Below are 56,560 nucleotides of genomic sequence, written 5' to 3'. Positions count from 1 at the left end.
GTCGATCGGCGTGCTCGGGCTGAACCTGCTGTCTGGCGTGGCCGGGCAGATCTCGCTGGGCCATGCCGGCTTCCTGCTGATCGGAGCCTATGCGCAGGCGATCCTCGGCACGGACTATGGCGTGCCCTCGCTGCTGGCGATTCCGCTGGCCGGGCTGGTCGCCGCGCTCGCGAGCCTCATCGTCGGCGTCCCGTCGCTGCGACTCAAGGGCTTGTACCTTGCGATCACCACGCTGGCCTTCACCTTCATCGTGCGGCATGTGGTGCTGTTCGCCGAAGGGCTGACGCGCGGCTCGGCGGGGATGCCGGTCGAGCCGCTGTCCATCGCCGGCTTCTCGTTCAAGGGCGACGAACGCTTCTACTATGCCGCGCTGGCGATGCTGGTGCTGTTCGTGCTCATCACGCTCAACATCATGCGCACGCGTATCGGCCGCGCCTGGCTGGCGCTGCGCGACCATGACATCGCGGCCCGCGCCATGGGCATCGACCTGATGCGCTACAAGCTGCTGGCCTTCATGGTGAGCGCCTTCTACACCGGCGTGGCCGGCTCGCTGGTGGCCTTGCAGACGCGCTTCGTCAACGTCGACACCTTCACGGTGCTGATCAGCATCGAGGCGCTGGCGATGGTCATCGTGGGCGGCATGGGGCGCACCCACGGCGCGGTCCTCGGCGCGGCATTGATCCTGTTCCTGCCCGAACTGCTGAACTACGGCTTCGCGGCCGCCGGCGACGGCGTGCGCACGTTGATGGCCGACCGCATCTACGAGGTCAAGGGCCTGATGTACGGCGTGGTGATCCTGCTGTTCCTGCGGCTCGAACCCGAAGGCCTGGCCGGCATCTGGCGCAAGTCCAAGCGCTTCTGGGTGCAGTGGCCCCTGTCGCAATGATCGGCAAGACACATGAATACGAAGACAGCGCACGGTCCGGAATCGTCCAGCGCCGGCGCCCACAGAAGGAGACCTCAGTGAACCAGCTTGCAACGAGACGCGCGCTTCGCCTTGCCGTCACCGCAACCCTCGGCCTCGTCGGCCTTGCTGCGGCGCTCGGCGCGCAGGCGCAGGACGTGGGCGTGACGGCCACGGAGATCCTGATCGGCGAGGTGCAGCCGATGTCGGGCCCGGCCTCGCTGATCGGCAAGGCGGGCGCCGCCGGTTCGAAGCTCGCGATCGCCGAGATCAATGCGGCCGGCGGCATCAACGGCCGCAAGCTGCGCGCGATCTACGAGGACGACGGCTACGTGCCCTCGCGCTCGGTGTCGGCGGTGAAGAAGCTGATCGATACCGACAAGGTCTTCGGCATCACCGGCACCAGCGGCAGCTCGCACATGGTGGCGATGCTGCCGGCCATCGAGGAAGCCAAGGTGCCGACGGTGGTGCACATGGCGCCGAATCCCGCGGTGGTGTCGCCCCGCCGGCCGACCGTGTTCATGATCGGCCCCGACTACGACTATGCAAGCTACGCGCCGATGCGCTACATGGTCGAGAAGATGAACAAGAAGGGCGCCAAGTTCGGCATCCTTTACCAGGACGACGACTTCGGCAAGGCGCTGCTGTCCGGCTACCAGAAGGCGGTGAAGCAGTACGGCCTGAACAGCGTCGCGGAGATCTCCTTCAAGCGCGGCGCCAAGGACTTCTCGGCCGAGGTGCTCACGCTCAAGGACAAGGGCGTGAACGCGATCTACCTCGGCACGTTGACGACGGAGTCGGCCTCGATCATGTCGGAGCTGCGCCGGCTCGACATGGACGTGACGCTGGCGACGCTGTGGGCCGGCCAGTTGCCCGCCGCGGTCAAGCTGGCCGCGCCGTCCGGCTACCAGTACCTGATCCCCGACTACTACGCGTCGAACTACGACCCGGCCGGCGTGGCGCTGATGGCATCCGCCAGGAAGTACCTGAGCCCTGACGACTACAACAACTTCAACCGCTACACCGTGAGCGGCTACGTCGGCACGATGGTGTTCGCCGAGGGGGTGCGCCGTTGCGGCGCCACCTTGACGCGCGCGTGCGTCGTGGCGCAGCTCGACAAGCTGCATGACTTCAAGGTCGGCGGACTGAGCGGGCCGGTCTCCTTCGACAACCCGAAGGCCCAGGCGGTGCTGCCGATCAAGCTGTTCCAGACCGATCCGCAGGCTGGCACGGTGAAGGCGTTGACCGACTTCGACGCGTACTGAGCGTCCCGACGATGACCATTCCTGCCTCGCCATCTCCCAATCTGGAGCGCTACCGATCGGCCTTCCGGCCCGGCCTGTTCGATGGCCGTACCGTCGTCGTCACGGGTGGCGGCAGCGGACTCGGCCGCTGCACCGCGCATGAACTGGCGAGCCTGGGCGCGCACGTCGCGCTGGTCGGCCGGCAGACGGCCAAGCTGCAGGCGGTCGCGGCGGAGATCACCGCGATCTACCCGGAGCGCGCCGCGGACGTCACATGCCATGCCTGCGACATCCGCGACGAGGCGTCGGTCCAAGCCACGGTCGCGGCCATCGTGCAGTCCCATGGCCGGCTCGACGGGCTCTTCAACTGCGCCGGCGGCCAGTACCCGGCGAAGCTGGAGAGCATCTCCTTCAAGGGCTGGGATGCGGTGGTGCGCAACAACCTGCACGGCACGTTCCTCTTCTCGCGCGAGTGCTACGTGCAATGGATGCAGGCGCATGGCGGAAGCATCGTCAACATGCTGGCCGACATCTGGGGCGGGCTGCCCGGCATGGGGCACTCGGGGGCAGCGCGCGGCGGCGTGCTGACGCTCACCGAGACGGCGGCCTGCGAATGGGGGCATTCAGGCGTGCGGGTCAACGGGGTCGCGCCGGGCTGGATCGCCTCCGCCGGCATCGACACCTACGACGAGGACTACCGCAACGTACTTCGCGGCCTGCGCGGCAAGGTGCCGCTGCAGCGCTTCGGCACCGAGGCGGAGTTGTCGTCGGCCGTGGTGTACCTGCTGTCCGAGGCGGCCGGCTTCATCAACGGCACGGTGATCCGTGTCGACGGTGGCGTCCCCACGGCGCGCCACACGTGGACGCTGGCCGCGGCCGAGCGCAGCTTCCCCTTCGATGGCTTTCCGCAGTACCAGCCGCCGGTGACCTTCGCCGATGGCGGCGCACCGGAAGGGGAGGCGGGCCAATGACTGCTTCGCAGGTCCGGGTCGAGCGCGACGGCGCCGCCTGCCGCATCACGATCGATCGGGCCGATGCACACAACACGATGACCGATGCCGTGATGGCCGCTCTGGTGGAAGCCTTGCAGCGAGCCGAGGCGATGCAGGGCGTGCGCGCCATCGTCCTGACCGGCGCGGGCGACAAGACCTTCTGTGCTGGCGGCCACCTCAAGCCGACGGCGGATGGCTCGCCGTTCGCGCTGGAGCCGGGCCGCTTCGACAACCCGGTCGCGGAACTGTTCCGTGCGCTGGAGCGCTGCAACCTGCCGATCATCGCGCGCGTCAACGGCAGCGCCTTCGGCGGCGGCCTCGGCCTGGTCTGCGCCTGCGACTTCGCCGTTGCCACCGAGGGCGCCATGTTTGGCACCACCGAGGCCCGGGTCGGCGTCTTTCCGATGATGATCCTGCCGCTGCTGATGCGCGTGATTCCGCGGCGCCGCCTGCAGGAGATGTGCTTCTTCGCGCAGCGCTTCACGGCCGCCGAGGCGCAGCGTTTCGACATCGTGAATGCCGTGGTGCCGGCCGGTGAACTGGACGGCGCGGTCGATGCCATGCTGGCCAGGCTGGCCGCCAACTCGCCCGTGGCGTTGCGCATCGGGCGGCGCGCCATTTCTGCGATCCATGATCTTTCCTTTGGCGATGCGCTGAACCTGGCGCAGGCCATCCTGCCGGTGCTGTCGCAGAGCGAGGACACGCGCGAAGGCATGAAGGCCTTCGCAGAGCGCCGCGCGCCGGTATGGCCCGGACGTTGAGAGTTGTGGAATGAGCCGTTCGACCGTACGCACTCGCCCCTTGCGCATCGGCTGCGCGAGCGGCTTCTGGGGCGACTCGGAAGAGGGCGCCGCGCAGCTAGTTCGGCGCGGCGACATCGATTACCTGGTGTTCGACTTCCTGGCCGAGATCACGATGTCGCTGCTCGCACGGGCACGCGCCAGGTCGCCCGAGGCCGGCTATGCGCCGGACTTCGTGCGCGTGGTCACGGCGCTTGCTGGAGAGATCCAGTCGCAGGGCATCCGCGTGGTGTCCAACGCGGGCGGCGTCAATCCGGCCGCTTGCGCGCGCGCCCTGGCCGGAGAACTCCGGGCGCTCGGTGTGCCGCTGCGCATCGCGGTGGTGGAGGGCGACGACTTGTCGAGCCGTGCCGATGCGTTGCGCGCGGCCGGCACGCGCGAGATGTTCAGTGGTGCGCCGATGCCTGCGCAACTGCTGAGCCTCAATGCGTACCTCGGCGCGCAACCCATCGTCGCCGCACTGGACGCAGGGGCCGACATCGTGATCACCGGCCGCGTGGTCGACAGCGCGGTTACGTTGGCGCCGCTGGTGCATGAATTCGGCTGGGGCTGGCAGGACTGGGACCGGCTCGCCACCGGGAGCCTGGCCGGCCACCTGATCGAATGCGGCGCGCAGGCGACGGGCGGCCTCTTCACCGACTGGGAGCGCGTGCCCGGCTGGGAGGAGATGGGTTTTCCGATCGTCGAATGCGATGCGGATGGCCAAGGCTTCACGCTCACCAAGCCCGCCGGCACGGGCGGACTGGTCGAGCCAGCGACCGTGGCGGAACAACTCGTCTACGAGATCGGCGATCCGCGTGCCTACCTGCTGCCGGATGTCTGCTGCGACTTCTCCGGGGTGACGATGTTGCAAGCGGGCCCCGACAGCGTGCGGGTGACCGGCGCGCGTGGCCGACCCGCGCCGGCCACGCTCAAGGCCAGCGCCACCCATGCCGACGGCTGGCGGCTGCTGGGCACGCTGATGATCGGCGGCCCGGCCGCGGCGCGAAAGGCGCAGCGCGTGGGCGACGCGATCCTCGCGCGCTGCCGGCGACTGATCCTCGCGCGCGGCATGGCGGACTTCGACGAGACGAGCATCGAGGTGCTGGGCGCAGAGAGCACGTATGGCCCGCATGCGCGGACTGCGGACAGCCGCGAGGTAATCCTCAAACTGGCGGCGCGCCATGCGCAGCGGGCGGCGCTCGACCTACTGGCCCGCGAGATCGCCCCTTCGGCAACTTCGATGGCGCAGGGCATCACGGGCTTCGCGGCGGGCCGGCCTTCGCCGTCGCCGGTGGTGCGCCTGTTCTCGCTGCGTGTCGATCCGTCGCAGGTCGACGTGCAGGTCAGCTTGGACGGCGAACCGCTGGCATTCGAGGCGGAGCCGGTCACGCACCTTTCCAGCGATGACGGAGCCCCCGACCTTGCACAGCGCATCGATCAAAACAGCCCCACCACGCCCACTGAAACCGTGCCACTCATCCGCATCGCCCACGCCCGCAGCGGCGACAAGGGCGACATGGCCAACATCGGCGTGATCGCGCGCTCGCCGGCCGCGTACGAGGTGCTGGGCCGGGTGCTCGATGCCAGCACCGTCGCCGCCTACTTCGCCCATGTGTGCCGCGGCAAGGTGACACGCTATGCATTGCCCGGCTGCCACGCCTTCAACTTCACGCTGGAGAACGCCCTCGGCGGAGGTGGCGTCGCCTCGCTGCGCTACGACCCGCAGGGCAAGGCCTTCGCCCAGATGCTGCTGGACCTGCCGGTGGAAGTGCCACGCAGCCTGCTACAGGAATTGCCATGAAACCAGAGGCCAAGCCATCCACTTCCACCGCCAAGGTGACGCCCATCGCCGCCGGCAAGCAGACGCCTCGCCGCCTGCGACGCGCGGCCGAGATCCTCGCCGCCGCGCGCGCGGTGTTCCTGGAGAAGGGCTTCGAGCGCGCTTCGGTCGGGGAGATTGCCGCGCGTGTCGGCGTGGTCGAGGGACTGGTCTACACCTATTTCCCGACCAAGCGCGACCTGCTCAACGAAGTGCTGCGCGGCATGTACGAGCCGCTGATCGAGGACATCGCCACCAGCTTCGCGCGCATCCATGGCCTGCGCAGCCGGCTGCGCTTCCTGGTCTGGCGGCACCTGCGCGTGTACGTGGAGGAGCCGAGCCTTTCGCGCATCGTGCTGCACGAGGTGCGCACCAGCCCCGAATACTTCAAGTCCGTGCTGCACGACCTGCACGTGCGCTACACCGCCTTCCTGCTGCGCACGGTGCACGAGGCGGTGGACAGCGGCGAGTTGCCTGCGGGCACCGATGGCGAACTGGTTCGCAGCATGGTCTATGGCGGCATCGAGCATCGCATGTGGGCGCAGTTGTTCGGCCGCGGCGGTGCTGTCGACGTGGAGGCGATGGCCGACCAGTTCACCGCCTTGCTGCTGAGCGGCCTGCTGCCGTCAACGGAGGATGGCGCCGCAGCGCAGCCGGCCGCGGGCTCGCCGGCCGACATCGAGCGCCGGCTGGCACGGCTCGAGCGCATCGTCGCCAGCGCCCCGGCCGACGTGCGCACCGTGCCCACCGCCGTCACGCCGCCGACCACCGTCGCAGCGAAACAGCCTGTTGCGACCAAACGCCGCAAGGCACGTTCATGACAGCCATCCGCAAGCTCTTCATCGCCAACCGCGCCGAGATCGCGCTGCGCATCGTGCGCACCGCGCGGCGCTTGGGCATCGACACCGTCGTGCCCTGGCACCAGCAGGACCGCGCCGGCCCCGCGCTCGCAGCAGCCACCGACACCGTGGAAGTGTTCGGCCAGCCGCCGGTCGCAGCCTGGCTCGACGCACAGGCAATGATCCGCGCCGCGCGCGACAGCGGCTGCGACGCGATCCACCCTGGCTATGGCTTCCTCTCCGAAAACGCCGCCTTCGCGCAGGCCGTGGTGGACGCGGGCCTGGTGTTCGTCGGCCCGCCCGCCAAGGTGATCGAGTTGATGGGCGACAAGATCAGCGCACGCAAGTTCGCGGTGGCGCATGGCGTGCCGGTCACCCCTTCGGCCGACGAGGCGGACGATCCGTCGACCTTCGCCGCGCGTGCACGCGCCGTCGGCTTTCCGCTGCTGATCAAGGGCGCGGCCGGCGGGGGCGGCAAGGGCATGCAGATCGTCCGGGGCGAAGACGGTTTGGCGGACGCCATCACGATCGCGCGCGGCGAGAGCCAGCGCTACTTCGGCGATGGCCGGCTCTTTGCCGAGCGCTTCGTCGAGCGGCCGCGGCACATCGAGGTACAGGTCTTCGGCGATGCGCACGGCCACGTGATCCACCTTGGCGAGCGCGAGTGCTCGATCCAGCGGCGCTTCCAGAAGCTGATCGAGGAATCGCCCGCGCCCGGCCTTGCACCGGCCTTGCGCGAACGCATCTGTGCCGCCGCCGTGCGGCTGGCGGGCGCGGCCGGCTACGTCAATGCCGGCACGGTCGAATGCATCGTCTCGCCTGAGGGCGAGTTCTTCTTCCTCGAGATGAACACCCGGCTGCAGGTCGAGCATCCGGTGACGGAGATGGTCACCGGCCTCGACCTGGTCGAACTCCAGTTGCGCGTGGCGCAGGGCGAGCCGCTGGGCATCGCACAGGAAGACGTTCGCCACGCCGGTCACGCGATCGAATGCCGCATCCTGGCCGAGGACGCCGACGCCGGCTTCGTGCCCGACACCGGCCATGTGCTGCTGCTGCGCACGCCGCAGGGCCCGGGCGTGCGCTTCGACGGCGGCGTTACCGAGGGCGCCGCGGTGTCGGCGGATTTCGATTCGATGCTGGCCAAGCTGGTGGTGCATGGCGCGGACCGCGGGCTGGCGATCTCGCGCATGCGCAATGCGCTGGCCGAGACCGCGATGCTTGGCGTCACGATCAACAGCGACTACCTGGGCCGCGTGCTGCGCCACCCGGCCTTCGGTCGCGGGGAGACCGATACAGGCTTCCTCGAACGCCATCGCGCCGACCTGATGCCCGACCCGCTGAGCGATGCGCAGCGCCGCGCCGTGCTCGCGGTGGCCGCCAGCGCTGCGCCCGAGCGCAGCGCCCGACCGATTCCCGAGCCCTACGCCTCGATGGGCGCATGGCGCAACTGAAGAACCTGTGAACAAACCAGCCATGCACGCTCAGCCCGCCCAAACACGCCCACTCGTCGTTGCAAATGCTCGCCGTAGCGCGAGCTACGGCTGCGCTTTGCGCCTAGATTGGGCGCGTTTGGACGAACTGCTCGTACACGTCCGATTTATTCACAGGTTCTGAGTGGACCCCTTCAAGCCATGACCCTGCTTTCCCTCAGCGACGAGCCGTCCACGCGGCATCAGGTGCACCTGCGCCACGACGGCGTCGCCGTGGATGACGCTCGCCTGGCCGTGCGCCACACCGGCAACGGCGAGTTCAGCACCCTGGTCGATGGCCGCAGCGAGAAGCTGCTGGCCGTGGCCAACGGCGATGCCGTCTACGTGCAATTGCAGGGCCGTGCCTGGCGCGTGGAGCGCATCGATCCGACGCGCGCCAGGTCCGCGGGCGGCGCTTCCGCCGACGGCAGTTCGCAGGCGCCGATGCCCGGCGTCGTGGTGTCGCTGCACGCCGCGCCGGGCCAATTGGTGCGCCAGGGCGATGCGCTGCTCGTCATCGAGAGCATGAAGCTCCAGATGACCATCGGCGCCGCATGCGATGGCGTGGTCGCCGAGCTGCCGTTCGCCGTCGGCCAGACCTTCCAGCGCGGGGCGGTGCTGGTGCGCGTGGCCGCAGAGGAAGGGAGCGGCGCATGAGTCGTATCCAGAGCCATGTCGACACCGGCAGCGCCAGCTACCGGCAGAACCATGCCGCCATGACCGAGCGCGTCGAGGCGCTGCGCCAGCGTATCCATACGGCCCGCCACGAGCGGCCGGAGCGCGACATCGAGCGCCTGCATCGCCAGAAGAAGCTCACCGTGCGCGAACGGCTCGACCTGCTGCTCGACCCCGGCACGCCCTTCCTGGAGATCGGCACGCTGGCCGCCAACCGCGCCTATGGCGGCGAGGTGCATGGGGCGGGGCAGGTGTCGGGCATCGGCATCATCCAGGGCCGCGAGGTCATCATCCATGCCGACGATCCGAGCATCAAGGGCGGCGCCTGGTATCCGCTGTCGGTGAAGAAGATCGTGCGCACGCTCGACATCGCCATTGAGAACCGGCTGCCGGTGCTGCACCTGTGCGACAGCGCGGGCGGCTTCCTGCCCTTGCAGTCGGACCTGTTCCCGGACCGGCATGCGGCCGGCCGCATCTTCCGCAACCAGTGCACGCTGTCGAAGATGGGCGTGCCGCAGATCGCCGTCGTGCTGGGACATTGCACGGCGGGTGGCGCCTACATCCCGGCGCTGTGCGACTACAGCGTGATCGTGCGCGGCAACGGCGGCGTGTTCCTCGGCGGCCCGCCGCTGGTGAAGGCGGCCACCGGCGAGGTGGTCACGGCCGAGGCGCTCGGCGGCGCCGAGATGCACACGACCGTCTCCGGCACCTGCGACTACGCCGCCGACGACGAGCCGCATGCCTTTGCCATCGCGCGCGACATCCTGGCCCAGACCACGCCCATCCGGAAGCAGGCCATCGACCGCGTCGAGGCAGAGCCCCCGCACTACGACCCGCAGGAGCTGTACGGCATCATCCCGACCGACTGGAAGACCGGCTTCGACATGCGCGAGGTGATCGCGCGCATCGTTGACGGCAGCAACTTCCACGAATACCAGCCGGGCTACGGCACCACGATGGTCTGCGGCTATGCGCGCATCTGGGGCTGCAAGGTCGGCATCCTCGCCAACAACGGCGTGCTCTTCAACGACAGCTCGCTCAAGGCCGCGCACTTCATGCGGCTGTGCGACCGTGACCGCACGCCGCTGGTCTTCCTGCAGAACATCACCGGCTATATGGTCGGGCGCGAGTACGAGGAGCGCGGCATCACCAAGGACGGCGCGAAGATGATCATGACGCAGGTCGGCTGCACCGTGCCGAAGTTCACAGTGATCGTCGGCGGCTCCTTCGGCGCCGGCAACTACGGCATGTGCGGACGCGCCTTCGACGGCCGCTTCCTCTGGATGTGGCCGCAGTCGCAGATCGCGGTCATGGGCGCGGAGCAGGCCGCCAACACGCTGGCCGAGGTCAAGGTGCGGCAGCTGGAGCGCAAGGGCCACACGCTTTCGGCCGAAGAGGTGGCTGCGATCCGCGACCCGGTGCTCAAGAGCTTCGAGGAGGAGAGCGATGCCTACCACTCGACCTCGGAACTGTGGGACGACGGCATCCTCGATCCGGTCGACACGCGCAACGCGCTCGGCATGGCCATCGTCGCCTCGCTCAATGCGCCCTTCGACGACGACATCGGCTACGGCGTGTTGCGGCTCTGAGGGCCACGCGATCCACCATGCCATTGCCCACGCTGTTCCAGAACGCCCTGTCGGTCCCGGTCATCGGCGCGCCGATGTTCCTGGTGTCCTTTCCGCCGCTGGTGACGGCCTTGTGCAAGGCCGGCGTGGTCGGCACCTTTCCGCACGTCAATGCGCGACCGACGGCGCAGCTCGATGACTGGCTCAGCGAGATCGAGCGCGAGCTGGCATCGTCCCGCGCGGCCGACCCGCAAGCCGTCATCGCGCCGTTCGGCATCAACCTCGTGGTGCACCACACCAATCCGCGCTTCGAGCCGGACCTCGAAGTGGTGGTGGCGCACAAGGTGCGTTTCGTCATCACCTGCCTCGGCAATCCGGCGCCGGTCGTGCAGGCGGTGCATGCCTATGGCGGCACGGTCTTCTGTGACGTCACGAGCGCCGGGCATGCACGCAAGTCGGCGCGGGCCGGCGTCGATGGCCTGATCTGCGTCGGCGCCGGCGCAGGTGGCCACGCGTCGAGCCAGGGCGCGTTCTCGCTGGTGCGCGAGATCCGCGAGTTCTGGCACGGCAGCCTGGTGCTGGGCGGCGCCATCAACGACGGCTGGCAGGTGCGCGCAGCCGAGATGCTCGGCGCCGACCTGGCCTACATGGGCACGCGCTTCCTGGCCACGCGCGAGTCGCAGGCGCAGCAGTCCTACAAGCAGATGGTGGTCGATGCCGGCGTGGCCGACCTGATCTACACCGACCGCTTCTCCGGCGTGCCGGCCAATTTCCTGCGCGCGTCGATCGATCGCTTCGGCATCGACGTCGCCACCCTGCCGCCGAAGAAGCCCGACATGGCGTCGCTGACCGACACCGAGGCCCGCGTCTGGAAAGACCTGTGGAGCGCAGGGCAGGGCGTGGCCACGATCCACGACATCCCGACCGTCGCCGAACTCGTCAGGCGCATAGCCGACGAATACCGGGCTGCCTGCCGCATTCCGCCGAGCCCCGCGCTGCGGACGGCCTGATGACCATGCAAGCACCCGCGCCGATCGATTTCTGGTTCGACTTCGCGTCGCCCTATGGCTACTTCATGGGCGAAAAGATCGACGCGCTGGCTGCGCGCCATGGTCGCAGCGTGCGCTGGCGCCCGATCCTGTTGTTTGCCGTGCTGCGCGCGCTGGCGTTGCCCGCGCCGCTGGAGAACCCCGTCAAGCGCGACTACATGGCGCATGACTTCGAACGCTCGGCGCGGCACCTGGGCGTGGACTTCCAGTTGCCCGCGGGCTTTCCGGCGATCACCCAGCATGCGGCGCGCGGCTTCTACCTGCTGGAGGCCATCGATGCGCAGGCCGCGGTGCGTTTCGCCCGCGGCGTGATGCGCGCGTACTTCGTCGACGCGGCGCCGATCGGCGACCCGGCGGTCGTGGCGCGATGGCTGGCCGCGCAGGCGCCCGTCCTCGGCGATGCGGATGCCTGCCTGCAACTGTTGCAAGGCGCGCAGGCGAAGTCCCTGCTGGCGGCAGCAGTCGATGAAGCCGTGCGCCAGCGCGTCTTCGGCTCGCCCTTCGTGATGGTGGACGGCGAGCCATTCTTCGGCGTCGATCGATTGCCGCAGATCGACGCCGTGCTCGCCGGCGCCCTGGCTTCGCGGCCCTTCACTGCACTCGCCCCGCCCTGACCATGCAAGACCCACCCATCGAGCTCTTCAACGAAGGCGCCGTCGGCGTCATGCGCTTCAACAGTCCGCGCACGCTCAATGCGCTGGACGTGCCGATGCTGCTCGCGATGGAACAGGCGCTCGACCGTCTCGCGCAGGACCCGTCGGTGCGCGCCATCGTCATCACCGGCGTGGGTGATCGCGCCTTCGTGGCGGGTGGCGATATCCGGGACCTGAACACGCGGCGCGGCCTCGCGCACCATGGCGAGTTCGGCGAGGTAGTGAGCCGCGTTTTCCGGCGCCTGGAGAGCTGCAGCAAGCCGACGCTGGCCGCCGTCAACGGCTGGGCGCTGGGCGGCGGCATGGAACTGCTGCTGTGCACCGACATCCGCCTGATCGCCGACGGCGCGCAGATCGGGCTGCCCGAGATCAAGCTGGGCCTGTTCCCCGGCGGCGGCGGCTCGCAGCGCCTGATGCGCCAACTGCCCCTGTGCCAGGCCAAGCTGCTGATGTTCACAGGCGATTCGATCAGCGCCGCGGAAGCGCTCTCGCTAGGGCTGGTCAATCGCGTGGTGCCGGCCGTGCAATTGATGGCCGAGACGATGGCGCTGGCGCAGCGCATCGCGGCGCAATCCCCGGTCGCCCTCCGGATGTTGAAGCGCGCGATGCTGCATGGATCGGAGATGCCGCTCGATGCCGCGCTCGAATACGAACAGGCCATGATCAGCCTCGTGTTCGACAGCGACGACGCGCACGAGGGCTGCAGCGCCTTCATCGAGAAGCGCCCGCCGCACTTCACCGGGCACTGAACAACAACGACAGGAGACAACATGGAACAAGACCAGCGCATCGACCGCAACCTGATCCAGCGCGTCAACGTCGGCGACCTGCTGACGCGCAGCGCCGCACGCGGGCCGGCGAAGGACTGCGTGATCGATGGCGAACGGCGATTCAGCTATGGCGAATTCGAGGCGCTCGCCAACCGGGTCGCGCATGGCCTGCTGTCGCTGGGCTACGGCCCCGGCGATGCACTCGCGCTGATGTCCGCCAACAGCGCCGAGTTCCTTGCCACCTACTTCGCCTGCGCCAAGGTCGGCGTGGTCTGCGTGCCGATCAACCTGTTCTGGCGCAACCGCGAACTGGCCTATGTGCTGGGCCACGCGAAAGTGCGCGGCGCGGTGGTGACCACCGACCTGTTCGAGCAGTTCAGCACCGGCCTGGAGCCCGGCCTGGCCTTGCGCGAGGTCATCGTCATCGGGGACATCGACAAGGTGCGCGGGCAGCTGGCGAACACCTATGCGCTGCACGCCTACGACGCGCTTCAGCGAGCGCAGCCGGCGCACGTGCCGCCGGTCTTCGTCGAGGACCGGGCGCCGCTGTCCTACCTCTACACCAGCGGCACCACCTCCGCGCCGAAGGGCGTGGTCGGCAGCCAGCTCGCCATCTACCTCGAGTCGCTCGGCACCGCCATCGACACGCGCATGAGCGCCGACGAGCGTGCGGTGGCGCTGATGCCGATGTTCCATACCGCGCAGATCAACGCGATCTGCACGCCGGTGATCGCCGTCGGTGGCGCCATCTGCGTCATGCAGGGCTTCGATGCGCAACGGCTGCTCGACCTGGTCGAGAAGGAGAAGCTCACGCTGCTGTTCGGCCTGCCGATGATGTACCGCGCACTGCTCGAGGCGCAGCGCGAGCGCCCACGCGACGTGCGCAGCCTGCGCCTGGCCGTGTATGCGATGGCGCCGATGCCCGACCACGAACTGCGCGCGGCCATCGAGACCTTTGGCTGCGGCTTCTCGCTGATGTTCGGCCAGACCGAGATGAGCCCGGTCGCGACCTTCTTCCGGCCGGAGCACCAGCTCAGCCATCCCGGCGCGGCCGGCACGCCGGGGATCAACGTGCAGGTGGCCATCGTTGGTCCGGACGGCGCCGGGTTGCCGCAAGGCGAGGCCGGTGAGATCGTCTATCGCAGCCCGCAGGCGTTGTCAGGCTACCTGCATGACGAGGCGGCCACGCAGCAGGCGTTCAAGCACGGCTGGTTCCATTCGGGCGACGTCGGCTATTTCGACGCCGACGGCCTGTTGTGGTTCAAGGATCGCTTCAAGGACGTGATCAAGAGCGGCGGCGAGAACATTGCCTCGATCGAGGTCGAGAAGGCCCTCTATGAAGCGGAGCCTGCGATCGCGGAAGTGGTGGTGATCGGCCTGCCGCACGCGCACTGGAGCGAGGCCGTGACCGCGGTGTTGGTGACGCGGCCGGGCGCATTGCTGGACCAGGACGCGCTCGACCGCCGCCTTCGCGAAAAGTTGAGCCCGTACAAGTGCCCGAAGGCGTACATCGTCGTCGATGCGTTGCCCAAGACCGCCACCGGCAAGATCCAGAAGTCCGTGCTGCGGGAGCGCCATGCCGGGTATTTCAGGGAAGCGGAGGGCAGGTGATCTGCGCCTCGGTGAGACGCTGAGCATCTGGCATGTGGTGGCCTGGTCGTCGTCCAGGCCCCTGGCCGCGCCTCACCGGCTTTCAAGGGAAGGCAACTGCCAATCCACCGAAGCCGCATCCGCGGGCAGGGTGGCAGTCAATACGGCGGCGGCTGCGAGGGAAACCAGCGAGGCAAGGATGAATTGGGTCATGCAGCAAGTTTCCGCGGGCGCCGTCATGGGCGCCTGTCGGAACGTGCCTCGTCGCGCTGCGCGCCGACGCCATGTCTTCAGGCTCAGGCCAGCCACGCGACCGCCACCGAAAAGCTGACGAAGGACAGCATTGTGGTGATGAGCACGATGCGTGCGATGCGGCCGGTGTCGGCACTGAATCGCTCGGCCAGCATGGGGATGCTGCTGGCGCTGGGCAGCGCGGCGATGAGCACCAGCACGACGAGCGCGAAATCGTCGAGCGGCACGCCGATGGCCTGTGCCAGCTTGCCGACGCCCAGCACCAGCGCCGGATGCACGAAGAGCTTGCAGAGCACGATCAGCGGGACGTCGCCGACGCCCCTGGAGGCCGTCTCCTTCTGCGGCCGCGCCAGCACCGCGCCGATGGTGAACAGCGCCACCGGCGACGCCCCGTCGGCCAGCATGCCGACCGAATTGCGGGCCGGCTCCCACAGCCGGAAGCCGGTGGCGGCGGTCAGGCACCCGAGCCCGATGGCCCAGGGCAGGGGGTTTTTCAGCATGCCTTTCAACGCATTGCCGATGGCGCGCGAGACGCCGTGCTCGTTGGCGCTGTCCAGGCGCGACAGGGCAATGCACAGCGACGAAGTCACGACCATGTCGATGGCCAGCGCCACGATGGCCGGGCCGGCCGCGCGCTGGCCGAGCAGGGCCACGAGCAACGGCACGCCCATGAAGCCCGAGTTCGGGAATGCCGCGACCAGGGCGCCGAAGGACGCGTCGTTCCAGCCGATGTTCCCGCGCCGGGTGGCCAGGATCGCGAGCGCCACGATCAACAGTGCGCACAGCAGGTAGACCGACGAGACCGTGGGATCGAGCAGGCGCACGATCGGCGTGGTCGCCGCAAAGCGATACAGCATGCAGGGCAGGGCGAAGTACAGCACGAAGACGTTCAGCCCCGGAATCGCCTCCAGCGGCAGCAGCCCTGCGCGCGCCACGATCCAGCCGCAGAACACCAGCGCGAAGAAGGGAGCGGTGACGAGCAGGATCTGTTGCATGCGGTGGTTCGTGTCACTGCGTCGCGGCGCTGGACATGCGCTCGCGCAGTGTGCGGTGGAGGATCTTGCCGGTGGTGGTGCGGGGCATCCCGGCGTCGCTGATGAAGGCGATGGTACGTTGCCGTTTGTACCGGCCATGCGCTCGCGGCGCCAGCGATGACGTCCGTTCGGCCGGTGCGTCAAGCCTGACAAGCCGACGAGGACAGGGTCTTCACTTCACTGCGAACGCTCAGGTGCAGGCAACATCGCCCTCATCTGCGCGGCAATCCGCTCGCCGCTGGTGGCAGGCGGAAAGTAACCGACATACTGGCCCGCTTCGTTGAGCACATAGGTGAACGACGTGTGGTCGATCATGTAGAAACGCGACCCTGGTATTGGCACCTTCTCGTAGAACACCTTGTACGACAACGCGACCCGCCGCACCTCCTCTTCGGTGCCGCCAAGAGCGACAAGGCGCGGATTGAAACTCCGGACATAGGCAGCCAGCACGGCCGGCGTATCGCGCAACGGATCGAGCGTCACGAACACGGGCTGGACGCGGCCCCCGTCGGCTCCAAGGGCGGTGATCGCGGCGGCCATGTCGGCCAGGGCCGTGGGGCACGCATCCGGGCAGCCCGTGTAGCCGAAGTACATCAGCACCACCTTGCCGCGCCACTGCGCCGGCCCTACGCGGCGACCGTCCGGGTCGGTGAGCTGGAACGGTCCGCCGATGGGCTGCCCGGTGCCGGTCATGAGTTCGTTCATGAGGCGCGCAGCCTCGGCACGAACGGGCGTGCCCGCTGCCTCTTCGGCCTTGCCGCAGGCGGGTGCGAAAGCTGCCCACGCACCCAGCGTCCATGCGGCCAAGAGCCCGGCGGCGCGGCGAGTCATCGTCGTCGTCCGATGGGCCACAGGCACGTCATGCGCCGAACGTGAACTCGGTACCCGTCGTCGACGGAACCACCTGCTCCGGCATCATGTTGCGCAAGGCGGTCATCAAGCCGGGCCCGGAGCAGTGCATGGGGATCAGCACATCCGGATTGATCTTGCCCAGTTCCACGACGGTCTGCTTCAGGTAGGCATCATCGGCCGGAAAGAGATGGAAGCCGCCGACGATCGCATGCACCTTGTCGATCCCCGACACCTTCATCGCCTGCCGCGTCGAATTGACGATGCCCGCATGCCCGCAGGAAGAAATGACGATGAGGCCCCGGTCCTTGAGGTGGAAGCAGGTGGCGTGCTCGTTGAGGTGCTGGTCGGGCACGGGCTTGCCCTCGGCCTTGGCCGCGGCCGCAGGAATGTCGCAGCCAAGTCCATCCTTCATGGCGTAGTCGACAAAGGTGTTCGGCAGCACACGTTCGAACGAATTGCGTTCGATCACGCCGGTGGTGAAGGCCTGGTCCGCAATCACGGTGGGTGTCGGGCACAGGACGACACGAACCTTCAGCGCCTCGAGTTCGCGGCGATCGAGCACGCCGAACTCGGCAAACTGCCCCGGCGCGCCACCTGCGTTCACGCGGCGGCAGAAGTTGTCCTCGCCGCCTGCGTAGAGCGTCAAGGGGGTCGGCAACTTCGCGCGATTCTGCTGGATGAACGGGATCAGGCCGCCGAAGTGGTCGTAGTGGCCGTGGCTGAGGATGAATGCCTGTGCCCTGGAGGGGTCGACGCCCATGATGGCGATGTTGTTGGTCAGCGCGTCGACGGTGTAGGCGAAGTCGAGCATCAGGTCGCGCGTCTGGCCGCCGGCCTGCGATTGCAGGGCGAGGGCCAGGCCCCACTCGTTGTGCAAGGTCTTGCGGAAGTCACCCGCCGCGGCCAGCCCGGCACGCTTGACCTTCACCCACGGGGAAGGGGTGGTGCGCGGTGTGTCGTAGCTGCTGTCGACGAGCACCTTGATGGTCAGGCGGTCGATCTGCGGGACGGGAATGGGAGGGGGCGGCTGCTGCGCCGATGCCATGCGGGCACTCAGGCCCGCGGAGGCGAGCGCGGCAGAGCCCAGGAGAAATCTTCGACGTTGGATGCTGTTGGCCACGGCGACCTCCATGCGAGCGAATGCACGATGATGCTTCGACTCCGGATGCGCAGCCTAGTACGACCCGGCTGACCCTGCACTGACACCTGGCGGGCGCCGCCGCGGCCCCGACAAGGCCTGCCGTACAGGCATGGCGGGAGGGACCTCAGGGCAAATGCAGGAGGTCCAGCTTCCACACCACCATGGCCACGAGCGATGCCAGCGCCAGCGCGGAGAGCGGCGCTCCCAGGCCGACGCGCCCGGCGTAGGGATCGTGCAGCAGTCGCAGCGCCTGGCGCGGGATGTGTGCGGTCTTCGACAGCGAGGCGCCGAGCCGCACGTTGACCTTCATGCGGCCGTTGATGGCCCAGCCGCTGGCATCGAGCAGCGGCCCCAGGCTGCGCTGGCGCAGCTTGAGCCAGGCGATCAGCATGCTGGGGCCGGAGATGGCAAGGATCACACCCGCGATCGCCATCGGAATCCATTGCCCCAGGTCGATGAACTTGCTGAACAAGGCCACGAGCACGGCGCTGATGCTGCCCATCGCGACGCCGATGGCCGCCACCGTCCCGACGTCGATGCGGCCGCGCGTGCGCACCGCTGCCACGCCGGCCGACGCGGTCTTGTCCGCGGTTGCCAGTCCGCTGGCCAATGAGCTGAGCGTTCCCTGCGCGTTGGCGTCGCTGGCGGCGGCGCGCCGCGCGACCTGTTCCTCGATCATGCGCACGAATTTCTTGTAGGGGGAGAAGAAGGCCTGCACCACGCTGGTCGGGTTCTCGATCAGCCGCGTGATGGTCGCGTCCCAGTCGCGGCCTTGCCGGTCGTAGAAGACGCCGTTGCGCCCGGCGAAGAGGAAGTCGACGTCGCCGGCGGTGAAGGCCGCGACGATGCTCATCTTCTCCTCCCCGCGCCGGCATTCGCAGTAGGCCAGGCAGGTCTTGGCCAGGCCCGCCAGCACCGCATGCTGCTTCACGTCGTCCACGCGCACCGCGAGGTCGCAACTGCGGCTGTCGAGGTAGAGCGTGCCGGCCTGGAAGATCGCGCCCTCGCGGCGATAGAAGGCCTTGAAGGAGACGAAGTTCTCCAGCAGCCGCAGCAGGTCGCGCTTGAAGCGCAGCAGTTTTTCGAGATCGCGCAGGCGTGCGTTGTGCGGGCCGGCTTCCTCGTCCTGCTCGATGAGCGCCATCACCGGGGCCTGCATCGCGGTCAGCGCGGTGATGGTCGCGCTGTCCAGTTCCGACAGCGGCGATCGCGGCTTCGCCGCCAGCCAGGCCCGGCAGGAAGCGACTCGGTGCAGCAGTTCGTTCCATTGGTGCTCGTCGATCTGGTTGGCTTCCCCGATCAAGGGCGCAACGGCATCCTGCTGCAGCGTGGCGAGCGCCCGTGCCCATGCCGGGTTGGCGCCGCTTCGCAAGGGCAGCGTGCGACCCGGTGCGATGGTCGCGAGCGGCAGCGCGGCGATGCGCGGGTTGTCGAGCGTCAGTTCCTCCGCACCGATGGCCTCATAGGTCTCGGGCGAAGCGTTGAGCGCAGCCACCGCCTGGATGTCGTAGGCGGCCACGCGGCATCGCGCGAAGAAGTCGTCGACCTTCTCGCGCACGGCTTCGACGGCCTCGGCCGCCTGCAGCATGCGTCCGTCGTGGCAGGCCGCGCCGTCGTCGCCGGCCTGCCAGAGACGCATGGCCTCGACTTCGGCGAAGAAGGCTTCGGCATGGGCCCGGTCGACGCCGTCGACGCCGTTGCAGTCCTTGACGCTGCCCTGGGTCTCGGCGATCCATTGCAGCGTGCGGCGCACGGGCTCCTCGGCCGTGATGTCGGGGCCGATGATGCCGTCGCCGTTGAAACGCATGGCGGCGAGCGTGTCGCTGCGCTGCATGACGTCGTCGAGCGTGACGACGCCCGCGTCCTCCTTCTGCAGGTGGCGCAGCACGCGAAGGGCTTCTTCGCCCAGCGGCAGGTCGTCCCCTTCGGAGTCGCGGAATGCGTCCAGGGCGATGCTGTCGCCGCCTGCCATGAGCTCGTCGGGGTTGCGCAGGTGCGCGCATGCCCATTCGCAGGCGGCGATGAGTTCCGGTGGTCGGATGCGTCCGTCCTGGTCGGCGTCGACGAAGTCGAGCGTGCGGGCGTCGAACTCCACGCCGCGCGTGGGGCAGGCGAGTGCGACCCAGAGCTTCTGGTCGAGTTCGCCGATGTGTGCGATGTCGGCGCCGTCGCGGATCAGGACCTGGTCCACGCCGCCGGCGCGGAAGAACTTGAATTCGTGGGATGTAAGCATTGAACGGCGGATTTTTCGCGTGCCCCCTGCGGCCGCCTTGTAGGCATTTGGAGCATGTGGGCGCAGGAGCCTCGACCCGCTCGAGTGCTTGCGGTCAGAATACGCCGCAAGCGGCAGGCAGCGCCGCTCACACAGGAGCCGTCCCATGCCTATGACCCCCGCCCGTTCATGAAGCCGGAGACCCTTCCCCCGCTGGACGTCGATGCGCTGTGGCGCCGGTGCCTGCACATCGTCCGGCAACGTCGCCTCGGCGAGCCGCCGCAGGACGGCCCGGCGCTCACCTGGGAAGCGTCGCAAGGCTTCGCGCTCGGCGACGAGTGGAGCGCGGAGGCGGCCGAACTGTTCACGCTGGTCAAGCCGCTGCTCGATCGCACATCCGGCAGCACGCCCTGGGTGATCGGGCAACTGGGCCAGAGCCTCAACGGCTGCATCGCGACGCGCAGCGGCGATGCGAACTACATCAACGGCGCCGAGGTGCTGCTGCACCTGCATCGCCTGCGTGCGCTCAGCGACGCGGTGGTCGTCGGCGCGGCGACGGCGGGCCTGGACAACCCGCAGCTCACGACGCGGCGCGTGGAGGGCGACAACCCCGTGCGCGTGGTGATCGACCCGGCGCTTCGCTTGCCGGCGTCATTGCGGGTGTTCTCCGACCGGGCCGCGCCCACCTTGCTGGTCTGCGATGCGGAACGCGAGGCGGAGGCGGCAAGTCGCGTGGGCGCCGACCAGGTGCTGGGCGTGCCGCGGCTCACCGGCCCGGACGGCATCGTCGACGTTCGGGCTCTGCAAGCGGCCCTGGCCGGGCGCGGCCTGCGCGTGCTGTTCGTGGAGGGCGGCGGCGTCACCGTGTCGCACTTCATGCGGCAGGGCTGCATGGACCGGCTGCACCTGAGCGTCGCCGCCGTGGTCATCGGCGATGGCCGGCCGGGGCTGTCGCTGCCGCAGGACCTGTCGATGGGCGACTGCGCGCGGCCGGCCAGCCGGGTCTACCGGATGGGCGGGGACGTGTTGTGGGACCTGGACTTGCGGGCCGCGACATCGTCGGCCGGTACGGCCAGCACGTCCACATGACCGACGCGCAAGGACGTGCGCCCGATCGCGGCCAGGCGGCGCGCGCTCCAGGCGTGCACGAGCGCCCGGGCTGACGCATCCTGTTCCAGCGCGGCTGCGGCCATGCCCTGGACCATGGCTTGCAGCATCGCGTGGTGCGGTGGCTCGATGACCCAGTCGCTGCGTGCCTGCGTCACCCTGTAGCCGGACCGGCCGAGTCGCGCGGCGACGTGAGGCACGGCATCGACACCGAGTGCGGGACCGAAGCCCTTGTCGCCGAGTTGATGCGCGCGGAACAGCGCTTGAACCGCTGCATCGTCCGCGTCGACTTCATTCCATGCGACAAGGCCATCGACAGTCAGTGCAAACAGCAGCGCCGGCCTGGCGGCCGTGACATGGCCCAGCAACGCATCGAGCCAATCGGCCGACACGAGGTCCAGCAATGCCGAGGTGGTCACGAGCCGGGCCGCATGGAAAGGCAGGGTGGCGAGCCCGGTCGCGAGATCGACCCGGCTCGGCATGATGTCGGCCTGCCAGTCCGGGCCCTCGATCCGCCACCCCTCGGCCATCGTGCGCCATGCAAAGCCTTGCGCCTGCGCCCAGGCTGCGAAGTGTTGCGGCATCGCGGCCAGCAGTGCGGGGTCATGGTCGACCAGCAGCCACTGTTGCGCGCCACCGAGCTGCGGCGCCAGTGCGCGCACGTTGGCTCCTGTGCCGCAGGCCAGGTCGATCACGCGAAGGGCGGACTTGCCGCGCAAGCGGGCTGCCAGCGCGCGCAATGCGAGCGCATGGCCCGAACCAGCGCGGGCCGCCAGGTCGAAGGGCTCGCGCAATGCCAGCCAGTCGGCGCTGAAGCCGGTCATGTCGCGTGCGGCCTCTGCATCGCATCGACCAGGGCCGTGGCGAAGCGGGCGCCACTCTGGCGCCAGGTCGGCAAGGCCCGGCGTGCGGCCATGGCCCCGGCGCGCAACTGCGCGCGCCATGCCGGGTCTTCCATCAGTCGAAGCAACGCGGTGCGCAGCGCGATCACGTCGCCCGCTGGCACCAGTTCTCCAGCTTCCGTTGGCACCGTGTCGGGGATCGCGCCCGCCCGCGTGCTGATGACGGGCAGGCCCCGCGCCAGCGCCTCGGCCAGCGCCATGCCGTAGCCCTCGTGGAAGGAGGGCAGCACGAAGGCATCGGCCGCCGCGTAGAAGGCCGGCAGTTCGCCCTCCGCCTTGTCGCCATGCAGCACGATACGTTCGCGCAAGCCGCGCTTGTCGATGGCGTCGCACAGCGCGGACGCGCACGCGGCGTCCATCGTCTTGCTGCCGACGCAGTGGAGCGTCCACGCGCGGTCCTGCAGGCTGGCCAGCGCCTCGACGAGCAATGCGTGGCCCTTGCGCGGCGTGAGCGTGGCCACGCACAGCAGCGACAAGCCTTTCCCGCCCGACCCCGTCGCCGGCGGTGCCGCCTCGGTGCCCGGCACGACGACGGCCACGCGGGAAGGCGGAACGCCGAAGGCGTCCAGCCCGCGCGCGGTGAAGGGGCTGGTGACGATCACGCCGCGCACGGCGGCCAGCGCACGTCTCTCGCTTTCGTACAGCGCACGTTGCCGGGCGGGATCGAGCCCGGTCTCCAGCGAGAGCGGGTGGTGCACCAGCGCCACCCATCGCAGCCGCTGGGCATGCCGGTGCGCCAGTTCATCGAGCACGCCGAAGGCCAGGCCGTCGACCACGGCCAGTGCGCCATCGGGCAAGGCCTCGACCACGCGCGCCGCGTGGGCCAGCGCCTCGGCGGCGGGCGATGGAAAGCCGTCGCCGAGCGCATGGACCTCGACCTGCCATCCCGATGCGCGCAGCGCCTCGATGATGTGGCGGTCATAGGTGTAGCCGCCGGTGTGCGCGTTCAGGTCGCCGGGAACGAGGAAGCTGCAACGCATGCCGTCAAAGCGTGCGCTCATAGGCGGCCCAGGCCACGTGCGATTCATGCAGGCACACCCGCATCGAGGCCAGGCCGCTGGCGTGCGGGCCGAGTTCGCCGGCCGTGATGCGCGAGGCGATGCGGTCGAAGATCACGCGCGCCATGAATTCGGTGGTGGTGTTGCGTCCGGCGAAGGCGGCTTCGTCGTCGAGGTTGCGGAAGTTCAACTCACCGAGCACGCTGCGCAGGACCAAAGTGGCCAGCCCGATGTCCACGACCACGCCGTCGGCGTCGAGTTCCGGGCGGCGCATTTCGAGGTCGACCACGTAGGTGGCGCCATGCAGGCGCTGTGCGGGGCCGAACACCTCGCCGCGGAAGCTGTGGGCAATCATGAAATGGTCGCGGACGTTGACGCTGTACATGGGGCAGGGCTCCGTTGAAGTCTTGGGGTTCAGGAATAGTCGATGCGCTGGCACAGCGTGTCCGGCGCGCCGCGCGCCAGCCGCGCCAGCACCTGCGGCAGTTCGTCGAAAGGTGCGCTGTCGGTGATGAGTGCATCGAGCACCGGCTCGCGCAGCAGTTGCAGCGCCAGCATGAGCCGGCGGCGATGCGTCCAGCGCGCACGTTGCGCCGCGGCGACCTGGCCGACCTGCGAGCTCTTGAGCACGAGGCGGCGCGCATGGAAGGCTTCGCCGAGCCGCAACGAGACAGGTTGCGAGCCATACCAACTCATCTCGAGCACGGTGGCTTCGAAGGCGGCGAGGGCCAGCGCGAGCGCGAGGCCCTCCGGATGGCCGCTGGCGTGGATGACGATGTCGGCATCGGGCCGGGCGGTGGCAGGGCTCGCAAAGCTTGCGCCCAGGCGCTCCACCACCGCGCCGCGCGGGGCATGCGTGTCGATCACTTCGACCTCGCACCCCGGCATGCGGGCGGCCAGCCAGGCGACGAGCAGGCCGACCACGCCGCCGCCGACCACGGCCATGCGATCGCCCACGCGCGGGGCCGCATCCCACAGCGCGTTCACAGCGGTCTCCATGTTGGCGGCCAGCACTGCGCGCGCGGCAGGCACGCCCTCGGGCAGCAGGTGCACGGCATCGGCAGGAACGCGATAGCGCGTCTGGTGGGGATGGAGGCAGAACACGTGGCGGTCCTGCAAGGCCGGCGGGCCCTGTTCGACGATGCCGACGCTGGCATAGCCGTACTTCACCGGCCCGGGGAAATCGCCTTCCTGGAACGGCGCGCGCATGCGCTCGAACTCGCTGGGCGGCACCTGGCCGCGGTACACCAGCAGTTCGGTGCCGCGACTGATGCCGCTGTGGAGTGCGCGCACGACGACCTCGCCGGGTGCGCACTCGCCCACGGTGGCCGGGCGAATCTCGGCACGATTCGGCGCGGTGATCCAGCAGGCTTGGGACTCGGTCGACGCGCGGGTGCGATGGGCGGGCATGTGTTCCATCGTTCAGACGGCGGGCGAGTGGGGGTCTTGCCGCGATGGGTGGACGGGCCTCGGCGACCCGGCCGCGCGGGGCTCCGGCCCGTCGGCAAGGATCAATTGGCGCATCTGCATGGCGACGGATGCAGTGAGCGCCTGCGCCCCGCCCGGACCCGCGACCGTGGATGCGCCGAAGGTGACCCTGGCCACCAGGTTGCGGTAGCGGGGCAGCGCCACCTGCAGCGCAACAGCGAGCTTTTCCTTGTCGCGCGCGGTACGGCGCAGCAGCGTGAGCGGATGCCGCTGGGCATCGGGAGACACCACATGGCTCACCAGCGCCGGCACGAAGCGCGTCCCCGGCACCAGGCGAGCGAACAGGGCGTAACCACTGGTCCAGCTGCGCAAGGACTGCGCCGCCCGCTGTGCGCCGAAGGTGGCGGGGTCGGGCTCGATGTCCCCGGCCGGGAAGGTCAGGAGGGCGCCGCCCGCCTGCAGATGCCGGGAGGCGGCCCGGACCACCGCCATGCGCTCGCCGCCTTCATCGGGCAGCAGGATCAACTGCCGCGCGACGTTGGGCAAGGCGCGCAGGAAGGGACGATCCGAGGCGATCACGAGAAGGTCGGGGCGTGAGGCGAGGCTGGTGAAGAGCGCGACCGTGTCGGTCATGCCGGGGTGGTTGGAGAGGATGACCACCGGGCCGTGCGTGGGCACGTGCTCCAGGCCCGAGGTCAGGAGGCCGGCCGTCATCCGCTCCACCAGCCATGCGCTGCCCTGCGCCAGCCCCTGCGCGCCCACGCGGTTGTCGAACTCGTGTGCCGTCAGGGCGAAGCGGCGGGCCAGCGGCCGGAGCACGCGGCGCAAGGGAGAGCCGCGCAGGTGCAACAGGCCGATCGAATCGAGCAGGTCGACGATGTTGACCTCGGTGAGTGTTTCGACCAGCGATGGCGCGGTGGCGGACATGTCTCGGCGGGACGTTGGAATGGCGCTGTGGGGACACAGGCATTCTTCCAGATCGGTGCGCCTCGCCGAATGTTTCGCATGCCTGGGCCGACCAGCGGTCGGACCCTTGCGTGCGGCCCGGCCCGTCGACGTGGTCTACGGCACCGAGCCGCCTTCCCTTGGGCCCTAGCAGGAAGGATTCACTGCAGGCAGCGCAAGGCGTGCAGCCACCGCCTGCAGCAAGGCATCGCCAAAGCCGCCCTTGGCACGGGCGTCCCGGCGCGCACTCGTCACGACGCGGGGTGCCGCGCTCCAGGCGATGCGGGCGCCGCTGCGCTCCAGGGCCAGTACCAGGTCGACGTCCTCGCTGCAGGGCAGCGCCCGGAAGCCGCCGGCGCGCAGATAGGCGTCTGCAGAGACGCCCAAGTTCGCGCCATGGATGTGGCGGTGGCCTTCGCGGTCGCTGTAGGTCTCCTGGAAGTGGGCTTCGATCAGCGCCGCATGCTCGCCGTGGGGCGACCAGTCGGCCACGCCGATGGAGCCGCAGACGGCATCGGCGCCGAGCGCCAGTTGCGCCGAGAGCCAGTTCGGCGAGACGGCGGTGTCCGCATCGGTGAACGCCAGCCAGCGCGCGCCTGCGGCCAGCATGGCGGTGGCGCCGAGCGCGCGCGCTGTTCCCACGTTGCGCGCCCGCACCGCGCACGTTGCGGCGCCATGCTGGGTGGCGATGGCAGCGGTGCCGTCGGTGCAACTGTCGAGGACGACGATGACCTGGACTGCCTCGCCCTCCAGGCAAGGATCGCGACGCGCCTGTTCGATGGCTTGCAGGGCGACGCCCAGGTGATGCTCTTCGTTGTGAGCCGGAATGACGACGCCGATCATGCTTGCGCTCAGGAACTGGCCGTGGCCTGGGGCGGCATCGCATCGAGTCGGGCGGTGGTGCGAGGTGGCACTCCGGCGGCGATTTGTGCAGTGAGCATGGACGTGTCCTGGTGGGGTGGAACTCCGTCCATCGGGACATTGGCGGCAAGCCGGCCCGGTAGGAAGCACGCCCATCCACCTGGCAGAAGACACCCCGGAATTCAGTCGACGCCGTGTCTTTTGACATAGGGGCTCGGCGGGTACGCATCTTGCGTCGATACCGGCGCGCCAAAGGCATGAAAGGCAGCGGCATCATGGCTTTCATGTCGATGCGGCCCTGTCTGCTTGTGGACCTGAGCCTCCGCGTGGTTCACTCAGCCACTTCGCGGCCGGTTCCAGGCAAGCGTCGTCCACCCGGCCGCATCGCGTGTCCGCGATCACTTGCCGAGCCTGCTTCCGGTTCCCCGCAGCGCTCGACCTCCGGAGGCTTGCCCTCCTTCCGACGCCACGGCGTTCCACCCCGTCACCCCCAGGAATCCACATGAAAGCTGCTGAGTTGTTCGTCAAGTGCCTCGAGAACGAGAAGGTCGAGTTCATCTTCGGCATTCCGGGCGAAGAGAACATCGACGTGATGGATGCGTTGCTCGACAGCCCGATCCAGTTCGTCACCACGCATCATGAGCAGGGCGCCGCCTTCATGGCCGACGTCTACGGCCGCCTGACCGGACGTGCCGGCGTCTGCATGTCGACGCTCGGGCCGGGCGCGACCAACCTCATCACCGGTGTTGCCGACGCCAACATGGACCGCGCGCCGATCGTGGCCATTGCGGGGCAGGGCGCCACCACGCGGCTGCACAAGGAGAGCCACCAGATCCTGGACCTGGTGAGCATGTTCCAGCCGATCACCAAGTATTCGACGCAGATCCTCGAGCCCGGCATCGTCCCGGAGATCGTGCGCAAGGCCTTCAAGGTGGCGCAGACGGAAAAGCCCGGCGCCACTTTCATCGACTTCCCCGAGAACGTGGCCGAGATGATCACGGACAAGAAGCCGATCAAGGTGCAGACGGCCTACACCTCGGAGGCGCCCAGCCGCAAGATCGACGAGGCGGTCCGCCTCATCAACGCGGCCAAGGCGCCCGTGATCCTGGCCGGCAATGGCGTGATCCGCCAGGGCGCGGCGGATGCGCTGGTGAGCTTCTCCGGAATGCTGCGCATTCCGGTGGCCAACACCTTCATGGCCAAGGGCGTGGTGCCCTTCACCAACGAGTTGTCGCTCGGCACCATCGGCATGAAGGCGCGCGACCTGCAGTGGTTCGCCTTCGAGAAGGCCGACGTGGTGATCTGCGTCGGCTACGACATGGTCGAGTACCACCCCGACATGTGGAACCCCGACGGCAACAAGATCATCATCCACATCGATGCCTTGCCCGCGGAAGTGGACGAGCACTACATCGTCTCGGTCGGCGTGCTGGGCGACCTGACCAGCTCCCTGCGCGCAATCGCGGTCAATGCGAAACCGTTGGCCGTGTCGCCCTTCGAGGCGATCCGCAAGGCCGTCGTGGCCGATCGCGCGGAGTATTCGCAAGACACGGCCTTTCCGATCAGGCCGCAGAAGATCGTCTGGGACCTGCGCGAGGCGCTGGGCCCGGAGGACATCGCCATCTCCGATGTCGGCGCCCACAAGATGTGGATGTCCCGGATGTACAAGGCCGAGCGCCCCAACACCTGCATCATCTCCAACGGCTTCGCGGCCATGGGTATTGCCGTGCCGGGCGCTCTCGCGGCCAAGCTGGCGTACCCGGATCGCAAGGTCGTCGCGGTGACGGGCGACGCCGGCTTCATGATGAATTCGCAGGAGATCGAGACGGCGCTGCGCATGAAGACGGCGTTCGTCATCCTGATCTGGAACGACTCCGAATACGGCCTCATCACCTGGCACCAGCTGCGCCACTTCGGCCGGCCCAGCCACATCGCGTTCAAGAACCCGGACTTCGTCAAGTACGCGGAAAGCTTCGGCGCCAAGGGCTATCGCGTCGAGCGTGCGGAAGACCTGCTGCCGACCTTGAAGCAGGCCATTGCCGACGACACCGTCGTCATCATCGATTGCCCCGTGGACTATGCGGAGAACATGAAGCTCACCGCAAAGCTCAAGGAAATGAAGTCGCCTCTCTGATGGATCACTGGAGCCAACCCTCATGAAAATCCGCGCCGCCGTACTCGAGAAAATGGGCATGCCGCCGCCCTATGCCACCAGCAAGCCGCTCACGATCACCACGCTCGACCTGGCCTCGCCGGGGCCCGACGAAGTGATGATCAAGGTCGTGGCCGCGGGCCTGTGCCATTCGGACCTCTCGGTGATCAACGGCGATCGGCCCCGCCCCATGCCCATGGCGCTGGGGCACGAGGCTGCCGGCATCGTGGTGGAACTCGGCGAAGGCGTGACCGACCTGGACGTCGGCGACCATGTGGTGGTGGTGTTCGTGCCGAGCTGCGGCCACTGCGCGCCCTGCGCCGAAGGCCGGCCCGCGCTGTGCGAGCCGGGCGCAGCGGCGAACGGCGCGGGCACCTTGCTCTCCGGCGCCAGGCGGCTCAGCCGCGGGGCCGAAGCGATGAACCACCAACTGGGTTGCTCGGTGTTCGCGGACCATGCGACGGTGTCGCGGCGCTCCGTCGTCAAGATCGATCCCAGCGTGCCCTTGCACGAGGCGGCCCTGTTCGGCTGCGCCGTGCTCACCGGCGTGGGCGCGGTGGTCAACACGGCCCGGGTGCAGGTCGGGGCATCGGTCGCTGTCATCGGATTGGGCGGCGTGGGCCTGGCCGCGTTGATCGGCGCGGTGGCAGCCGGTGCGCGGCAGATCATCGCCATCGACCTGGCCGACGACAAGCTCGAGCAAGCGCGCGCATTGGGCGCGACGCACACGGTCAACGCCGGGCAGGCCGATGCGCTGGAGCAGGTCCGCTCGCTGAGTTCGGGCGGCGTCGAATACGCCTTCGAGTTCGCGGGCTCGGTGCGCGCGCTGGAACTCGCCTACAAGGTCACGCGCCGCGGCGGCATGACCGTCACGGCCGGACTGCCGCCGGCCGCCGCGCTGTTCCCGCTGCCGGCCGTCAACCTCGTGGCCGAGGAGCGTACGCTGAAGGGCAGCTACATCGGCACCTGCGTGCCCTCGCGCGACATCCCGCGCTACATCGAGCTCTACAAGCAGGGGCGCCTGCCGGTGGACAAGCTGCTGACCGGGCGGCTGACCCTCGACGAGATCAATCACGGCTTCGACCTGCTGCATGAAGGCAAGGCGATCCGCCAGGTGGTGGAGTTCCAATGAGCCGCACGTTCAGGCAGGAGCAGTAGCCCATGGCGCGACGACAGGACAACACGACCGAACCCCGGATCAAGCAGCTTTCGGTACTCGGCCACGGCGGGTTCCGAAAACTTTCCTATGCGGAGTGGGGGCCGGCGAGGGCGACGCGCACCGTCATCTGCATGCACGGTGTCTCGCGCACGGGCCGCGACTTCGACGTGCTGGCGCAAGCGCTGGCCGCCGATGGCGTGCGCGTGGTGGCGCCCGACCTGCCCGGGCGCGGCCGCAGCGAATGGCTGGCGAAGCCGGCGCACTACACCGACCGCGCCTACACCGGCGCGCTGTCCACGCTCATCGCGCGGCTCGATGTCGAGGAGGTGGACTGGATCGGCACCTCGCTCGGCGGCCACATCGGCATGATGCTGGCGGCCGAATCGTCGAGCCCGATCCGCCGGCTGGTGCTCAACGATTTCGGCGCGCGCGTGTCGGCGAGGGCGCTGCGCCGCATCGGCGTGTACCTCGGCAAGCGCTGGCGATTCGAGTCCGTCGAGGAACTCGAGGCGCATCTGCGCGACATCCACGCGCCCTTCGGCAAGCTCACCGACGAACAGTGGCGCCACCTCGCGCAGTACAGCGCTGCACCGGACCCTGCGGGCGGATTCCGCTTCCATTTCGATCCGGCCATCGGCATGCGCTTTGCCATCCCCATCTACCTGGACGTCGTGCTCTGGCAGCTCTGGGACAAGATCGATTGCCCGGTGCTGCTGCTGCGCGGCGAGGATTCCGATCTGCTGAGCCAGTCGACGACCCGGGACATGCTCAACCGCGGCCCCGCCGCCAGGGCCGGCAAGGTCACGGTCGTGGAAGTGCCCGAGTGCGGGCATGCGCCGGCGCTGATGGACGCGGCGCAGATTGCCGTCATCAAGGACTTTCTCTTTCCGGCCGGCGCATGCGAAGCCGGCGCAGGCCGCTCCGACCGATCCACCCTGGCGAGCGCATGATGAAACTCGACAAGATCGTCTCGGCCGATGCCGCCATCGCGTTGATCCGCGATGGCGATTCGGTCAGTTGCTCGGGCTTCATCGGCATCGGCACGCCCGAGGTCTTGATCGAGGCGCTGGAGCGGCGCTTTCTTGAAACGCAGGCGCCGCGCGACCTGTCGCTGGTATTCGCAGCGGCGCCGGGCGACGCGAAGGAGCGCGGGCTCAACCGGCTGGCGCACCGCGGGCTCGTCAAGCGGGCCATCGGCGGGCATTGGTCGCTCGTGCCCAAGCTCGCCGCGCTCGCGACCGACAACCTCATCGAGGCCTACAACCTGCCGCTGGGCACCATCTCGCACCTGTACCGCGACGTGGCCGCGCATCGGGCCGGCACGCTGAGCAAGGTCGGGCTGGGCACCTTCGTCGACCCGCGCCATGGCGGCGGCAAGATCAATGCGCTGACCACCGAGGAGCTGGTTCGCGTGATGCTCATCGACGGCGAGGAATGGCTGTTCTACAAGACCTTCCCGGTCAACGTGGCGCTGATCCGCGGCACCACCGCGGACGCCTCCGGCAACGTCACGATGGAGCGCGAGGCCCTGGTGCTGGACGCGCAGGCGGCCGCGATGGCGGCACGCAACGCCAATGGCCTGGTCATCGTGCAGGTGGAGCGCATCGCGGCCACGGGCTCGCTGGATGCGCGCAGCGTCGTGGTGCCCGGCGTGCTGGTCGACTGCGTGGTGCTGGCGCCGCAGGGCTCGCATGTGCAGACCTACGGCACCGACTACAGCGCGGCCTTCTCGGGCGAGATCCGGGTCCCGACCGACAAGTTCGTGCCCCCGCCGCTGGACGAGCGCAAGATCATCGCCCGCCGCTGCGCCTTCGAGCTGCCGCTGGGTGGCGTGATCAACCTGGGCATCGGGGTGCCGGAGGTGGTCGCCGCCGTGGCGGCCGAAGAGCGCGTGCTGGAAGACCTGACGCTGACGGCGGAACCCGGCGTGATCGGCGGCATGCCACAAGGCGGGCTGGACTTCGGCGCGGCGGTCAACGTGCAGGCCTTGCTGCACCAGAACCAGCAGTTCGATTTCTACGATGGTGGCGGGCTGGACCTCGCATGCCTGGGCATGGCCGAGATCGACCGCGCCGGCAATGTCAATGTCAGCCGCTTCGGGCCGCGCCTGGCCGGCGCGGGCGGCTTCATCAACATCAGCCAGAACGCGCGCCGGCTGGTCTTTGCCGGCACCTTCACCGCCGGTGGCCTGGAAGTGTCGGTGCATGACGGCAAGGTGCACATCGACGTCGAAGGCAGGACGCGCAAGTTCGTGCATGCGGTGGAGCAGATCACCTTCAGCGGCGGGCAGGCGGCAGCCAAGGGCCAGTCGGTCCACTACGTGACCGAGCGATGCGTGTTCCGGCTTCAGCCGGAGGGGCTGCAGCTGATCGAAGTGGCGCCGGGCATCGACGTCGAGCGAGACATCCTGGCGCACATGGCCTTCCGCCCGTTGATCGGCGTGGTGGCGACGATGGATGCACGCATCTACCGGCCGAAGTCGATGGGCCTGGCCGCGGTGCTGCAGGATCTCCAGCTCTCCGACCGGCTGAGCTACGACACCGAGCGCAACACGCTGTTCGTCAACTTCGAAGGCATGGCCATCCGCGACATGGCGGACGTCGAGAGCGTGCGCCGCGTGTTCGAGGCCATGTGCAGCCAGATCGGCCGCAAGGTGAACGTGATCGTCAACTACGATGGCTTCAAGCTCGACGAGCGCCTGATCGAGCCCTATGACGAGATCGTGGCGGCGTTGCGCGCGAAGTACTACGCCACCGCGCGCCGCTACTCGACCAGCGCCTTCCTGCGCGCCAAGCTGGGCTCGACCTTGCAGTCCCGCCAGGCGTCTGCGCGCGTGTTCGAGACGCACGCGGATGCGGCCGAGTTCGAGCGCAGCCGTCCGCATCTGGTGAAGGTGGTGGGGTAGCCGCACCACTCCTTCGCGGAATGGAGAAACCTGTTCTGTAGCCGGCAGCCGAGGCGCTTCCTTCTCCTACAGCATGCGAACGCATGCGCCGACGATGCGCGCGGGCGCGGGCTCTACGCTTGGAGCGATGCGCATCGCCTCAGCTCCGCTTCAAGACAAGGACCCTGCTTCGGCCGGCAATACGGCGAGCACAAGCGGAGGGCTCGCGGCCCTGCACGAGGCGCATGGCCGATCGCTGGCACTCGCCCACCTGGTGGCCGCCGGCCTCGACGATCTGCCGCTGCCCGGCTCCGGCCAGACGCTGGCGCGCTGGCGTGCACTCGCCGCCGTGGCCGCGCTCGACCTGTCGTTGATCAAGCTGTTCGAAGGGCACACCGATGCGCTCGCCATCCTGGCCGAGTTGGGCGGCCCGCCGGCGCCGGCCGGCTCGCGCTGGGGCACCTGGTGCGCCGAACCACCCGACGCACGACTGGCCTTCCGGCCCGAAGGCAATGGCCAGGAGATCCGCATCGACGGCACCAAGGCCTGGTGCTCCGGCGCGGCCAGCGTCACCCATGCGGTCGTCAGCGGCTGGAACGAAGCGGGTGAGCCTTGTCTCGCGGCCGTTGCCATGGCGCAGGAGGGCGTGAATGTGACGGACCAGGGCTGGCAGGCGGTCGGCATGGCGGCAAGCCACAGCGTGGACGTTCGATTCGCCGATGCGCGTGGCGTGCAACTCGGCGCGCCCGGCGACTACACGCGGCGCCCTGGCTTCTGGCACGGCGGCGCCGGCATTGCGGCGTGCTGGTACGGCGGCGCCCTGGGCATCGCGAACACGGCGCGCGAGCTTAGCCGCAGTGCGAAGGATCCGCACCGCCTGGCGCACCTGGGCGCCATCGATGTCGCGATGGGCAGCGCCGCGGCAGTGCTGCGCGAGGCGGCCACGATCATCGATGCGCAGCCGGGCGCCAACGCCCAGGCCCTGGCCCTTCGCGCGCGATTGGTCGTGGAGGCCGCGGCCGACCAGGTCATGCGGCACGCCGGCCGTGCGCTGGGCGCCGGCCCGCTGTGCCGCAATGAACGCTTTGCGCGTGCCATGGCCGACTTGCCCGTCTACCTGCGCCAGAGCCACGCGGAGCGCGACCTCGCCGCGCTGGGCCAGGGCGTGACGGAGGCGCCGCCCGGCGCATGGCTGCTCTGATGGACGAGGCGCGACGCATCGACGCGAGCGAAGGCACGCCGGAGCATGACTGGTTGCCGTGGCTCCGTTCGGCCGGCATGCCTGCCGCGACAGCCGGGACGCTGGTGCCGGAAGGCGCACGCGCGGTCGTTGTCGCTCCGCATCCGGATGACGAAGTGCTCGCCGTGGGCGGACTGCTGGCCCGGCTCGCCGCGTTGCGGCGGCAGATCTGCATCATCGCGGTCACGGATGGCACGGCGAGCCACCGGGGTTCGACGCGATGGTCGGCGCTGGACCTCGCGCGTATCCGCCCGCAGGAGAGCCTTCGTGCGCTACGGCGCCTCGGCGTGCCGCAGGCTCCCGTAAGGCTGGGCCTGCCCGATGGCGGCTTGCAGGCGCTGGGTTCGCGGCTCGCGGATGCACTGCTTCCCTTGCTGCGGCCCGGCGACACCCTCTTCACGACCTGGCGCCTCGACGGTCATCCGGACCACGAGGCCACTGGCGCAGCCTGCGCCGACGCCGCGGCGCGCATCAATGCGCGCATGGTCGAAGTGCCGGTGTGGGCATGGCATTGGGCGCGGCCCGGCGATCCTCGCATTCCGTGGCCACGCGCACGCATGCTCGGGCTCGATGCCGATGCGTCGAAGCGCAAGCGCCTTGCCACGCAGGCCTTCGAAAGCCAGCTGCGCGGCGACCCTTCCACGGGCGCCGGCCCGGTGCTGCGCGCGAGCACGGTGGCGCGGGCCGCGCGTCCCTTCGAGGTGCTGTTCACATGACGGACGTGGAGGGCGGAATGACCGGCAAGCGCCAGGCCTACTTCGACGCGCTCTACGCCGGGATCGACGACCCGTACGGCCTGCGCAATCGCTGGTATGAGCAGCGCAAGCGCGCCATCCTGATGGCTTCCTTGCCGAGCGAACGCTTCGGCAGTGCCTACGAGCCGGGGTGCGGAGCGGCCGAGCTCACCCTCGACTTGGCCCGGCGCTGCGACGCGGTGCTGGCCAGCGACTTCTCGCTCCCTGCGGTGGAGGCCGCGCGGCGACGCACGGCCGGCCTGGCCAACGTGCGCGTGGAGCGGCACCACCTACCGGTCGATTGGCCGGTGGCGGAAGCACCGTTCGAACTGGTCGTGCTCAGCGAAATCGGCTACTTCCTCGAGACCGAAGCCATGCAGCAGATCGCGGCCTTGTGCTCGGCGACGCTTGCGCCCAACGCCACCCTGGTCGCCTGTGACTGGCGTCCCGATTTCAAGGAGCGTGCGCTGTCCACCGCACGCGTGCACGCCATCCTTGGAGAGATCGGCCTGCCTCGCCTGGTGGTGCATGCGGAGCACGACTTCCTGCTGCAGGTCTGGTCGCGCGACCGGCGTTCGGTCGCCCAGCGCGAAGGCATCCGCTGAAGGAAGAGGCGCACGCGGTGCGGCGGCCGCGAGGGGCACGAACCGGGCCGGCAAGGCCCGCGCACGCCGCAGGTGGCTGTAGGAGAACGGCCCGATCCGCGATGCCGCTGGCGACGCCTTCCCGGAGTCAAGTGACAATGCAGCCTTCCCCCACGAATGCACCGGGACCCGATCGACAAGACTCTCAGTGCATCGGCAACAGAGAGTCATGATGGACCCCGCATCGGAGCCTGACCGCGATGAAACTGCCGTGTCGCTTCCAGGCGATCACCGGTTCCAGCTGCTGGTCAACGCGATCAAGGACTATGCGATCTACCTGCTGGATGCGCAGGGATACGTCAGCAGCTGGAACACCGGCGCGGAGCGGCTCAAGGGCTATGCCGCGGATGAGATCGTCGGCCAGCACTTCTCCCGCTTCTATACGCCCGAGGACGTTGCCACCGGTCTTCCGGCGCGCGCGCTGAAGTTCGCCCGCGAGCAGGGCAAGTTCGAGGCGGAGGGCTGGCGGGTGCGCAAGGACGGCACCCGGTTCTGGACCAACGTGCACATCGAGCCCGTGCTGAGCCCGGGCGGCGAGTTGATCGGCTACGCGAAGATCACGCGCGACCTGTCCCAGGTCAAGTTCTCCGAACAGGCGCTCTATGCCAGCGAGCAACGCTTCCGCCTGCTGGTCGAAGGCGTGCGCGACTACGCCATCTACATGCTCGACCCCGCCGGCCGGGTGACCAACTGGAACGCCGGCGCGCAGTTGATCAAGGGCTACACCGCGCACGAGATCCTGGGCCAGCATTTCTCGCGCTTCTACACGGCCGAGGACCAGCGCAAGGGCGTCCCCGCGCTGGCCCTGCAAACGGCGCTGGCCGAAAACCGCTACGAGGCCGAGGCCTGGCGCGTGCGCAAGGATGGATCGCGCTTCTGGGCCAACGTGGTGATCGACGCCATCTTCGACGAGGCCGGCCGGCACATCGGCTTTGCCAAGATCACGCGCGACATCACGGAGCGCAAGAGGGCGCAGGACGAGATGGACCGCGCCCGCGAGGCGCTCGGGCATGCGCAGAAGCTCGAAGCCGTCGGCCGTCTCACCGGCGGCGTCGCGCATGACTTCAACAACTTCCTGACGATCATCCGGTCCTCGGTGGAACTGCTTCGAAGGAGCGGCGCCGACGAGGAGCGTCGCGAGCGCTACATCAGCGCGATCGCGGAGACGGCGGATCGCGCGGCGCTGCTGACCAAGCAGTTGCTGGCCTTCGCCCGCCAGCAGCCGCTGCGGCCGGAGGCTTTCGGCATCGCGCAGCGCGTGCGATCGATGGCGCAGGTCATCGAGACCATGCTCGGGGCCGTGGTGAAGGTGGAACTTGCGCTGGACGCGCCGATGGATATCGCCCAGGCCGACCCCAACCAGTTCGACACGGCCTTGCTGAACATCGTCATCAACGCAAAAGACGCCATGCCCACGGGCGGCACCCTGAAGATCTCGGTCGCCAACGTGGAGGAAGTCCCGCCGGTCCGGCGCCATGCGGCCCTGAAGGGCGCTTTCGTGGCGATTGCAATTTCGGACAGCGGCTCCGGCATCGAGCCGCTCACGCTCGGGCGCATCTTCGAGCCCTTCTTCACGACCAAGCCCGCGACCAAGGGCACCGGGCTGGGACTGAGCCAGGTCTACGGCTTTGCCAAGCAGTCCGGCGGCGAGATCGACGTGCAAAGCCGCGTGGGGGAGGGCACCTGCTTCACGCTCTACCTGCCCCGCGCGACGGGCGGCGTCGGCACTGCCGCGCAGGACGGCGCCGCCACCGCACCGCGCAAAGCGCTCGAACTGTCCATCCTTCTCGTCGAAGACAACGACGAGGTCGGACAGTTCTCCTCAGGACTCCTGTGCGCGGTGGGGCATTCGGTCACGCGCGCCGCAAGCGCGAAGGAGACCCTGAAGATCCTGGAAGCAGGCCGCGAGAAGTTCGACCTGGTGTTCTCCGACGTCGTGATGCCGGAGATGGACGGCGTCGACCTGGGCCGGCAGATCCGCCATCGATGGCCCGACCTGCCGGTGGTCCTGACCAGCGGCTACAGCCATGTGCTGGCGGTCGATGGCGACCACGGCTTCTCCCTGCTGCAGAAGCCGTATTCGATCCAGGAACTCGAGGCCTTCCTGGACCGCGCGATGGCGGATGCGCGCCGGTCCGCCACGGGTTGATCCGGGCGCGGCCCTTCGCACTGCATCGCGCGGGGTGAAGCGCGAGGAAGCGGGGTGAAGGCGCACAGGTGGAATGGCTGCTGGATCACAGGCCCGCGCCTGCGGACGCGGCATCGTCGATGGCTCATGAATGCTTCTTCCGGCACCCGCCTTGCTGCCTTCCCAGTCGCGTCCGATGAACGTCGTCGCCAGTTCGCCGCCGCGGGCGGGATGACCCGGCTTGCCTTTCCATGAGCGGCCTCGGCGATGCGTGGCGGTCTGCGCGGCATGCGGCATTCAACACGCCGGGCCTCAATGTGATCCTGCTGGCCATCCGCAACTACATCCTGCACCAGAGCGCCAACCAGGCCGGCAGCCTCGCCTTCTCCTCGGTGCTGGCGATGTTTCCGCTGCTGCTCCTGCTGTCGGCGGCCGCCGGCTTCGTGGGGCAGCCCGGCGACGCGGCCGCGCTGGCCGACCGGGTCCTGGGCTACGCGCCGCAGGTGGTGCGCGACGCGCTGCAGCCGGTCGTCCACCAGGTGCTGGGCCAGCGCAACCAGGCGCTGCTGACCATCGGCGTGCTGGCCACCTTGTGGACCGCATCGTCGGGCATGCAGGCGGTGCGATCGGCCCTCAACCGGGCCTACGGCATCAAGCGCGGCCTGCCTTTCTGGCGGGCGCGCATCAAGGTCACGTTGTTCACGGTCATCGTGGGCGCCGGCATCCTGGCCTCGTTCAGCTCGGTGATCATCGCGCCTTACGTGTGGCGGCTGCTCGAGTCCAACGTGGGTGCGGGGCAGGAGACCGTGTGGCTGCGCAACAGCGTGCGCTACGGCTCCGCCTTCCTGGCGCTGACGGCCCTTTATGCGCTGCTGTACGGCTGGTTGCCCGACATCCGGCAGCGGCTGCTGACGGTGGTGCCCGGCGCGGTGGCCGGCGCGGCGCTGTGGGTGGTGGCCGCCGCCACGCTGTCGTACACGCTGCGCACCGCCGGCAAGCTGGCGCTGCTCTACGGGAGCTTCGCCGGCATGGTCGCGACGCTGGTGTTCCTCTACATCAGCGCCACTACCTTGATCTTCGGCGCCGAGATCAATGCGGTGCTGCGCAAGAAGTTCCAGCGCTTGCGGCCGGAGGCCACGCGGCCCTGTCCGACGCAAGCGCCCACGGCGCTCCCACGCGGCGACCCGCCGCGCGATCTATCTTGACTTGCCGCCATACCGGGCGGCCCGGCAGATGGTCAAGGAGACTTCATGGGCAAGGAACGTGACGACGAAGTGGAAGCGGCCCGGGGAGTGACGCGCTTCCAGGCGGTGGCTGCCGGCAAGTCGAGGCTTCCCGCTCGGGATCCGCGCGAGCTGCCCGCGGTGCAGCGCGTGCTGCGCAAGGTCTTCGGCCTGCGACGCCTGCGCCCGGGGCAGCAGGAAGTGATCGCCCGGACGCTCGAAGGGCGCTCCACCCTGGCCGTGATGCCTACCGGCGCGGGCAAGTCCCTCTGCTACCAGTTGCCGGCGATGTTGCTCGACGGCCGCACCATCGTCGTGTCGCCCCTCATCGCGCTGATGAAGGACCAGTGCGGGAAGCTCAAGGCGCGCGGCGTGCCGGCGGTAGAACTCAACAGCCAGTGCACGGCCGCCGAGGTCGACGCGGCGGAGGCGGCGATCGCGGACGGCAGCGCCCGCGTCGTGCTGACCACCCCCGAACGCCTCGCTGACAAGGACTTCATGGCGCTGCTGCAAGCCGGGTCGAATGCCTTGCTGGTGGTGGACGAGGCGCATTGCATCTCGCAATGGGGACACGACTTCCGCCCCGCCTTCCTCGAGATCGAGTCGGCCTGGCAGGCGCTGGGCAAGCCGCCCGTGCTGGCGCTCACGGCCACTGCAGGGGAAGCGGTGGCGCGCGATGTGATGGCGCGCCTGGGCATCCCGCGGGCGGGCTGGCTCGACACCGGCACCTTCCGGCCGAACCTGCGCTATGCCGTCGAACAGCTCACGAGCGAAGCGCACAAGCGGGAGCGCGTGATGGCGCTGGCGAAGAGCCTTGCCGGCAGCGGCATCGTCTATGCGGCCACGATCAAGGCGGTCGAGGAAGTGCACGATGCGCTACGAGAGGCCGGGGAGTCGGTGGCGCTCTACCACGGTGGCCGCAGTGCCGGCGAGCGGCGCCAGGCCCAGGACGCCTTCATGGCAGGCAGCGTGCGGGTGATGGTCGCGACCAACGCCTTCGGCATGGGCATCGACAAGCCCGACATCCGCTTCGTCGTGCACTACCAGATGCCCGGCGGGCTCGACAGCTATTACCAGGAATCGGGCCGGGCAGGGCGCGACGGCGAACCGGCCGACTGCATCCTTCTCTACCTGCGACGCGACAAGGCCGTGCAGCAGTTCTTCATGGCCGGTCGCTATCCGGACGCGAAGGAACTCGACGGCATCTATGCCGCGTTGCGCGAACAAGCTCCCGATGCCTCCGGCTGGACGCTGCCCAGCCTGCAGGCCGAAGTGAATGCGCCGCGCGGCAAGGTCCAGGTGGCGCTGGCATTGCTGCGGCAGCGCCGTGTCGTCAAGCAGTCGGCGGACGGCAGCCTCAAGCTGCTGCGCCCGGCCGTGGGCACGGAGGTGATGCACGAGATGCTCGCGAGCTACCGCGCCAGGCGCGAAAACGACCAGGCGGCGCTGGAGGGCATAGTCTTCTATGCCCAGGCCGGGTCTTGCCGCTGGCAGTTGATGCTGGCGCACCTGGAAGGCGAGGTGCCCCGCGAGCGCTGCGGCGCCTGCGACAACTGCAGGCGCATCGCGCTGATCGAGGCGCAGGCGCGTGCGCCTGCCCGGGCAGATGACGCTGCGACGGAGGCGGCGCCGTGCGCCAATGCGATCTTCCTGCCGCAGGCCTCGGTGCGCGTCAAGCGCTACGGCGTGGGGCAGGTCGTGGCTGCGGACGCGCTGGCGGTCGACATCGAATTTGCCGATGGCAGCAAGCGTTCGTTTCATCCGGATTTCGTGCGGCCGGTGCGTGGGCGCGGCGCGGCTCGCAGCCTGGCGCTCGGGGGGTGAAGGCAACAGCCCGCCTCCCTGGCTGCGGGCTGCCTAAGCCGCCTTCCGTTGGGCCGGCTTGCGCGACTTCTTTGCGGCAGGCGCCTTCGCGGCCGGCGCCTTGGCTTTGGCTGCGGGCTGCGCAGCGGCCTTCTTGCCCAGGCTGCGCTGCAGCAACTCGGTCAGGTCGACCACGTTCCCGCTGCCCGGCGTACCGGCGGGAGACGCCTCGATCTTCTCCACCTGTTCCACGTGGCCCGCCGAGGCCTTGGTCTCGACCAGTTTCATGATCTCGGCATGAAACGAATCGCGGAACTGGTCGGCGCTCCAGCTCGCGCTCATTTCATCGATGAGTTGCGTGGCCATCGTCATCTCGCCTTGCTTGATGCCGGCAGCCTCGACGCCCTGCGGCGGCAACTGCAGTGCCTCCCATGACCGGATCTCGCCGCCCCAGCGCAGCAGGTTGAGCACGAGCGCCGGGCCGCACGGCATCAGCAGCGCCAGATGCTGCTTGTTGGCAATGACGACCTTCGCGACGCCCACCTTGCGCGTGGCCGCCAGGGCTTCGCGAAGCAGCGCGTAGACCTTCTGCCCGCGATTGACCGGCGCCGTGTAGTAGGGCTTCTCGAGGTAGACGAAGGGGATGTCGTCGATGGGAACGAAGGCCTCGATCTCGATGGTCTGCGTCGTCTTGGGATAGGCGCGCTCGATCTCTTCGCGCGAGAGCAGCACGAAGCGCCCATCCTCCCATTCGATCCCCTTGACGATGTCCGCCATCGCCACCTCCTTGCCGCTCTTCTTGTTGATGCGCTTGTAGCCCACCGGGTCCATCGATCGCTTGTCGAGCATCTTGAAGTCGAGGTCGCTTTCGTCGGTGGCCGAGTACAGCGCGATGGGCACATGCACCAGGCCGAAGCTGATGGCCCCTTTCCACAACGAGCGGGTCGAAGTTGGGGCCTTGCCGGCGTCGGGGTTGCGGCTTGCCTTGGGGGCGGCCTTGGCGGTGGTCTTTGAGGCGGCCTTGGAGGCGGCCTTGGCGGTCTTGGTGGTGCGCTTGGTAGCCATCGGCTTTCCATTGGTTCACGGAGGGATGTCCTTGCGCATCCTTGCGCCTCCGACGATGACTTTCTGTCAGCCATTGGCGCTTCGTCGTCCCCACCAACATCCGCGCCGTGCACCCGTCCGCAGCCTTGCCCCCCAAGTCGTCATAACGAGCACTTATGGAAACTCAACAGAAATAGCGGTTCCGAAGATGGATGCGCGGACCGACACTTGCTCTTCCCCAAAGCAACGACCCTACGGAGACCTCGCCCCATGACCCCCACCTTTCGCATCGGTTTCTGCTGCGCGCTGGCCATTGCCGCAAACAGCCACAGCGCATTCGCGCAAACCCCGCCCGCCTGGCCGACCAAGCCGGTACGGCTGATCGTGCCGTTCTCGGCCGGCGGCGCGAACGACCTGATGGCGCGGATTGCCGCGGAGGGCGCCTCCAAGGCGCTGGGGCAGCCCGTCATCATCGAGAACAAGCCCGGCGGCGGCACCAGCCTCGGGGCGGACATCGTGGCCAAGTCTGCGCCTGACGGCTACACCTTCCTGGTGAGCGCAGCAGGCGTCGTGTCCAACAGCATGATCAAGAAGAGCCTGCCCTACAAGGACAGCGACCTGACGCCGGTCGTCATGATCGGCCTCGCGCCCTCCGTGGTGCTGGTCGCGGCGGATGCGCCCTACAAGGACCTGAAGGAATTCATCGCTGCGTCGAAGGAAGGGCAGGGCTTCCACTGGGCCACCGCGGGCACCGGCAGCACGCCGCACTTCGTGGGCGGCATCCTGCAGACCAAATACTCGGCCAAGCTCGACTTCGTCCCCTACAAGAGCGGCTCCGAGTCGATCACCGCGGTGATCGGCAAGCAGGTCGATGCGACCTCCGAGGCCAGCATCGTCGCCTTGCCCTACATCACGAGCGGCAAGCTCAAGGCCCTGGCCGACACCTGGACCACCCGCATTGCCGCCTATCCGCAACTCTCCACCGCCACCGAGCAGGGCTTCGGCGACATACGCATCGCGCATTGGGCCGGCATCCATGCGCCGGCCGGAACGCCACCGGCGATCCTGGACAAGATGAGCGCGGCGGTCGACAAGACGATGAAATCGCCCGAAGTGATCGAGCGGCTCAAGAAGGTCGGCATCGAGCCCATCGGCGGTACGCGCGCCAGCTTCGTCAAGTTCGTCGATGAAGAGCGCGCTCGCCTTGGCGCAGTGGTCAAGGCGACCGGCATGCGGGACGAATGATGACCCCCGAGGTGCATCCCGGCACGCGCTTGCGCCAGCTCGTCGACGCACGCCGAGGCCTGATGGTTCCCGGCGCGGCCAACGCCCTGGCTGCCCGTGTGATCGAGCATGCCGGCTTCGAGGCCGTCTACCTCCGAGGCGCAGGCCTGACCAACAGCTTCTACGGCCTGCCCGATCTCGGCCGCGAGAGCCTGGCCGACATTGCCAGGCTCTCGCAGCGGTCGTCCAGGCGCCGGAGGTGAATGCGCGCCTCGTCGCGCCGGGTGCGGAAGCGATCGGCTCGACGGCTGCGGAGCTGGAGAGCTTCCGTCGGGCGGAACTGGCCAAGTGGGCGCGGGTTGCCAAGGACAACAACATCCGGCTGGACTAGTTGACGCGAACGAAGCCCATCGGCAATCAGTGCGAAGCTGATGAAACCAGGGAACATCACATCGAGTTTCTCGAAGAGGGAGAAGATGCGCCGGTAGCCCTTGATGACGCGCAGTCATCTCTCCTTCGAAAACCACTTGGCACGCAGGCGTTCGTAGGTGCCGTCGTCGTAGATCTTCAGCAGCGCCTCGTTGATGGGCTTGCGCAACGCGCTCCCTTCGGCGACGGCGATGCCGTATTTCTGGGGCCGGAAGATCGGCCCTACCACCTGCATGTCGCCACTTGCTTGTGTCGCGACCCAGTAATGGAGCGTCGGCGAGTCGTAGACGACGGCCACCACGTCGCCACGCGACAGCATGCGTGCCGCGTCGGCCAGATCGCTTGCGGCCACGAAGGGCAGGCCGCGCTGTTTCAGTTCGTCGCCGGCCACTGTCTCCGCAACACTCGCGATCTTCTTGCCCGCCAGATCGTTGATATCCCGGATATTCGACTCCAGTCGCTGGACGGTTTGCGTGGCGGTGACGGTGGCAGTCATCTGCGCAACCAGCAAGACACCCAGGAACCACATGGCAGCCACGGCGATCCGCTTCCACACGCGGGAGGTCTCCCGGTCGCCGTGCTCGCCAGTGGAAAAGATCAGCATGATTCCCCAGATGCCTTCGCCGATGGCTTTCCAGTAGGGCTTGCGAAAACTAGGATTGGCATGATGTCGCTCGATCAGCATGAGCACGTTGGCCAGCACGAAGATCACCACGCCCGCAAAGGCAAACAGTTCGCCCATCGCGAGCCACGGGAACGAACGCAGCGAGCTCATGATTGCGCCTTGGCGACCGGCGCTGGCCACCATGATCTGGAGGCCCGAATCGAAGTACGGAAACGAAAAATCGAGCAACTCTTCCCGCTCCGGCGTGATCGAGATGGCAGCGATCGCCACATCGGCGTCGCCTTTGCGCACAGCCTGGAGCAGCTCCGGCACCGTCGAGACGACAAGCCATTGGTATTGAAGGTTCATGCGCCGTGCGACTTCGGCCCAGAGATCGATGCTGAATCCGACCGGCGGATCCGTCGCCGGCAGCACGAAGGGTGCGATCGGCTTGGTGGCAACGCGCAACGGCCTGTCAGGAAGCCTGGACTCTGTCGCGGAGCGTGCCGGCGATCCGGGCAGTGTCGAAGTCAGCAGCACGACGACAAGCATCGCCGCGCGAATCTGTCCGGATCTGCCAGCAAGACGATTCATGGATGCGGAATCATCGACGCGGTCGACGCGGTCGGCAGCGTGCTCGAGGCCGGCCCCTTGATGCAACTGCTGCAAGTCTGGTCGATGCCGAGCAAAGGCACGCTGTTTGTCTGCTGGTAGTCGAGCATCGCGCAATAGCAGACGATGTGGTGGTTGCAGGCCAGCTCGAAGCGAATGCGCGCCTGTGCTTCGCTCGGGCGCAGGTCGGTCACATGGGGAAGATGGTCATAGTCCGGCCCGAATGGCACGCGTGGGACAGCGTCGAGAAAATAGTTGTAGAGCATGTAGCGGTCGGAGCCGACAGTGCTGTCGAATGCATTTGCGAACGCCGTGTCGCCCGGATGCGGTGACGCGAACAGGCGCGCCGATACCCACCGCCCGGCGCGCGAGACACGTGCCAGGTCGAACGTGAGGTACGTGGCCAAGGCGCTTCCGAGGCTGTGTCCAACGACCATCAGTTCGGCGCCGGCCGGCACGGCCGCAGCGATGCCGTCGCAGGCCTTCTTGCCGGGGTCGTCCGCATCGACCTTGAACATCATGGACTGGTAGATGCCCCAGAAGCCGGCCTCCACGGTACCGGGGCCGTTCGGGTACGGCATGGGATGGAACTCGGCATCCTCGATCCATTCCGCGATGCCTTCCGTCCCGCGCACCACGGCCGCGAATTGCCGCGGATTCGCCTTGCTCGCGACGAGCACGCCGTAGCAGACTTCCTGCCCCTTGGCCATGGTCGGCAATCCCTTTCTGAAGATGGCATCGATCCCTGTGAAATAGCCAATGACGTTCCAGTTCGCCGCCAGCCGGGAATCGACAGGCGGGGCCACTTGTGCGGGTGCGCCCTTGTACATGTCGGCCGCGTACATCACCAGCAGGCCCAAGGCTGCATCGGCGGGGTTGGAAATCATGATGCTCTCCTTCTCGATCAGCTCTGGCAGAAGGCCAGGAATATGGACGAACCGGCCGAGCAACGGGTCTTAGTTGGCCCGTTGGTCCGTGTCCTGGTACCAGATGTACTTGATGTCGATCACTCGCAGCGCAGTCGATTGTGCGCCGGCTGCGCCTCCAGGGCGTGCCCACAGAGGAGCGCTTGTCCCCCTCCTGTAGGAGCATTGCAGTGGCCCTGTTGGGGGTAAGGAAGCGGTTCAACGGGAATACGATCGCAATGCATGGCGTAGTCCTGCACTTTGACCCGTCCTGCTCTGGCCTCTGAGCCACCGCCCACACGCGCATTGCATGACTCGGCCTGAAGCAACCCGTCAGCGAATGGTCAGGCGACAGACAGTTTGCGCGGCCATCATGGGGCGTGGACATCTTCTCGCCGCACCGCGACTGCGGTTCCTCCGATGGGCGCGTCGCGCCGATCTTTCGTCGCTTCATGTTGGTGTCCTTGCTGGCGATGCTGTCTCCGCTGGAGGCGGGCGCAACGCTGGGCGGTACCGAGTCCTCTGTCGGGGCCGACCAGACCCACATGCATGCCCGGCGCGAGAAAAAGGACGGCTCCGGCTACAGCGTGCACGAGATCACCTTGCCATCAGCCACTGCGGTGCGCGAGTTCGTGTCCGCGGCCAGCGGACAGGTATTCGCGGTGGCTTGGCAAGGCCCTTTCATGCCCGACCTGAAGCAAGTGCTGGGCGATCATTTCGACGACTTTGTCGAGTCCGCCCGCAGGGTGCCGCATGCCAGTGGCAGCTTGTCGGTACGCAAGCCCGAGCTGGTCATTCATTCGGGCGGTCACATGCGCGCCTTCTCCGGCATGGCGTACCTGCCGGGCCAACTGCCGGAGGGCTTCGACATTGAAGACATACGCTGACCGAAGCGTGGTGCGCCGCATGGTCCCGATGCTGGCGACGGGACTCTGTGCCCTGGTGGTAGCCGCGTGCGGCGGAGGAGGGAGCGGCGGCGCGGGCAGCAGCCAAGTCCTGGCCGCGGCTGCGACGACCGCCGCGACCACCGGCACCAGCGCGAGCAGCGCTCCGGCGGCACCGGCGACGCCGCAGGCGCCCAATGTCACGGCGATCGTCGTCGACGGCGGCCCGGCCGGCGTCACGGGCTCGGTCAACATCCCGTTCGTCAGCGTCAAGGTCTGCGCGCCCGGAAGCACGTCGGCCTGCCAGGTGATCGACCACATCATGCTCGACACCGGATCGAGCGGGCTGCGACTCGTGGCCTCGGTGCTCACGAATCTCCCGGCACTGGGAGCGCTGTCCGACGCCTCGAACAACGCCTACGCGGAATGCGCGCAGTTCATCGGCGACTACACCTGGGGTTCGGTCAAGCTGGCCGATGTCAGCATGGCCGACGAGACGGCGTCGTCGGTGCCGGTGCAGGTCATCGGCGACCCGGCTGTCGGCGCAGCTCCCGCGACCTGCTCGAATGCGGGTGCACCGAACAACACAGTGACCAGCCTCGGCGCCAACGGCATGCTCGGCGTTGAATCGTTCCGCGAAGACTGCGGGAGCGCGTGTGTCTCGGCCGCCTTGCCGGGCGCCTACTACGCGTGTCCCGCTGGCGCCGGCGCCTGCAGTCCGACGGCCATGCCGCTTGCCCGGCAGGTCGGCAATCCGGTGGCAAGGTTTGCGTCCGACAACAACGGCGTGCTCATCGCGTTGCCGGCCATCCCGGCGATCGGGGCCATCAACGTGAGCGGCTCGTTGGTGTTCGGCATCGGCACGCGCAGCAACAACGCGCTGGGCGGCGCACATGCGTATGGCGTCGACGGGTCAGGGAACTTCACGACGACGTTCAACGGGCACACCTATGCCAACAGCAGCTTCATCGACAGCGGTTCGAACTACTACTTCTTCAATTCGACGCTGCTTCCGATGTGCAGCGACCCGGATGAATTCGGCTTCTACTGTCCGGCCTCGACGCAGGTGCTGACCGCCGTCGTCCAGGGCACCAACGGCACCAACGGCGCCGTGAGCTTCAGCGTTGCCAATGCCGAGAAGCAATTCAACGGCAATCCGTTCGCGACCGCATTCAGCAACATCGCCGGCGATCTTCCGGGACCCGACGGATTCGACTGGGGCCTGCCGTTCTTCTACGGGCGCAACGTGTTCACCGCGCTGGAAGGCGCCTCGACGCCGGCTGGAATGGGCCCGTTCGTCGCGTATTGATTCGACGGCACAAAGAAACACGAACAGGCTTGCGCTCGCATCTCGAGCGGTCGGCGGGGGGGGCGATGCGGGCCCTTGAAGCGCATCGGCGATCAGCGCGAAGCTGATGAAGCCGAGGAACATCGCCGGAGATCTTCGCCTCGCTGATCCGGAATGCGATCCTGGACGACCTTGGCCCAGGCGATTTCCGCTCGTCCATCCAAATAGGGAGCCGCCGCTCTTCGAACCTTGTCGCCTCGCGAAGGCTGTGCCAAGCTTCTCTGCGCTGCTTGGTACACCGAAACAAGAAGAAGGGCGCCTCGATGAATGATTTGCCTGCTTTCGACGAAGTGCATGTCATCTCCGACCTGCACATGGGTGGGCGACCCGGATTCCAGATCCTCCGGGAGACCCGCCGGCTCGCCAACCATGTTGTACGGCTGGGCCAGCAAAGGCCCGAAGGACAGTTGGCACTGGTGCTCAACGGCGACGTGTTCGACACGCTTGCCGAGGAAGGCACCGGCTACGTCGCCATCGACAACGCCGTCGATGTCGTCAGCCGCATCATGAAGGACGATGCCTTCGCGCCGATCTGGGATGCGCTCGCGGCCTTCGTCGGCTTGCCGGGACGCACCCTGGTGATCGTCATCGGAAACCACGACATCGAGATCGCCTTTCCGACGGTCCAGCGCCTGGTCAAGGCGCGGCTGGCAGGTGCCGACCCGATCGCGCGCTCGCGCATCGAGTTCTCGACCGCCGGCGCGGGCTTCACCTGCACCGTCGGGGGCGCCCGGGTCCATTGCATCCATGGCAATGAAGTCGACCCCTGGAACTACAACCGGTACGAGGACCTCGCCAGGGTGTCGCGCCACATGAATGCCGGCCAGCCGCTGCCCCAGGATGCATGGCAGCCCAATGCCGGCACGCGGATGGTCAAGGACGTGATGAACGCCGTGAAGCGCAGGTATGCATGGATCGACCTGCTCAAGCCGGAGACGTCGGCGGCGGTGGGCGCACTGCTCGTGCTGGATCCGACGCGGGCCAACAAGCTCGACGGCCTGTTCGGCGTGGCCGGAGAACGCAGCCGGGGCAGCGCGCAGGTCGACGCACGGCTCTCCGCGGACCAGGCCCAATCACCGGCGCCCGCGGCCAGCGCCGGGCCGACGCTGGAGCAGATGCTGGGCCCCAACCTCAAGCAGGGCGTCGCGCGGCCGGCCGACGACATGCTGATGCTGGCCGAGAAGAATTACGACGCCTCGGTCCAGAGAGCGGTGGGGCCGGATGGCACCCTGGGCGTTCCGCAGCTGGCCTGGGACCGCCTGACGGGCTGGCTGACGGGCGTGACCAAGGTCGAGGCGCTGCGACGCGCGCTGGCAGACTGGCTGGCAAAGGACAAGAGCTTCGAGCTCACGGACCGCGACGAGACCTACACGAAGGTGAGCGAGTCGGTCGGCTCCGCGATCGACTTCGTCGTCTGCGGCCACACGCACCTGGAGCGTGCCATCGACATGGGCGCGGGCCGCTACTACTTCAACAGCGGCACCTGGATCCGGCTGTTGCGGCTGACGCCCGACATGTTGCGCGACGAGGCGTCCTTCGCGCCGGTCTACGACGTCCTGGTCGATGGGTCGATGAAGGCGATCGACGAGAAGCGCTTCGCCGGCGACAAGCCCTTCGTGCTGGACCAGACCAGTGCCGTGTCCATCTGCCGGGCGGACGGCGAAGTGGTGGGTTCGCTGGCCCACGTCGAAGGCGATGGCTCAGGGGCGCCTCGTGTCGTCGCAAGCTTCAGCAGGCACTGACATGAGCGACATCTACGACATCAAGCTCGAGTTCCTGCGGACCGGGCCGGCGCACAACCAGCTGCTTTCTCCTCTCACGCCCTACCTGGCGCTGTGCGGCGCGGACGCCCCGGTCAGCGTCCGCATCCCGCTGGAGCATGACAAGCTGCTCAGGCGACTGGATCGGCTGCGCTACGAGGTCGACGGCTCCGCGGTCTCGGCATCGCAGAGCACCGGGGAACTCCAGGAACTGGGTGAAACGGTCGCGCGCGTGCTGGCAGAGATCCCAGCCCTGGTGTCGGAGCTTGGGAATGCCCGGAACAACGCTTCCCGCCTCGTCAACATCCGGCTGGTCATCTCCGCTTTCGAGTTGGGCCTGGTTCCCTTCGAAGCGACGATGGCGCCAGCCGATACCTCGGGGTCGGGCGCGCATCTGCTGCTCAGCACACCCACGACGATGACGCGCGAAGTACGGCGCGGGCGTCCTCTGCAGTTCGAGTGGAATCGCAAGCCGAAGATCCTCTTCGCGTTCGCGTCGCCTCGCGAGCTTGCGGCGGTACCGGCGCAAGAGCATCTCGAGGCGTTGCGCCGAGCCATCGATCCGTGGATCAAGGTCCGCGAGTCGCACAAGGAGAGCCTCCGCGACGTGCGCGAGATGCTGACGGTCCTGCCAAATGCCACAGCCAGCGAGATCAGCGAATACTGTCGAAAAGACGATTTCACCCACGTCCACATCCTGGCGCATGGCGTGCCGATGCCACGATCGGAGGGGCGCCGCTTCGGCCTTGCGTTGAGCGCAGACGAAGGCGGCGTCGGCTACTCGGTGGTTGACGGTCAGAGCCTGGCGATGGCCTTGAAGGGACTGAAATCCAGCGGCCTGGCCAAGAAGCCTCCGACGGTCGTGACACTGGCGACCTGCGATTCAGGCAATACGGGGTCGGTCTTGACGCCCGGAGGCAGCATTGCGCACGAGTTGCATGCAAGCGACATACCGTGGGTGATCGCCTCGCAGTTTCCGCTGTGGATGCGCGCCTCGAGCATCGCCGCGGAGTGCATCTACAGGGGATTGCTTTCCGGAGATGACCCACGCGCCGTGCTCTACGAACTCAGGCAGAGATTGCGCATCGACCTGCCTGGCACGCACGATTGGGTCAGCATCGTGGCCTACGCGACGATATCCGACGACCTCGAGTCGAAGGTCGACGCCTTCCGCAGCCGCCAGACCAAGGCAAAGATGGAGGTCATGTTCGCGCGGATGGATGACCTGGTCGCACAGAACCAGAGCGACGAGGTCAAGGCGGAACTTCGCAAGCTTTGCACCGACATCCGCAACGACCTCAAGATCTGGTTCAACGAGCCAGCGGCGCAGCGCAATCCAAAGGAGCGCGCGGAGCGCATGGGCATGCGGGCGGCGAGCGAGAAGCGGATTGCCATCTTCTTGAAACAGTCTGGCGATGTGGGCGGAAGCACCGACGCCTACCGCCTGTCTCGTGACTACTACGCTGCCGCCTTGAAGGTCGAGCCGGAGAATCATTGGCTGATGACGCAGTTTCTTTCTGTTTGTGCGACGCCCGACCTGGCAACCGACGCCGCCGAACTGGAATCCACCGTCAAGACCTATCGCCGATGGTGGGGGGTCGCCTGGCAGTTGGCCCAGTGGAAGCTCGCCAACGGGACGACGGCCGATCGTGTCTGGGCGCATGGGACGCTGGCGGAAATCGAACTCTTGCGCGTCGTCTACGAACACGAGCCTGTTGCCGCCGAGTCGGCGATGGAGGCTATCGTCGAGCACTGCACGCGTATTCGGGAACTGTCGGAAGATCCCTTCCAGATCATGTCCACGACGCGCCAGTTCCAGCGCTACCTGGACCATTGGCCGCGTGAGCAGTGGAAGGATCTGGCGCAAGCAGCCATCGATGCACTGAAGCGACGTTGACCGCAGGAGTGCAGCGGGAAGCAGGGACCATCCCATGCCGGCGGCGACGCAGGCCAGCGCCGCCACCTGTTCGGCATTGCTCATCTCGCGCAGGACCACCGCCACATGGGGTACTCGCGCCGCAGGCGATCGAGCGCATGCGGGAGCACCTTGTAGACCGCATGCGTCACGAAGCCGATGACCAGCCTGCCTCCGCGCCCCTGCGCCATCGCGCGAGCATGGTCGGCGGCGGCGTCGCCATGGGCCAGGCTGGCACGCAGGTCTTAGACGATGGCATGCCCGGCGTCCGTCAACGACGCGCCGCGCCTGTCCCAACTGCTCTGCCGCCCGGGTGAGGCTGCCGGCGTCCGCGACGGCGATGATGCAACGCATCTGGCGAGTGTCCGTGTCCAAAGTCCCACGAGGGCGCTCTACAAGGCGCGACGAAAAGGCGATTCTGACGGGGCTTCGGGCGATTCGAGAAATGTTCCTACGTGCCGACGGCCGCGCCTGGGTCAGGATTACGCGCTCCCCTGTTCGAGCGGAGCTGGCCAACCCCCATGACGGGCGAATCGATCCTATGAAAAGCTCCATCTCCCATCGGCCGGACGAAGGCCGCCACGTGCTGCTTCCCGTGCCGGACGCTCCTTCGCCGCGCAGGAAGGCCGCCCGCAGATTGCGAATACTGGTCGTGGAAGACGACGTGGACGCCCTTGCGCTGACGCAGGAACTGCTGGGCCTGCTGGGACATTGGTCGGCAGGGGTCGGCAGCGCCGAAGGCGCGCTGGCCCGCTTCTCCGAGGGAGCGTTCGACGTGCTGCTGCTCGATGTCAACCTGCCGGCCCTCTCGGGCCTGGACCTCGCTGAAAAGCTGGGTCGGCTCGAATCGCTGCCGGTGATCTTCGCCACGGGGAGCGATCCGCCCCGCGATCGATCGCTGCGGTCGATCTGGCTGCGCAAGCCCTACACCACGGCGCAGCTGGAAGGCGCGCTGGCCCGGGCCGAGGCGCTTCTTCGCTGCGCCGATGCGTGAATGGCGTGCGCAGTCGTGCGAGTCGGGCGCCTGTCCTTCATGAAGTCGTCCTTCGCTCCTGCCCTGCTGCTCTGTCGAGCGGGGGAACGTCGGCGCTTTTGACAGGAATCCGCATGAGTGACACGGGCATGGGCGATACCGGCGATCGAGATTTCCGCTACCACGACTGCGAGTTCCGCATCAGCGTGCAGCGTACCGGGGCGGACCTGTTCCTGCCTCATGTCCTCTATCGCGCCGGCCTGCGGGGCGTCGAGCAGGTCGCGTTGCCGGTGGATGCCGACCCGTACGCATCGGCAGACGAGGCTTGGCGGCATGGGGAGCAGCAGGCCGTGCGCTGGGTTCATGACCGAACCGGCGACGGCCAGGGCAGATTCTGACCGGCGCCCCGACATCCTTGCAGGCTCAACCCATAGGTAACGCATGCTGAAAGTCCATGTTTCAACCCCAGGCCCGGATGCGACGTTCGGCGACAAGTTGAAGGCTGTCCTCGGGCAGTTCGACAACTTCGTCCTCACCAGCGATCCGGCGGCAGCAGAAGTCATCCTGATGCCGGAGAACGATTCGCGAATCTTCGCCAGTGCCCCCGTGTTCCAGTCGCACAAGGAAAAGTGCGTGGCGATCTCCGACGGCGACATCCTGAGCTACTACATGCCCTCGTTGTATGCGTCCAACCATCGCTCCCTGCTGTCGCGCGGGCGCGCATTGACCGCCGGTCCGTTCTCTTCCCTGGTCGAGGCGCCGCTCGGATCGCGCAACGCCTGGATCTCGCCCCTGAAGGACGCGCAGGTGGAAAAACGCTACCTCTACAGCTTCATGGGCGGCAGCACCTCCATGCTGCGCAAGCGGCTGTTCAGGTACTACCGATCACTGGCCATCGCAGATGCCTTGGTTGAATGCACCGATCACTACAAGCACTGGTCGCGGGACGCGTCACCCGAGCACAGCGCGCAGCAGCGGCGTTACATCGAGACCATGCAGGCGTCCAAGTTCGTCCTCTGCCCGCGCGGCGCAAGCGCTTCCAGCATCCGCTTGTTCGAATCGATGGAACTGGGCTGCGCACCGATCGTGCTGGCCGACCGCTGGATACCGGTGGACGGCGTGGACTGGAGCTTCTGCCTCTTCGTGAAAGAGTCCCGGTACCGCGAACTCGATGTGATCGTGCGCTCGCATGCGGACGAATGGCAGGAGCGCGGCGCGGCTGCCCGGAACGCTTTCAACGGACACTTTTCTCACTCCGCGTTCGGCGCCACGATGGAGCGGCAACTGCGCGACCTCGTGCGTCACCGCGATGACGGGCGCGAACGTCTCATTCGAGCCGTCTACCCGCTCTATCGTGGTGCGACCGAGTTGAAAGGGGAGTTGCGGCTTGCCGCTCGGAACACGGTTCTCGCAGGTTTCCGGATGCTTGGCGTCAAGTTTCCCTACGACCTGAACAAATAGGCCGTTCCCGCCGAGTTCGACATCCCGACAATTGGAGGATGTTCAGCGATTACATCGTCTTCGTAGATGAGAGCGGCGACCACAGCCTCACCTCGATCAACCCCGACTATCCCGTGTTCGTCCTGTCGTTCTGTGTTTTCGCGAAGGCTTGCTACGCCGACACGTTGACGCCGGCCGTTCGCGGTCTGAAGTTCGAGACTTTCGGCCACGACATGGTGGTTTTCCACGAGGCCGACATCGTGCGCCAGCGCGGTCCGTTCGCGGCTTTCGGCCCGGCCGAGCGCATGGCGTTCATGGGGAAGTTGAGCGCCATGATCGATGCCTGCGACTTCACTCTGATTGCAGTGGTGATCGACAAGAACAAGCACAAGGCGAGATATACCGAGCCGATCCACCCCTATCACCTGGGGCTGCAGATGGGGTTGGAGCGCTTGCACGACTTCTTGTCGTCGAGGGGCGCCCCGCAATGCCATCACGCATGTCGTGTGCGAAGCGCGCGGGGCCAAGGAAGACACCGACCTCGAACTGGCCTTCCGGCGCGTGTGTGATGGCGACAACCGCAATCGCACTCCTTGCCCATTCAGCATCGTGATCGCGGACTAGAAGACCAACTCCGAGGGGCTGCAACTGGCCGACCTGACGGCGCGCCCGATTGGCTTGTCCGTGATCCGGCGGCTGCAGACCAACCAGGCGTTTGAAGTGCTGAAGCCGAAGTTCTTCACTGGAATGCGCGGCCACACGATGGCCGGCAACGGGCTGAAGATTTTTCCATAGCCCACAAAGCAGAAAGGCCCCCGGGATACCCCAGAAGCCTGACGCCGGTCGCGAACCCGCAACCCATTTGCAGACTATTTTGCACGACTTTTCGCCGTCGATGTGTGCGTAAGGGTTTGCCCCGCGCGTCTCGGCAGTTGCCTCAAATCCCCAGCGCAGGCATCTTCGCCAACAGCTTGTCCAGCGTCACCGGGTAGTCGCGCACCCGCACGCCGGTGGCGTTGTAGACCGCATTCGCCACCGCCGCACCAACCCCGCAGATGCCCAGTTCGCCGACGCCCTTGGCCTTCATCGGCGAGGAGATCGCGTCTGTCTCGTCCAGGAAGATGACCTCCTGGTGCGGAATGTCGGCATGCACCGGCACCTCGTAGCCGGCCAAGTCGTGGTTGACGAAGTAGCCGAGCCGCGTATCGACCGCAAGCTCCTCCATCAACGCAGCGCCCACGCCCATCGTCATCGCGCCGATGACCTGGCTGCGCGCCGTCTTCGGGTTGAGGATGCGGCCCGATGCGCACACGGCCAGCATGCGGCGCACGCGGACTTCCGCGGTCCAGGCGTCCACGGCCACCTCGACGAAGTGCGCGCCGAAGGTGGACTGCTGGTACTGCTTGCCCAGATCGCCGAACTCGATGCTGTCCTCGGCCTCGATGGGGCCGTTGCCCGCCACCTGCGTGAGCGGCACGCTGCGCCCGCCCGCCTGCACCAGCCCATCGGAAAAGCTGGCGCTCGCGGCATCGAGGCCGGCGCGCTGCGCGATCGCCTCGCGCAACTTCACGCAAGCCGCATACACGCCCGCGGTGGAACTGTTGCCGCCGAACTGCCCGCCCGAGCCCGAAGACACCGGAAAGCTCGAATCGCCAAGCCGCACCGACACGCGCTCCAGCGGCACGCCCATCATCTCGGCGGCGGTCTGCGCGATGATGGTGTAGCTGCCGGTGCCGATGTCGGTCATGTCGGTTTCCACGGTGATGCGGCCGTCGCCATCCAGGCGCACGCGCGCGCCGGACTTGATCACCTGGTTGTTGCGGAAGGCCGCTGCCATGCCGGTGCCGATCCACCAGCGGCCTTCGCGGCGCTGTGCCGGCCTTGCGCTGCGCTGCGACCAGCCGAACTTCTCCGCGCCGATATGCATGCAGTCGATCAGGCGGCGTTGCGAGAACTTGCGCTCCGGCTTGGAAGGGTCGACCTGGGTGTCGTTCAGCACGCGCAGCTCGATCGGGTCCATGCCGAGCTTCTCGGCCAGTTCGTCGACGGCGATCTCCAGCGCCATCAGGCCGGGCGCCTCGCCCGGCGCGCGCATGGCGTTGCCTTCGGGCAGGTCGAGCATCGCCAGCCGCGTGCCGGAGAGGCGGTTCTCGCCGGCGTAGAGCAGTTGCGTGCATTGCACCGCGTTCTCGGGCTTGCCGCCGGCGAGGTTGCCCGACCAGCTCTCGTGCGCGATCGCCGTGAGCTTGCCCTGCTTCGTCGCGCCCAGGCGGATGCGCTGGATGGTGGCCGGGCGATGCGTGGCGTTGTTGGCCATCATCGGCCGCTGCATCGCGACCTTGACCGGGCGCTTCGCCATGCGGGCGCCGAGGGCGGCCAGCACCGCGTCGGCGCGCAGGAAGAGCTTGGCGCCGAAACCGCCGCCGATGTAGGGTGACATCACGTGGACCTTCTCCTTCGGCATGTCGAGCGTCGCGGCCAGGTCGCGTGTGTTCCACGCGATCATCTGGTTGGAGGTCCAGATGGTCAGCTTGTCGCCGTCCCACGCGGCGGTCGTCGCGAAGGGCTCCATCATCGAGTGCGACTGGTCCGGGGTGGTGTAGGTCTCGTCCAGCTTGACCTCCGCGTTGGCGAAGGCGGTCGAGAAGTCGCCCACGGTCTTGTTGCTGTCGGTGGTCTTGCGCTCCGTGGAACGCTTGGCCTTGGCCAGGTCGAAGGCACCGTCGGCGGCAGCGTAGTCGACCTTGACCAGGGCCGCGGCGGCGCGTGCCTGCTCGAAGGTCTCGGCCACCACCAGCGCGATGGCCTGGTGGTAGTGCTCGACGTTGGGGCCGCCCAGCAGCTTCGCGGCGTTCAGGCTGCCCTTGCCCAGCTTGCCGGCGTTCTCGTAGGTGACGATGGCGATCACGCCGGGCGCGGCCTTGGCGCGGCCCTGATCGATAGACGTGATGCGGCCCTTGGCGACCGCGGAGCCGACGATGTAGCCATAGGCCGCGCGGGGCGCCACGTCGTGCCGTTCGTAGGCATAGGGCGCGGTGCCGGTGGTCTTGAGCGGGCCGTCGATGCGGTCCGTCGCCCGGCCGACGACCTTGAGCTGGTCGATCGGGTTGGTGGTGGCGGGAGTGTCGAATTTCATGCCTCAGCTCCTGGCGTCCGTGAGCACCGCGTCGAGCGTGCGCTCGACCAGCGTCAGCTTGAACTGGTTCTGTTCGGTAGGCCGGGCGCCAGCGAGCAGGGCTGCGGCAACGGCGCTCGCGCCGCGCGGCAATTGCGCGTCCGCGGTGTCGTCGCGCCAGGGCCTCGGTGCGACACCGCCGAGAGCGACACGTCCCGTGCCGTCGCGCTGGACGATGGCCGCGACCGACACCA

At 67.9% G+C, this 56,560-nt stretch carries 50 protein-coding genes and 1 pseudogene (2 of these 51 running past the window's edge); 35 read left to right on the top strand and 16 right to left on the bottom strand.

The annotated features are described in order from the left end of the window. The 13 genes from HCU76_RS05595 to HCU76_RS05535 form a co-directional block, all read left to right on the top strand. Positions 1-886: the 3' portion of a branched-chain amino acid ABC transporter permease gene (locus HCU76_RS05595; protein WP_218508684.1), read on the top strand. The gene continues 161 nt to the left of window position 1, outside the view; the window shows 886 of its 1,047 coding nt (coding positions 162-1,047); the start codon falls outside the window, past its left edge; the stop codon is at positions 884-886. A 77-nt stretch (positions 887-963) separates the two neighbouring features. Beyond that, positions 964-2,169, top strand: a complete 1,206-nt coding sequence (locus HCU76_RS05590; RefSeq protein WP_218508683.1) for an ABC transporter substrate-binding protein — start codon at positions 964-966, stop codon at positions 2,167-2,169. An 11-nt stretch (positions 2,170-2,180) separates the two neighbouring features. Further along, entirely contained in the window at positions 2,181-3,119 is a 939-nt protein-coding gene (locus tag HCU76_RS05585) for an SDR family oxidoreductase (RefSeq protein ID WP_218508682.1), read from the top strand. Further along, positions 3,116-3,901: an enoyl-CoA hydratase-related protein gene (locus tag HCU76_RS05580; RefSeq protein WP_218508681.1), complete on the top strand. Its 786-nt coding sequence runs from the start codon at positions 3,116-3,118 to the stop codon at positions 3,899-3,901. Before HCU76_RS05585 ends, HCU76_RS05580 begins: the two co-directional genes overlap by 4 nt. 10 nt (positions 3,902-3,911) lie before the next feature. Then, entirely contained in the window at positions 3,912-5,723 is a 1,812-nt protein-coding gene (locus HCU76_RS05575) for an acyclic terpene utilization AtuA family protein (protein WP_218508680.1), read from the top strand. Beyond that, a complete protein-coding gene (locus HCU76_RS05570; RefSeq protein WP_218508679.1) occupies positions 5,720-6,562 on the top strand; it encodes a TetR/AcrR family transcriptional regulator in 843 nt (280 codons plus the stop codon). Before HCU76_RS05575 ends, HCU76_RS05570 begins: the two co-directional genes overlap by 4 nt. Next, a complete protein-coding gene (locus tag HCU76_RS05565; protein WP_218508678.1) occupies positions 6,559-8,031 on the top strand; it encodes an acetyl/propionyl/methylcrotonyl-CoA carboxylase subunit alpha in 1,473 nt (490 codons plus the stop codon). The genes HCU76_RS05570 and HCU76_RS05565 overlap by 4 nt, the downstream gene beginning before the upstream one ends. Before the next feature lie 180 nt (positions 8,032-8,211). Further along, a complete protein-coding gene (locus HCU76_RS05560; RefSeq protein WP_218508677.1) occupies positions 8,212-8,706 on the top strand; it encodes an acetyl-CoA carboxylase biotin carboxyl carrier protein subunit in 495 nt (164 codons plus the stop codon). Further along, positions 8,703-10,313 carry an acyl-CoA carboxylase subunit beta gene (locus tag HCU76_RS05555; RefSeq protein ID WP_218508676.1) on the top strand — a complete coding sequence of 537 codons (1,611 nt, stop codon included), beginning with the start codon at positions 8,703-8,705 and terminating at the stop codon, positions 10,311-10,313. Before HCU76_RS05560 ends, HCU76_RS05555 begins: the two co-directional genes overlap by 4 nt. A gap of 17 nt (positions 10,314-10,330) precedes the next feature. Beyond that, positions 10,331-11,302, top strand: coding sequence for a nitronate monooxygenase family protein (locus tag HCU76_RS05550; protein ID WP_218508675.1), 972 nt, complete (start codon positions 10,331-10,333; stop codon positions 11,300-11,302). Further along, entirely contained in the window at positions 11,302-11,955 is a 654-nt protein-coding gene (locus HCU76_RS05545; protein WP_218508674.1) for a 2-hydroxychromene-2-carboxylate isomerase, read from the top strand. Before HCU76_RS05550 ends, HCU76_RS05545 begins: the two co-directional genes overlap by 1 nt. Before the next feature lie 2 nt (positions 11,956-11,957). Further along, entirely contained in the window at positions 11,958-12,743 is a 786-nt protein-coding gene (locus tag HCU76_RS05540; protein ID WP_218508673.1) for an enoyl-CoA hydratase/isomerase family protein, read from the top strand. Between the two features lie 21 nt (positions 12,744-12,764). Beyond that, positions 12,765-14,375 carry an AMP-binding protein gene (locus HCU76_RS05535; RefSeq protein ID WP_218508672.1) on the top strand — a complete coding sequence of 537 codons (1,611 nt, stop codon included), beginning with the start codon at positions 12,765-12,767 and terminating at the stop codon, positions 14,373-14,375. Between the two features lie 275 nt (positions 14,376-14,650). Here HCU76_RS05535 and HCU76_RS05530 read toward each other — a convergent pair whose 3' ends face one another. From HCU76_RS05530 to HCU76_RS05515, 4 genes are all read right to left on the bottom strand, one after another. Further along, positions 14,651-15,601 carry an AEC family transporter gene (locus HCU76_RS05530; protein WP_218508671.1) on the bottom strand — a complete coding sequence of 317 codons (951 nt, stop codon included), beginning with the start codon at positions 15,599-15,601 and terminating at the stop codon, positions 14,651-14,653. Positions 15,602-15,817: 216 nt separating this feature from the next. Further along, positions 15,818-16,471 carry an SCO family protein gene (locus HCU76_RS05525; RefSeq protein WP_218508670.1) on the bottom strand — a complete coding sequence of 218 codons (654 nt, stop codon included), beginning with the start codon at positions 16,469-16,471 and terminating at the stop codon, positions 15,818-15,820. Between the two features lie 28 nt (positions 16,472-16,499). Beyond that, positions 16,500-17,612: an MBL fold metallo-hydrolase gene (locus HCU76_RS05520; protein ID WP_218508669.1), complete on the bottom strand. Its 1,113-nt coding sequence runs from the start codon at positions 17,610-17,612 to the stop codon at positions 16,500-16,502. Between the two features lie 145 nt (positions 17,613-17,757). Next, positions 17,758-19,866 (bottom strand): hypothetical protein, encoded by a 2,109-nt coding sequence (locus HCU76_RS05515; protein ID WP_218508668.1) that lies wholly within the window; start codon positions 19,864-19,866, stop codon positions 17,758-17,760. A gap of 168 nt (positions 19,867-20,034) precedes the next feature. On the opposite strand from HCU76_RS05515, the gene HCU76_RS05510 reads away from it, so the two are divergent. Next, a complete protein-coding gene (locus HCU76_RS05510; RefSeq protein WP_218508667.1) occupies positions 20,035-20,934 on the top strand; it encodes a RibD family protein in 900 nt (299 codons plus the stop codon). On the opposite strand, the gene HCU76_RS05505 is transcribed toward HCU76_RS05510, so the two are convergent. The 6 genes from HCU76_RS05505 to HCU76_RS05480 form a co-directional block, all read right to left on the bottom strand. Further along, a complete protein-coding gene (locus HCU76_RS05505; RefSeq protein ID WP_218508666.1) occupies positions 20,850-21,776 on the bottom strand; it encodes a class I SAM-dependent methyltransferase in 927 nt (308 codons plus the stop codon). The two genes, HCU76_RS05510 and HCU76_RS05505, sit on opposite strands and share 85 nt — an antisense overlap. After that, the gene (locus HCU76_RS05500; protein ID WP_218508665.1) at positions 21,773-22,855 is read right to left on the bottom strand and encodes a glycosyltransferase family 4 protein; all 1,083 of its coding nucleotides are present in this window, start codon (positions 22,853-22,855) and stop codon (positions 21,773-21,775) included. The genes HCU76_RS05505 and HCU76_RS05500 overlap by 4 nt, the downstream gene beginning before the upstream one ends. Then, positions 22,839-23,237 (bottom strand): 6-carboxytetrahydropterin synthase, encoded by a 399-nt coding sequence (locus tag HCU76_RS05495; protein ID WP_218508664.1) that lies wholly within the window; start codon positions 23,235-23,237, stop codon positions 22,839-22,841. Before HCU76_RS05495 ends, HCU76_RS05500 begins: the two co-directional genes overlap by 17 nt. A 29-nt stretch (positions 23,238-23,266) precedes the next feature. Then, complete coding sequence (locus HCU76_RS05490; RefSeq protein ID WP_256354010.1) at positions 23,267-24,262, bottom strand: zinc-binding alcohol dehydrogenase; 996 nt, start codon at positions 24,260-24,262, stop codon at positions 23,267-23,269. A gap of 12 nt (positions 24,263-24,274) precedes the next feature. After that, the gene (locus HCU76_RS05485) at positions 24,275-25,207 is read right to left on the bottom strand and encodes a 1-acyl-sn-glycerol-3-phosphate acyltransferase (protein WP_218508663.1); all 933 of its coding nucleotides are present in this window, start codon (positions 25,205-25,207) and stop codon (positions 24,275-24,277) included. 165 nt (positions 25,208-25,372) lie between these two features. Next, positions 25,373-26,068, bottom strand: coding sequence for a glycosyltransferase family 2 protein (locus HCU76_RS05480; protein ID WP_218508662.1), 696 nt, complete (start codon positions 26,066-26,068; stop codon positions 25,373-25,375). 520 nt (positions 26,069-26,588) lie between these two features. Here HCU76_RS05480 and HCU76_RS05475 point away from each other — a divergent pair. The 10 genes from HCU76_RS05475 (at position 26,589) to HCU76_RS05430 (ending at position 40,074) form a co-directional block, all read left to right on the top strand. Further along, positions 26,589-28,220 carry an acetolactate synthase large subunit gene (locus HCU76_RS05475; protein WP_218508661.1) on the top strand — a complete coding sequence of 544 codons (1,632 nt, stop codon included), beginning with the start codon at positions 26,589-26,591 and terminating at the stop codon, positions 28,218-28,220. 22 nt (positions 28,221-28,242) lie between these two features. Beyond that, positions 28,243-29,370, top strand: coding sequence for a zinc-dependent alcohol dehydrogenase family protein (locus HCU76_RS05470; RefSeq protein WP_218508660.1), 1,128 nt, complete (start codon positions 28,243-28,245; stop codon positions 29,368-29,370). A gap of 29 nt (positions 29,371-29,399) precedes the next feature. Next, a complete protein-coding gene (locus HCU76_RS05465) occupies positions 29,400-30,347 on the top strand; it encodes an alpha/beta fold hydrolase (RefSeq protein WP_218508659.1) in 948 nt (315 codons plus the stop codon). After that, a complete protein-coding gene (locus HCU76_RS05460) occupies positions 30,344-32,302 on the top strand; it encodes an acyl CoA:acetate/3-ketoacid CoA transferase (protein WP_305729945.1) in 1,959 nt (652 codons plus the stop codon). Before HCU76_RS05465 ends, HCU76_RS05460 begins: the two co-directional genes overlap by 4 nt. Positions 32,303-32,429: 127 nt before the next feature. Next, positions 32,430-33,482: an acyl-CoA dehydrogenase gene (locus HCU76_RS05455; RefSeq protein WP_256354009.1), complete on the top strand. Its 1,053-nt coding sequence runs from the start codon at positions 32,430-32,432 to the stop codon at positions 33,480-33,482. Further along, a complete protein-coding gene (locus tag HCU76_RS05450; RefSeq protein ID WP_256354008.1) occupies positions 33,470-34,237 on the top strand; it encodes a PIG-L deacetylase family protein in 768 nt (255 codons plus the stop codon). Before HCU76_RS05455 ends, HCU76_RS05450 begins: the two co-directional genes overlap by 13 nt. Beyond that, a complete protein-coding gene (locus tag HCU76_RS05445; protein ID WP_256354007.1) occupies positions 34,234-34,860 on the top strand; it encodes a class I SAM-dependent methyltransferase in 627 nt (208 codons plus the stop codon). The genes HCU76_RS05450 and HCU76_RS05445 overlap by 4 nt, the downstream gene beginning before the upstream one ends. A 211-nt stretch (positions 34,861-35,071) precedes the next feature. Beyond that, the gene (locus HCU76_RS05440; protein ID WP_218508658.1) at positions 35,072-37,048 is read left to right on the top strand and encodes a PAS domain-containing sensor histidine kinase; all 1,977 of its coding nucleotides are present in this window, start codon (positions 35,072-35,074) and stop codon (positions 37,046-37,048) included. Between the two features lie 230 nt (positions 37,049-37,278). After that, positions 37,279-38,232 carry a YihY/virulence factor BrkB family protein gene (locus HCU76_RS05435; protein WP_218508657.1) on the top strand — a complete coding sequence of 318 codons (954 nt, stop codon included), beginning with the start codon at positions 37,279-37,281 and terminating at the stop codon, positions 38,230-38,232. A gap of 45 nt (positions 38,233-38,277) precedes the next feature. Beyond that, a complete protein-coding gene (locus tag HCU76_RS05430; RefSeq protein ID WP_218508656.1) occupies positions 38,278-40,074 on the top strand; it encodes an ATP-dependent DNA helicase RecQ in 1,797 nt (598 codons plus the stop codon). A gap of 33 nt (positions 40,075-40,107) precedes the next feature. Here HCU76_RS05430 and HCU76_RS05425 read toward each other — a convergent pair whose 3' ends face one another. Next, positions 40,108-41,118: a Ku protein gene (locus tag HCU76_RS05425; protein ID WP_218508655.1), complete on the bottom strand. Its 1,011-nt coding sequence runs from the start codon at positions 41,116-41,118 to the stop codon at positions 40,108-40,110. A 249-nt stretch (positions 41,119-41,367) separates the two neighbouring features. Here HCU76_RS05425 and HCU76_RS05420 point away from each other — a divergent pair, with 249 nt between their 5' ends. Genes HCU76_RS05420 through HCU76_RS36515 form a run of 3 tightly spaced genes read left to right on the top strand, consistent with a single transcriptional unit; the run spans position 41,368 to position 42,712 of the window. Continuing rightward, entirely contained in the window at positions 41,368-42,342 is a 975-nt protein-coding gene (locus tag HCU76_RS05420) for a tripartite tricarboxylate transporter substrate binding protein (RefSeq protein ID WP_213954738.1), read from the top strand. Then, on the top strand, positions 42,339-42,584 hold the full coding sequence (locus HCU76_RS05415) for a hypothetical protein (protein ID WP_218508654.1): 246 nt from the start codon (positions 42,339-42,341) through the stop codon (positions 42,582-42,584). Before HCU76_RS05420 ends, HCU76_RS05415 begins: the two co-directional genes overlap by 4 nt. Next, positions 42,581-42,712 carry a hypothetical protein gene (locus HCU76_RS36515; RefSeq protein ID WP_256354063.1) on the top strand — a complete coding sequence of 44 codons (132 nt, stop codon included), beginning with the start codon at positions 42,581-42,583 and terminating at the stop codon, positions 42,710-42,712. The genes HCU76_RS05415 and HCU76_RS36515 overlap by 4 nt, the downstream gene beginning before the upstream one ends. 9 nt (positions 42,713-42,721) lie before the next feature. Here HCU76_RS36515 and HCU76_RS36510 read toward each other — a convergent pair. From HCU76_RS36510 to HCU76_RS36505, 3 genes and pseudogenes are all read right to left on the bottom strand, one after another. After that, positions 42,722-42,823, bottom strand: a pseudogene (locus HCU76_RS36510) (IS5/IS1182 family transposase); the annotation flags it as partial. 3 nt (positions 42,824-42,826) lie between these two features. Continuing rightward, complete coding sequence (locus HCU76_RS05410; protein ID WP_371319770.1) at positions 42,827-43,906, bottom strand: transporter substrate-binding domain-containing protein; 1,080 nt, start codon at positions 43,904-43,906, stop codon at positions 42,827-42,829. Between the two features lie 38 nt (positions 43,907-43,944). Continuing rightward, positions 43,945-44,853: a lipase family protein gene (locus HCU76_RS36505; protein ID WP_256354005.1), complete on the bottom strand. Its 909-nt coding sequence runs from the start codon at positions 44,851-44,853 to the stop codon at positions 43,945-43,947. A gap of 470 nt (positions 44,854-45,323) precedes the next feature. On the opposite strand from HCU76_RS36505, the gene HCU76_RS05405 reads away from it, so the two are divergent. The 8 genes from HCU76_RS05405 (at position 45,324) to HCU76_RS05370 (ending at position 53,760) form a co-directional block, all read left to right on the top strand. Next, on the top strand, positions 45,324-45,758 hold the full coding sequence (locus HCU76_RS05405; protein ID WP_213954945.1) for a DUF2844 domain-containing protein: 435 nt from the start codon (positions 45,324-45,326) through the stop codon (positions 45,756-45,758). Next, positions 45,742-47,064 carry a DUF3443 domain-containing protein gene (locus tag HCU76_RS05400; protein ID WP_256354004.1) on the top strand — a complete coding sequence of 441 codons (1,323 nt, stop codon included), beginning with the start codon at positions 45,742-45,744 and terminating at the stop codon, positions 47,062-47,064. The genes HCU76_RS05405 and HCU76_RS05400 overlap by 17 nt, the downstream gene beginning before the upstream one ends. Positions 47,065-47,366: 302 nt before the next feature. After that, the gene (locus HCU76_RS05395) at positions 47,367-48,845 is read left to right on the top strand and encodes a metallophosphoesterase (protein WP_218508652.1); all 1,479 of its coding nucleotides are present in this window, start codon (positions 47,367-47,369) and stop codon (positions 48,843-48,845) included. After that, positions 48,799-50,760, top strand: a complete 1,962-nt coding sequence (locus tag HCU76_RS05390; RefSeq protein ID WP_371319764.1) for a CHAT domain-containing protein — start codon at positions 48,799-48,801, stop codon at positions 50,758-50,760. The genes HCU76_RS05395 and HCU76_RS05390 overlap by 47 nt, the downstream gene beginning before the upstream one ends. Positions 50,761-51,319: 559 nt before the next feature. Further along, positions 51,320-51,772, top strand: a complete 453-nt coding sequence (locus tag HCU76_RS05385; RefSeq protein ID WP_213954744.1) for a response regulator — start codon at positions 51,320-51,322, stop codon at positions 51,770-51,772. A 113-nt stretch (positions 51,773-51,885) separates the two neighbouring features. Continuing rightward, positions 51,886-52,149 (top strand): hypothetical protein, encoded by a 264-nt coding sequence (locus HCU76_RS05380; protein WP_213954745.1) that lies wholly within the window; start codon positions 51,886-51,888, stop codon positions 52,147-52,149. Positions 52,150-52,384: 235 nt separating this feature from the next. After that, entirely contained in the window at positions 52,385-53,212 is an 828-nt protein-coding gene (locus tag HCU76_RS05375; RefSeq protein ID WP_218508650.1) for an exostosin family protein, read from the top strand. A 38-nt stretch (positions 53,213-53,250) separates the two neighbouring features. Continuing rightward, entirely contained in the window at positions 53,251-53,760 is a 510-nt protein-coding gene (locus tag HCU76_RS05370; protein WP_218508649.1) for a DUF3800 domain-containing protein, read from the top strand. Positions 53,761-54,128: 368 nt separating this feature from the next. Here HCU76_RS05370 and paoC read toward each other — a convergent pair whose 3' ends face one another. Further along, positions 54,129-56,327, bottom strand: a complete 2,199-nt coding sequence (gene paoC / locus HCU76_RS05365) for an aldehyde oxidoreductase molybdenum-binding subunit PaoC (RefSeq protein ID WP_218508648.1) — start codon at positions 56,325-56,327, stop codon at positions 54,129-54,131. Between the two features lie 3 nt (positions 56,328-56,330). Then, positions 56,331-56,560: the 3' portion of a xanthine dehydrogenase family protein subunit M gene (locus HCU76_RS05360; RefSeq protein ID WP_218508647.1), read on the bottom strand. It continues 721 nt past the right edge of the window; the window shows 230 of its 951 coding nt (coding positions 722-951); its start codon lies off the right edge, out of view; its stop codon occupies positions 56,331-56,333.

The organism is Variovorax sp. dw_308 (assembly GCF_019207085.1).
Taxonomy (GTDB): Bacteria; Pseudomonadota; Gammaproteobacteria; order Burkholderiales; family Burkholderiaceae_C; genus Variovorax.
The sequence above is the reverse complement of the archived record's forward strand: the minus strand, read 5'-3'. Positions and strand labels throughout refer to the sequence as shown.

What these genes read in the sequence shown, in the direction of transcription:
- HCU76_RS05455 (WP_256354009.1), top strand. Translation starts at nt 32,430, where the DNA reads ATGCGCATCGCCTCAGCTCCGCTTCAAGACAAGGACCCTGCTTCGGCC.
- HCU76_RS05390 (WP_371319764.1), top strand. Translation starts at nt 48,799, where the DNA reads ATGGCTCAGGGGCGCCTCGTGTCGTCGCAAGCTTCAGCAGGCACTGAC.
- HCU76_RS05505 (WP_218508666.1), bottom strand. Translation starts at nt 21,776, where the DNA reads ATGACCGGCTTCAGCGCCGACTGGCTGGCATTGCGCGAGCCCTTCGAC.
- HCU76_RS05380 (WP_213954745.1), top strand. Translation starts at nt 51,886, where the DNA reads ATGAGTGACACGGGCATGGGCGATACCGGCGATCGAGATTTCCGCTAC.
- HCU76_RS05460 (WP_305729945.1), top strand. Translation starts at nt 30,344, where the DNA reads ATGATGAAACTCGACAAGATCGTCTCGGCCGATGCCGCCATCGCGTTG.
- HCU76_RS05570 (WP_218508679.1), top strand. Translation starts at nt 5,720, where the DNA reads ATGAAACCAGAGGCCAAGCCATCCACTTCCACCGCCAAGGTGACGCCC.
- HCU76_RS05440 (WP_218508658.1), top strand. Translation starts at nt 35,072, where the DNA reads ATGGACCCCGCATCGGAGCCTGACCGCGATGAAACTGCCGTGTCGCTT.
- HCU76_RS05415 (WP_218508654.1), top strand. Translation starts at nt 42,339, where the DNA reads ATGATGACCCCCGAGGTGCATCCCGGCACGCGCTTGCGCCAGCTCGTC.
- HCU76_RS05425 (WP_218508655.1), bottom strand. Translation starts at nt 41,118, where the DNA reads ATGGCTACCAAGCGCACCACCAAGACCGCCAAGGCCGCCTCCAAGGCC.
- HCU76_RS05430 (WP_218508656.1), top strand. Translation starts at nt 38,278, where the DNA reads ATGGGCAAGGAACGTGACGACGAAGTGGAAGCGGCCCGGGGAGTGACG.
- HCU76_RS05395 (WP_218508652.1), top strand. Translation starts at nt 47,367, where the DNA reads ATGAATGATTTGCCTGCTTTCGACGAAGTGCATGTCATCTCCGACCTG.
- HCU76_RS05370 (WP_218508649.1), top strand. Translation starts at nt 53,251, where the DNA reads ATGTTCAGCGATTACATCGTCTTCGTAGATGAGAGCGGCGACCACAGC.
- HCU76_RS05450 (WP_256354008.1), top strand. Translation starts at nt 33,470, where the DNA reads ATGGCTGCTCTGATGGACGAGGCGCGACGCATCGACGCGAGCGAAGGC.
- HCU76_RS05410 (WP_371319770.1), bottom strand. Translation starts at nt 43,906, where the DNA reads ATGCTTGTCGTCGTGCTGCTGACTTCGACACTGCCCGGATCGCCGGCA.
- paoC (WP_218508648.1), bottom strand. Translation starts at nt 56,327, where the DNA reads ATGAAATTCGACACTCCCGCCACCACCAACCCGATCGACCAGCTCAAG.
- HCU76_RS05550 (WP_218508675.1), top strand. Translation starts at nt 10,331, where the DNA reads ATGCCATTGCCCACGCTGTTCCAGAACGCCCTGTCGGTCCCGGTCATC.
- HCU76_RS05535 (WP_218508672.1), top strand. Translation starts at nt 12,765, where the DNA reads ATGGAACAAGACCAGCGCATCGACCGCAACCTGATCCAGCGCGTCAAC.
- HCU76_RS36505 (WP_256354005.1), bottom strand. Translation starts at nt 44,853, where the DNA reads ATGATTTCCAACCCCGCCGATGCAGCCTTGGGCCTGCTGGTGATGTAC.
- HCU76_RS05495 (WP_218508664.1), bottom strand. Translation starts at nt 23,237, where the DNA reads ATGTACAGCGTCAACGTCCGCGACCATTTCATGATTGCCCACAGCTTC.
- HCU76_RS05585 (WP_218508682.1), top strand. Translation starts at nt 2,181, where the DNA reads ATGACCATTCCTGCCTCGCCATCTCCCAATCTGGAGCGCTACCGATCG.
- HCU76_RS05545 (WP_218508674.1), top strand. Translation starts at nt 11,302, where the DNA reads ATGACCATGCAAGCACCCGCGCCGATCGATTTCTGGTTCGACTTCGCG.
- HCU76_RS05525 (WP_218508670.1), bottom strand. Translation starts at nt 16,471, where the DNA reads ATGACTCGCCGCGCCGCCGGGCTCTTGGCCGCATGGACGCTGGGTGCG.
- HCU76_RS05490 (WP_256354010.1), bottom strand. Translation starts at nt 24,262, where the DNA reads ATGCCCGCCCATCGCACCCGCGCGTCGACCGAGTCCCAAGCCTGCTGG.
- HCU76_RS05405 (WP_213954945.1), top strand. Translation starts at nt 45,324, where the DNA reads ATGTTGGTGTCCTTGCTGGCGATGCTGTCTCCGCTGGAGGCGGGCGCA.
- HCU76_RS05540 (WP_218508673.1), top strand. Translation starts at nt 11,958, where the DNA reads ATGCAAGACCCACCCATCGAGCTCTTCAACGAAGGCGCCGTCGGCGTC.
- HCU76_RS05435 (WP_218508657.1), top strand. Translation starts at nt 37,279, where the DNA reads ATGAGCGGCCTCGGCGATGCGTGGCGGTCTGCGCGGCATGCGGCATTC.
- HCU76_RS05580 (WP_218508681.1), top strand. Translation starts at nt 3,116, where the DNA reads ATGACTGCTTCGCAGGTCCGGGTCGAGCGCGACGGCGCCGCCTGCCGC.
- HCU76_RS05385 (WP_213954744.1), top strand. Translation starts at nt 51,320, where the DNA reads ATGAAAAGCTCCATCTCCCATCGGCCGGACGAAGGCCGCCACGTGCTG.
- HCU76_RS05465 (WP_218508659.1), top strand. Translation starts at nt 29,400, where the DNA reads ATGGCGCGACGACAGGACAACACGACCGAACCCCGGATCAAGCAGCTT.
- HCU76_RS05500 (WP_218508665.1), bottom strand. Translation starts at nt 22,855, where the DNA reads ATGAGCGCACGCTTTGACGGCATGCGTTGCAGCTTCCTCGTTCCCGGC.
- HCU76_RS05445 (WP_256354007.1), top strand. Translation starts at nt 34,234, where the DNA reads ATGACGGACGTGGAGGGCGGAATGACCGGCAAGCGCCAGGCCTACTTC.
- HCU76_RS05575 (WP_218508680.1), top strand. Translation starts at nt 3,912, where the DNA reads ATGAGCCGTTCGACCGTACGCACTCGCCCCTTGCGCATCGGCTGCGCG.
- HCU76_RS05560 (WP_218508677.1), top strand. Translation starts at nt 8,212, where the DNA reads ATGACCCTGCTTTCCCTCAGCGACGAGCCGTCCACGCGGCATCAGGTG.
- HCU76_RS05510 (WP_218508667.1), top strand. Translation starts at nt 20,035, where the DNA reads ATGAAGCCGGAGACCCTTCCCCCGCTGGACGTCGATGCGCTGTGGCGC.
- HCU76_RS05485 (WP_218508663.1), bottom strand. Translation starts at nt 25,207, where the DNA reads ATGTCCGCCACCGCGCCATCGCTGGTCGAAACACTCACCGAGGTCAAC.
- HCU76_RS05475 (WP_218508661.1), top strand. Translation starts at nt 26,589, where the DNA reads ATGAAAGCTGCTGAGTTGTTCGTCAAGTGCCTCGAGAACGAGAAGGTC.
- HCU76_RS05515 (WP_218508668.1), bottom strand. Translation starts at nt 19,866, where the DNA reads ATGCTTACATCCCACGAATTCAAGTTCTTCCGCGCCGGCGGCGTGGAC.
- HCU76_RS05565 (WP_218508678.1), top strand. Translation starts at nt 6,559, where the DNA reads ATGACAGCCATCCGCAAGCTCTTCATCGCCAACCGCGCCGAGATCGCG.
- HCU76_RS05555 (WP_218508676.1), top strand. Translation starts at nt 8,703, where the DNA reads ATGAGTCGTATCCAGAGCCATGTCGACACCGGCAGCGCCAGCTACCGG.
- HCU76_RS05530 (WP_218508671.1), bottom strand. Translation starts at nt 15,601, where the DNA reads ATGCAACAGATCCTGCTCGTCACCGCTCCCTTCTTCGCGCTGGTGTTC.
- HCU76_RS05470 (WP_218508660.1), top strand. Translation starts at nt 28,243, where the DNA reads ATGAAAATCCGCGCCGCCGTACTCGAGAAAATGGGCATGCCGCCGCCC.
- HCU76_RS05480 (WP_218508662.1), bottom strand. Translation starts at nt 26,068, where the DNA reads ATGATCGGCGTCGTCATTCCGGCTCACAACGAAGAGCATCACCTGGGC.
- HCU76_RS05420 (WP_213954738.1), top strand. Translation starts at nt 41,368, where the DNA reads ATGACCCCCACCTTTCGCATCGGTTTCTGCTGCGCGCTGGCCATTGCC.